This window comes from Barrientosiimonas endolithica (assembly GCF_030296655.1).
Lineage (GTDB): Bacteria > Actinomycetota > Actinomycetes > Actinomycetales > Dermatophilaceae > Barrientosiimonas > Barrientosiimonas humi.
On sequence record NZ_AP027735.1, the window covers coordinates 2,146,906 to 2,202,546 of the forward strand.

At 73.2% G+C, this 55,641-nt stretch carries 53 protein-coding genes and 2 pseudogenes (2 of these 55 cut by a window edge); 23 read left to right on the forward strand and 32 right to left on the reverse strand.

What is annotated here, in order from left to right; all coding sequences use genetic code 11:
* Positions 1-371, forward strand: partial view of a glycosyltransferase family 61 protein gene (locus tag QUE40_RS10845; protein WP_289230965.1) — the 3' end only. The gene continues 1,417 nt to the left of window position 1, outside the view; the window shows 371 of its 1,788 coding nt (coding positions 1,418-1,788); its start codon lies off the left edge, out of view; its stop codon occupies positions 369-371.
* A gap of 33 nt (positions 372-404) precedes the next feature.
* Positions 405-1,175, forward strand: coding sequence for a maleylpyruvate isomerase N-terminal domain-containing protein (locus QUE40_RS10850; protein WP_289230966.1), 771 nt, complete (start codon positions 405-407; stop codon positions 1,173-1,175).
* A 78-nt stretch (positions 1,176-1,253) separates the two neighbouring features.
* Here QUE40_RS10850 and QUE40_RS10855 read toward each other — a convergent pair whose 3' ends face one another.
* Genes QUE40_RS10855 through QUE40_RS10865 form a run of 3 tightly spaced genes read right to left on the reverse strand, consistent with a single transcriptional unit; the run spans position 1,254 to position 6,405 of the window.
* Positions 1,254-3,590 carry a GNAT family N-acetyltransferase gene (locus tag QUE40_RS10855; RefSeq protein ID WP_142005655.1) on the reverse strand — a complete coding sequence of 779 codons (2,337 nt, stop codon included), beginning with the start codon at positions 3,588-3,590 and terminating at the stop codon, positions 1,254-1,256.
* Positions 3,587-4,966: a lysine N(6)-hydroxylase/L-ornithine N(5)-oxygenase family protein gene (locus QUE40_RS10860; RefSeq protein WP_142005656.1), complete on the reverse strand. Its 1,380-nt coding sequence runs from the start codon at positions 4,964-4,966 to the stop codon at positions 3,587-3,589. The genes QUE40_RS10855 and QUE40_RS10860 overlap by 4 nt, the downstream gene beginning before the upstream one ends.
* On the reverse strand, positions 4,963-6,405 hold the full coding sequence (locus tag QUE40_RS10865; RefSeq protein WP_289230967.1) for a pyridoxal phosphate-dependent decarboxylase family protein: 1,443 nt from the start codon (positions 6,403-6,405) through the stop codon (positions 4,963-4,965). The genes QUE40_RS10860 and QUE40_RS10865 overlap by 4 nt, the downstream gene beginning before the upstream one ends.
* Before the next feature lie 288 nt (positions 6,406-6,693).
* Between QUE40_RS10865 and folP the strand changes: the two genes are divergently transcribed.
* The gene (folP, locus tag QUE40_RS10870; protein ID WP_433996998.1) at positions 6,694-7,548 is read left to right on the forward strand and encodes a dihydropteroate synthase; all 855 of its coding nucleotides are present in this window, start codon (positions 6,694-6,696) and stop codon (positions 7,546-7,548) included.
* Positions 7,549-7,707: 159 nt separating this feature from the next.
* Positions 7,708-8,199, forward strand: coding sequence for an MSMEG_1061 family FMN-dependent PPOX-type flavoprotein (locus QUE40_RS10875; RefSeq protein ID WP_289230968.1), 492 nt, complete (start codon positions 7,708-7,710; stop codon positions 8,197-8,199).
* Positions 8,200-8,208: 9 nt separating this feature from the next.
* On the opposite strand, the gene QUE40_RS10880 is transcribed toward QUE40_RS10875, so the two are convergent.
* From QUE40_RS10880 to ispG, 4 genes and pseudogenes are all read right to left on the reverse strand, one after another.
* Positions 8,209-8,556 (reverse strand): DoxX family protein, encoded by a 348-nt coding sequence (locus QUE40_RS10880; protein ID WP_142007527.1) that lies wholly within the window; start codon positions 8,554-8,556, stop codon positions 8,209-8,211.
* Between the two features lie 37 nt (positions 8,557-8,593).
* On the reverse strand, positions 8,594-8,896 hold the full coding sequence (locus QUE40_RS10885) for a GNAT family N-acetyltransferase (protein ID WP_289230969.1): 303 nt from the start codon (positions 8,894-8,896) through the stop codon (positions 8,594-8,596).
* The gene (locus tag QUE40_RS10890) at positions 8,884-9,312 is read right to left on the reverse strand and encodes a DUF4081 domain-containing protein (protein ID WP_289230970.1); all 429 of its coding nucleotides are present in this window, start codon (positions 9,310-9,312) and stop codon (positions 8,884-8,886) included. Before QUE40_RS10890 ends, QUE40_RS10885 begins: the two co-directional genes overlap by 13 nt.
* Before the next feature lie 207 nt (positions 9,313-9,519).
* Positions 9,520-10,679 (reverse strand): annotated as a pseudogene (ispG, locus tag QUE40_RS10895) (flavodoxin-dependent (E)-4-hydroxy-3-methylbut-2-enyl-diphosphate synthase).
* A gap of 64 nt (positions 10,680-10,743) precedes the next feature.
* Between ispG and QUE40_RS10900 the strand changes: the two are divergent.
* Positions 10,744-11,499, forward strand: coding sequence for a hypothetical protein (locus tag QUE40_RS10900; RefSeq protein ID WP_142005658.1), 756 nt, complete (start codon positions 10,744-10,746; stop codon positions 11,497-11,499).
* Positions 11,500-11,510: 11 nt separating this feature from the next.
* On the opposite strand, the gene QUE40_RS10905 is transcribed toward QUE40_RS10900, so the two are convergent.
* The 7 genes from QUE40_RS10905 to QUE40_RS10935 form a co-directional block, all read right to left on the reverse strand.
* Complete coding sequence (locus QUE40_RS10905; protein ID WP_289233069.1) at positions 11,511-12,842, reverse strand: M50 family metallopeptidase; 1,332 nt, start codon at positions 12,840-12,842, stop codon at positions 11,511-11,513.
* Positions 12,843-12,887: 45 nt separating this feature from the next.
* Positions 12,888-14,099, reverse strand: a complete 1,212-nt coding sequence (dxr, locus tag QUE40_RS10910) for a 1-deoxy-D-xylulose-5-phosphate reductoisomerase (RefSeq protein ID WP_289230971.1) — start codon at positions 14,097-14,099, stop codon at positions 12,888-12,890.
* Positions 14,096-14,854: a hypothetical protein gene (locus QUE40_RS10915; RefSeq protein WP_289230972.1), complete on the reverse strand. Its 759-nt coding sequence runs from the start codon at positions 14,852-14,854 to the stop codon at positions 14,096-14,098. The genes dxr and QUE40_RS10915 overlap by 4 nt, the downstream gene beginning before the upstream one ends.
* Complete coding sequence (locus QUE40_RS10920) at positions 14,851-16,086, reverse strand: hypothetical protein (protein ID WP_289230973.1); 1,236 nt, start codon at positions 16,084-16,086, stop codon at positions 14,851-14,853. Before QUE40_RS10920 ends, QUE40_RS10915 begins: the two co-directional genes overlap by 4 nt.
* Positions 16,083-16,265 carry a hypothetical protein gene (locus QUE40_RS10925; RefSeq protein ID WP_289230974.1) on the reverse strand — a complete coding sequence of 61 codons (183 nt, stop codon included), beginning with the start codon at positions 16,263-16,265 and terminating at the stop codon, positions 16,083-16,085. The genes QUE40_RS10920 and QUE40_RS10925 overlap by 4 nt, the downstream gene beginning before the upstream one ends.
* Positions 16,262-16,564 carry a hypothetical protein gene (locus QUE40_RS10930; RefSeq protein ID WP_289230975.1) on the reverse strand — a complete coding sequence of 101 codons (303 nt, stop codon included), beginning with the start codon at positions 16,562-16,564 and terminating at the stop codon, positions 16,262-16,264. Before QUE40_RS10930 ends, QUE40_RS10925 begins: the two co-directional genes overlap by 4 nt.
* Positions 16,565-16,648: 84 nt before the next feature.
* Positions 16,649-18,106 (reverse strand): NAD-dependent succinate-semialdehyde dehydrogenase, encoded by a 1,458-nt coding sequence (locus QUE40_RS10935; protein ID WP_289230976.1) that lies wholly within the window; start codon positions 18,104-18,106, stop codon positions 16,649-16,651.
* A 152-nt stretch (positions 18,107-18,258) separates the two neighbouring features.
* Here QUE40_RS10935 and QUE40_RS10940 point away from each other — a divergent pair, with 152 nt between their 5' ends.
* From QUE40_RS10940 to QUE40_RS10950, 3 genes are all read left to right on the forward strand, one after another.
* Complete coding sequence (locus QUE40_RS10940) at positions 18,259-18,966, forward strand: hypothetical protein (protein ID WP_289230977.1); 708 nt, start codon at positions 18,259-18,261, stop codon at positions 18,964-18,966.
* 22 nt (positions 18,967-18,988) lie between these two features.
* Positions 18,989-19,780 carry an SIR2 family NAD-dependent protein deacylase gene (locus tag QUE40_RS10945; RefSeq protein ID WP_142005664.1) on the forward strand — a complete coding sequence of 264 codons (792 nt, stop codon included), beginning with the start codon at positions 18,989-18,991 and terminating at the stop codon, positions 19,778-19,780.
* A 127-nt stretch (positions 19,781-19,907) separates the two neighbouring features.
* Positions 19,908-20,528 (forward strand): peptidoglycan-binding domain-containing protein, encoded by a 621-nt coding sequence (locus QUE40_RS10950; RefSeq protein WP_289230978.1) that lies wholly within the window; start codon positions 19,908-19,910, stop codon positions 20,526-20,528.
* Between the two features lie 130 nt (positions 20,529-20,658).
* Here QUE40_RS10950 and QUE40_RS10955 read toward each other — a convergent pair whose 3' ends face one another.
* Positions 20,659-22,107 carry a gamma-aminobutyraldehyde dehydrogenase gene (locus tag QUE40_RS10955; protein ID WP_289230979.1) on the reverse strand — a complete coding sequence of 483 codons (1,449 nt, stop codon included), beginning with the start codon at positions 22,105-22,107 and terminating at the stop codon, positions 20,659-20,661.
* 72 nt (positions 22,108-22,179) lie between these two features.
* Positions 22,180-23,553 carry an L-serine ammonia-lyase gene (locus tag QUE40_RS10960; RefSeq protein WP_289230980.1) on the reverse strand — a complete coding sequence of 458 codons (1,374 nt, stop codon included), beginning with the start codon at positions 23,551-23,553 and terminating at the stop codon, positions 22,180-22,182.
* Positions 23,554-23,739: 186 nt separating this feature from the next.
* Between QUE40_RS10960 and QUE40_RS10965 the strand changes: the two genes are divergently transcribed.
* The 8 genes from QUE40_RS10965 to QUE40_RS11000 all read left to right on the forward strand — a co-directional run bounded on the left by QUE40_RS10965 (position 23,740) and on the right by QUE40_RS11000 (position 32,300).
* Positions 23,740-24,222 (forward strand): Lrp/AsnC family transcriptional regulator, encoded by a 483-nt coding sequence (locus QUE40_RS10965; protein WP_142005668.1) that lies wholly within the window; start codon positions 23,740-23,742, stop codon positions 24,220-24,222.
* The gene (locus QUE40_RS10970; RefSeq protein ID WP_142005669.1) at positions 24,219-25,673 is read left to right on the forward strand and encodes an aspartate aminotransferase family protein; all 1,455 of its coding nucleotides are present in this window, start codon (positions 24,219-24,221) and stop codon (positions 25,671-25,673) included. The genes QUE40_RS10965 and QUE40_RS10970 overlap by 4 nt, the downstream gene beginning before the upstream one ends.
* A gap of 90 nt (positions 25,674-25,763) precedes the next feature.
* Positions 25,764-26,969, forward strand: coding sequence for a sensor histidine kinase (locus tag QUE40_RS10975; protein WP_289230981.1), 1,206 nt, complete (start codon positions 25,764-25,766; stop codon positions 26,967-26,969).
* On the forward strand, positions 26,966-27,643 hold the full coding sequence (locus tag QUE40_RS10980) for a response regulator transcription factor (protein ID WP_289230982.1): 678 nt from the start codon (positions 26,966-26,968) through the stop codon (positions 27,641-27,643). Before QUE40_RS10975 ends, QUE40_RS10980 begins: the two co-directional genes overlap by 4 nt.
* A 159-nt stretch (positions 27,644-27,802) precedes the next feature.
* Positions 27,803-28,582 (forward strand): ABC transporter ATP-binding protein, encoded by a 780-nt coding sequence (locus QUE40_RS10985; RefSeq protein WP_142005672.1) that lies wholly within the window; start codon positions 27,803-27,805, stop codon positions 28,580-28,582.
* 1 nt (position 28,583) lies between these two features.
* On the forward strand, positions 28,584-30,623 hold the full coding sequence (locus QUE40_RS10990; protein WP_289230983.1) for an FtsX-like permease family protein: 2,040 nt from the start codon (positions 28,584-28,586) through the stop codon (positions 30,621-30,623).
* A gap of 5 nt (positions 30,624-30,628) precedes the next feature.
* Positions 30,629-31,030: an FtsX-like permease family protein gene (locus QUE40_RS10995; RefSeq protein WP_289233070.1), complete on the forward strand. Its 402-nt coding sequence runs from the start codon at positions 30,629-30,631 to the stop codon at positions 31,028-31,030.
* A gap of 34 nt (positions 31,031-31,064) precedes the next feature.
* On the forward strand, positions 31,065-32,300 hold the full coding sequence (locus tag QUE40_RS11000) for a saccharopine dehydrogenase family protein (RefSeq protein WP_289230984.1): 1,236 nt from the start codon (positions 31,065-31,067) through the stop codon (positions 32,298-32,300).
* A 209-nt stretch (positions 32,301-32,509) separates the two neighbouring features.
* On the opposite strand, the gene QUE40_RS11005 is transcribed toward QUE40_RS11000, so the two are convergent.
* A complete protein-coding gene (locus QUE40_RS11005; protein WP_289230985.1) occupies positions 32,510-34,411 on the reverse strand; it encodes an acetate--CoA ligase in 1,902 nt (633 codons plus the stop codon).
* A 64-nt stretch (positions 34,412-34,475) separates the two neighbouring features.
* On the opposite strand from QUE40_RS11005, the gene QUE40_RS11010 reads away from it, so the two are divergent.
* Positions 34,476-35,765, forward strand: coding sequence for an MFS transporter (locus QUE40_RS11010; protein WP_289230986.1), 1,290 nt, complete (start codon positions 34,476-34,478; stop codon positions 35,763-35,765).
* On the opposite strand, the gene QUE40_RS11015 is transcribed toward QUE40_RS11010, so the two are convergent.
* The gene (locus QUE40_RS11015) at positions 35,752-37,059 is read right to left on the reverse strand and encodes a peptidoglycan-binding domain-containing protein (RefSeq protein ID WP_289230987.1); all 1,308 of its coding nucleotides are present in this window, start codon (positions 37,057-37,059) and stop codon (positions 35,752-35,754) included. The two genes, QUE40_RS11010 and QUE40_RS11015, sit on opposite strands and share 14 nt — an antisense overlap.
* 64 nt (positions 37,060-37,123) lie before the next feature.
* Entirely contained in the window at positions 37,124-38,332 is a 1,209-nt protein-coding gene (locus QUE40_RS11020; RefSeq protein WP_289230988.1) for an AAA family ATPase, read from the reverse strand.
* Positions 38,333-38,405: 73 nt separating this feature from the next.
* On the opposite strand from QUE40_RS11020, the gene QUE40_RS11025 reads away from it, so the two are divergent.
* Positions 38,406-39,533, forward strand: a complete 1,128-nt coding sequence (locus QUE40_RS11025) for an LOG family protein (protein WP_350226949.1) — start codon at positions 38,406-38,408, stop codon at positions 39,531-39,533.
* A gap of 48 nt (positions 39,534-39,581) precedes the next feature.
* Here QUE40_RS11025 and QUE40_RS11030 read toward each other — a convergent pair whose 3' ends face one another.
* From QUE40_RS11030 to pyrH, 6 genes are all read right to left on the reverse strand, one after another.
* The gene (locus QUE40_RS11030; RefSeq protein ID WP_289230989.1) at positions 39,582-40,352 is read right to left on the reverse strand and encodes a class F sortase; all 771 of its coding nucleotides are present in this window, start codon (positions 40,350-40,352) and stop codon (positions 39,582-39,584) included.
* A 3-nt stretch (positions 40,353-40,355) separates the two neighbouring features.
* A complete protein-coding gene (locus QUE40_RS11035; protein ID WP_142005681.1) occupies positions 40,356-41,147 on the reverse strand; it encodes a GVDTG sorting domain-containing protein in 792 nt (263 codons plus the stop codon).
* A 113-nt stretch (positions 41,148-41,260) separates the two neighbouring features.
* Positions 41,261-42,424 carry a dual-specificity RNA methyltransferase RlmN gene (gene rlmN, locus QUE40_RS11040; protein WP_289230990.1) on the reverse strand — a complete coding sequence of 388 codons (1,164 nt, stop codon included), beginning with the start codon at positions 42,422-42,424 and terminating at the stop codon, positions 41,261-41,263.
* Positions 42,425-42,490: 66 nt separating this feature from the next.
* Entirely contained in the window at positions 42,491-43,375 is an 885-nt protein-coding gene (locus tag QUE40_RS11045) for a phosphatidate cytidylyltransferase (protein ID WP_289230991.1), read from the reverse strand.
* A 16-nt stretch (positions 43,376-43,391) separates the two neighbouring features.
* Positions 43,392-43,958: a ribosome recycling factor gene (gene frr, locus QUE40_RS11050; protein WP_142005684.1), complete on the reverse strand. Its 567-nt coding sequence runs from the start codon at positions 43,956-43,958 to the stop codon at positions 43,392-43,394.
* Between the two features lie 53 nt (positions 43,959-44,011).
* A complete protein-coding gene (gene pyrH, locus QUE40_RS11055) occupies positions 44,012-44,743 on the reverse strand; it encodes a UMP kinase (RefSeq protein WP_142005685.1) in 732 nt (243 codons plus the stop codon).
* Positions 44,744-44,895: 152 nt separating this feature from the next.
* Here pyrH and QUE40_RS11060 point away from each other — a divergent pair, with 152 nt between their 5' ends.
* A complete protein-coding gene (locus QUE40_RS11060) occupies positions 44,896-45,669 on the forward strand; it encodes an SGNH/GDSL hydrolase family protein (protein ID WP_142005686.1) in 774 nt (257 codons plus the stop codon).
* Positions 45,670-46,073: 404 nt separating this feature from the next.
* Here the strand turns inward: QUE40_RS11060 and QUE40_RS11065 are convergent, their stop codons facing one another.
* From QUE40_RS11065 to rpsB, 3 genes are all read right to left on the reverse strand, one after another.
* On the reverse strand, positions 46,074-47,003 hold the full coding sequence (locus tag QUE40_RS11065) for a hypothetical protein (protein ID WP_289230992.1): 930 nt from the start codon (positions 47,001-47,003) through the stop codon (positions 46,074-46,076).
* Between the two features lie 315 nt (positions 47,004-47,318).
* Entirely contained in the window at positions 47,319-48,146 is an 828-nt protein-coding gene (tsf, locus tag QUE40_RS11070) for a translation elongation factor Ts (protein WP_289230993.1), read from the reverse strand.
* Positions 48,147-48,200: 54 nt separating this feature from the next.
* Positions 48,201-49,181, reverse strand: a complete 981-nt coding sequence (rpsB, locus tag QUE40_RS11075; protein WP_142005689.1) for a 30S ribosomal protein S2 — start codon at positions 49,179-49,181, stop codon at positions 48,201-48,203.
* Between the two features lie 232 nt (positions 49,182-49,413).
* On the opposite strand from rpsB, the gene QUE40_RS11080 reads away from it, so the two are divergent.
* Complete coding sequence (locus QUE40_RS11080) at positions 49,414-50,583, forward strand: pyridoxal phosphate-dependent aminotransferase (RefSeq protein ID WP_289230994.1); 1,170 nt, start codon at positions 49,414-49,416, stop codon at positions 50,581-50,583.
* Between the two features lie 21 nt (positions 50,584-50,604).
* Here QUE40_RS11080 and QUE40_RS11085 read toward each other — a convergent pair whose 3' ends face one another.
* Entirely contained in the window at positions 50,605-51,579 is a 975-nt protein-coding gene (locus QUE40_RS11085) for a DUF3152 domain-containing protein (RefSeq protein WP_289230995.1), read from the reverse strand.
* A 185-nt stretch (positions 51,580-51,764) separates the two neighbouring features.
* Here QUE40_RS11085 and QUE40_RS11090 point away from each other — a divergent pair, with 185 nt between their 5' ends.
* Positions 51,765-52,376: a M23 family metallopeptidase gene (locus tag QUE40_RS11090; RefSeq protein WP_289230996.1), complete on the forward strand. Its 612-nt coding sequence runs from the start codon at positions 51,765-51,767 to the stop codon at positions 52,374-52,376.
* A gap of 28 nt (positions 52,377-52,404) precedes the next feature.
* Here the strand turns inward: QUE40_RS11090 and QUE40_RS11095 are convergent.
* Positions 52,405-53,303 (reverse strand): annotated as a pseudogene (locus tag QUE40_RS11095) (tyrosine recombinase XerC); the annotation flags it as partial.
* Between QUE40_RS11095 and QUE40_RS11100 the strand changes: the two are divergent.
* Positions 53,199-53,582, forward strand: a complete 384-nt coding sequence (locus QUE40_RS11100; RefSeq protein ID WP_289233132.1) for a hypothetical protein — start codon at positions 53,199-53,201, stop codon at positions 53,580-53,582. The pseudogene QUE40_RS11095 and the gene QUE40_RS11100 sit on opposite strands and share 105 nt — an antisense overlap.
* 81 nt (positions 53,583-53,663) lie before the next feature.
* The gene (locus QUE40_RS11105; RefSeq protein WP_289233133.1) at positions 53,664-53,957 is read left to right on the forward strand and encodes a hypothetical protein; all 294 of its coding nucleotides are present in this window, start codon (positions 53,664-53,666) and stop codon (positions 53,955-53,957) included.
* Positions 53,958-54,233: 276 nt separating this feature from the next.
* On the opposite strand, the gene dprA is transcribed toward QUE40_RS11105, so the two are convergent.
* Positions 54,234-55,355: a DNA-processing protein DprA gene (gene dprA / locus QUE40_RS11110; protein WP_289230997.1), complete on the reverse strand. Its 1,122-nt coding sequence runs from the start codon at positions 55,353-55,355 to the stop codon at positions 54,234-54,236.
* On the reverse strand, positions 55,352-55,641 hold the 3' end of the coding sequence (locus QUE40_RS11115; protein WP_289230998.1) for a YifB family Mg chelatase-like AAA ATPase. Its footprint extends 1,249 nt past the window's final position; only the last 290 of its 1,539 coding nucleotides appear in the window; its start codon lies beyond the right edge, outside the window; its stop codon occupies positions 55,352-55,354. Before QUE40_RS11115 ends, dprA begins: the two co-directional genes overlap by 4 nt.

A 55,641-nucleotide genomic window follows, 5' to 3' on the forward strand; every position in this document is an offset into this window, starting at 1 on the left:
GCGACGAGGTCGAGCGACGTTTCGTCGAGGCCGGGTTCACCGTGGTGCACCCCGAGACGCTCGACATCGCCGAGCAGATCCGGGTGTTCTCCGGCGCCCGAGCCGTCGCTGGCTATGCCGGCTCCTCGATGTTCACGATGGCGTACGCCACCGGCGACACCCACTGGATCGTCATCGGCTCGCGGTCCTACACCGCGACGACCGAGCACCTGCTCGCGACGCTGCACCGGCAGCCGATCGACTACTTCTTCGCCGACCCCGAGGTCGAGCAGCCCGCGGGCGGCTTCGCGCCCGAGGCGTACTTCTCGGACTACACGTTCAACTTCGAGCGCGACGGGGCCGACCTCGACGCGCTGCTCGCCCGGCTCTGAGCGGCGAGCGCCCGGCACCAGTAGCGTGCTGTCATGCCGACGTCGGTCTCCTTCGCCCATCACCTCGACGGACTGGCCCTGGCAGCCGCCCGGCTGCACGCGTACGGCGACGCGGCCGGCCTCGACACGGTGGTGCCGACCGCGCGCGACTGGACGGTGCGCGACCTGGTCGCCCACCAGGGGATGGTGCACCGCTGGGCCACCAGCGTCGTGCGCGGCGAGGGGCAGGTCGACACCGACGCGCTCGAGCGTGAGGGGCGCGAGGCGCTCGACCCGATGGCCTGGCTCGGGCACGGCGCCGACCGGCTGCGGGCGGCGCTGCGCCGCGCGCCGCAGGACCTCGACGTGTGGTTCTTCCTCCCCGACGCCCCCGCCCCGCGGCACGCCTGGGCCAGGCGGCAGTGCCACGAGACGACGGTCCACGCGGTCGACGCCCTCGCGGCCAAGGAGGGGCGGGTGCCCACCGCTGACGAGGCCGACATCACCGCCGAGCTCGCGGCCGATGGCATCGACGAGCTGCTGCTGGGGTTCGCCACCCGCCGCGACGAGCAGCTGCGCACGACGGGCACCCCGTTCGAGGTCGAGGTGCGCGCCGACGACACCGGCGACGTGTGGCGAGGGCGCGTCAGCGACGGACCGCTGCGGGTGGTGCGCGGCACCGAGGCGCGCGACGCCGACGCGGTCGTGCACGGCAGCGCTGCGCAGCTGTTCCTCGGGCTGTGGAACCGGGGCGATGAGCTGCAGACGAGCGGGCGCGACGTGGTGCCGCTGTGGCGCGAGCGGATGCAGGTCAGCTGGAGCTGACGGGGTCGCGCAGCGGCGGCCGCAGCGTGTCCGGCCCGCCCGCGCCGACCAGGCGCGGGCGGGCGCGTGCAACGCCGCTCAGCCGCGCCCGGCGATCGGGTTGGCGATCGGCCCGACGTGGATGAGCGACCCGGACTGGTCGGTGAGGTCGACCATCTGCCGGGTGTTGCGCAGCTGCAACCGGTTGAGGCAGCTGTGGCTGAACTGCGCGCGGAAGAAGTCGAACCCGTCGTGCAGCCCCGGGTGGTCGGCCCGGTGGTCGCGCACGACGCCTGCCACGACCTCCCAGAACGCGTCGTCGTCGATCACCCCGACCTGCGACAGCGTCGCGCCGAGGTGGCGCAGGAAGCCGTCGAAGACGTCGGTGAAGATCGCCATCTCGCGCTCCTCCCGGTCGGCCGGCTGGCGGATGCGCGCGACGGCCTCGGGCAGCGGCCGGTCGCTCATGACCATGACCTCCTCGCCGATGTCCTTCATGATCACCCGCACCACGCGGTGCTCGCGCAGCACGAGGATGAGGTTCTCGCCGTGCGGCATGAAGGCCAGGTCGTGCGCGAGGAGGCAGTGCAGCACCGGCCGCAGGTATGCCCGCAGATAGTCCCCGAGCCACTGCGCCGGAGCGCAACCCGAGGCCCGAATCAGTTGTGCTGCCAACGATTCTCGCTGTTGGTCCACGTGCAGCAGCGACGCCATCGTCGCGAGCCGCTCGCCCGGCTGCAGCCGCGGCACCGGGCTCTCGCGCCACAGCGCGGCGGTCATCTTGGCGTACGCCGACGACGGGTCGAGCTGCGCGTGCACCCCGCCGGTCCACCCGATCGCGGCGTGCTCGCGCAGCACCGAGAAACCGACCTCGCGCAGGTCGGCGTCACCCTCGACCAGCTCGTGCACCCAGTCGTTGATGGCCGGTGTGGCGGCCATGTATCGCGCCGACAGCCCGCGCAGGAACCCCATGTTCTGCACCGACAGGGCCAGCTTCACGAAGCTGCGCTCGGGGTGGTCCAGGTTGAACAGCGTGCGGATCGACTGCTGCGCCTGGTAACGGTCGCGCCCCTCCCCCAGCGGCACCAGCTCCCCGCGCGCGACTGCGGGTGCGTACGTGATCGCCAGCTTGTGCTGCCACTGCCACGGGTGCACCGGCATGAACCGGAACTCCTCCGGGTCGCGCCCGCTCTCGCGCAGCAGCGCGCGGAACCGGTCGTGGTCGGGGCCGAGCTCGCGCGCGTAGAACGCGTCCTCGTCCAGTCCTTCGCCCAGCGACAGCCGGGAGTCGGTCTTGCGCACCGCGACCCAGAACGGCGAGAAGGGCCGGCCGGCCTCCGGGGCGAACGCGGCGTAGTCGTCCAGCCCGAACCCGATCCGCCCGTTGGTGGCGATGAAGCTCGGGTGCCCGGTCATCGAACGCTCGATCGTCTGCGCGTCGGCCTCGACCAGCTCGGCGGCGCTCGGCTGCCGCTGGTCGTGCATCCACGCGGCGGCCTGCAGGGTGCTCGCGACCTCCTCGAGATAGATGTCGACCAGATCGCCGGGAATGCCCAGGGCAGAACGCAGCTCGAGCACCAATGCCTGCGCGTCGAGGTCGAGCTCGGCGCCGTCCGGCCCGAGCCGGCGCACGCTCGCCGGGTCGATCGCGAGGTGCTCGAGCGGGTGCGCGGAGGCCGCGAAGTCGTACGTCGTCGTGCCGGTGTCGACGCGCCAGCGCCCGTCGACCGGCTCGGGCCGGATCAGCCGCTCGTGCACCAGCTCGCGCAGCGCCTTGGTGACCAGGTCGCGCTGCGCGGCGGACATCGCCTCGCGGTTGAGGTGCGGCGCCGGCGACGGGCGACCGCGAAGGAACTGCCGCGCCAGGGCGCTGTCGGCGAAGTCGGTCCGGGTCGCGACGCTGAGCAGCGCGGTCTTGTCGGGCAGCTGCACGAGCCCGCGGGAGCGGAAGCCGGCGCGCAGGTTCTTCGCGAGGATCGCGTCGTTCGTGGCGTCGGGCTCGACGACCACCCGCTGCACCCGCGGGTCGCGGAGGCACCATCGCATGACGGCGGTCATCACGACGTCGGTCGTGCCGGTGCGCGGGGTGCGCGGCGGCGCGACGAGCACGTGCATCCCGAGGTCGCCGTCCTCGACGTCGTAGCGGCCCTGCAGCGGGCTGCGCTCCGGGTCGTAGGTCTCGGCCAGCGCGATCGGTTCGCCGTCCAGGTCGAGCAGCCACGCGTCGTGGTGGGTGCTCGCGGCGATGCCCTCGAGCTCCTCGCGCACCTGCTCCGTCGACCAGCCCTGCATGCCCCAGAAGCGCGAGCGCGGGTGGGTCACCCAGCGGTGCAGCAGGGCGAGGTCGCGCTCCGGCTCGACCGGGCGCGCGTCCACGCGGCCGAGCGGGGACTCCCACGGCAGACCGACCGCCACCTCGGCGTCCAGCAGCGTCATCGGGCCACCTCCAGGAGCTCGCGGGCCTCGACCCTCGGGGCGTTGCCTCGCGCAGGACGCATTCGGTCGGGAATCCCGAACTCCTGGAAGGCGATTCGCTCCTCGACCGGATAGACCTCGCGGCCGCAGAGGGTGTTGAGGATGACCGAGCTGCGGAACGCGCCCATCCCGAGGTCGGGGGCGAGCACCCCGGTGAGGTGCTCCTCGGCGTTCTGCACGAAGACCGTGCGGCCGGCGTCCACGCTGTAGTCCTCGGCCACGGCGTAGCGGCCCAGGTCGTCGGTCGCGATGCGCGCGCGCACCGCCTCGTCGAGGAAGTCGTGCGTGCTGGGGCGGTAGCCGGTCGCCAGCACGAGCCCGCCGGTGCGGTGCTCGAGCCGGTCGCCGGTGCGACCGGAGCAGCCGCCGACGAGCACCTGCCCGTCGACCGCGGCGGCGTCGGTCACCTCGACGTCGGTGAGCAGCGTGGTCGGCACGTCGCCGCGACCCTGGACCTGCCGCTGCTGGCGCAGGCGGTAGAGGGTGTCGAAGATGTCGTCGACGAGCTCGGCGGAGATGCCCTTGTAGAGCGTGCGCTCCTCGCGGTTGAGCCGCTCGCGCACGTCGGCCGGGAGCGCGCGGCGGTGGCGGGCGTAGTCGGGCGAGGTCAGCTCGAGCGTGAGCTTGGTGTACTCCATCGGGAAGAACCGCGGCGAGCGCGTGAGCCAGGTCAGCTCCAGCTCGTCGGCGGCCGCGTGCTCGAGCAGGTCGCGATAGATCTCGGCGGCGCTCTGCCCCGAGCCGATCACCGTGACCGACCCGGTCGCCCGCAGCTCCTCGCGCCGGTGCAGGTAGTCGGCCGAGTGCACGACCGGGTGCTCGAGCCCCACCTCGGTGAGGCCGGCGATCTGGGGCACGTGGGGCACGGTGCCGGTGCCGAGCACCAGCGTGCGGGTGAGCAGCGTCGGCCCGGGGCGCCCGTCGACCTCGGTGGCGACGGCATAGCCGACCTCGTGCGGACGTACGCCCACGACGCGGTGACCGAAGCGCACCCCGAGGCGGTGCGCGGCCCAGCGGCAGTACTCGCTGTACTCGCTGCGCAGCGGGAAGAAGCTCTCCCGGATGTAGTAGCTGTAGAGCCGGCCGGTCTCCTTCAGGAACGCCAGGAAGCTGTAGGACGAGGTCGGGTCCGCCAGCGTCACCAGGTCGGCGAGGAACGGCACCTGGATCGTGGCGCCGTCGAGCATCATCCCCGGGTGCCAGGCGAAGTCGGGGCGCTGCTCCAGCACCACGCCCGAGAGCCCCTCGACGGGGTCGGCGAGGCAACCCAGGCCGAGGTTGAACGGCCCGGCGCCGATCGCCACGAAGTCGTACGTCGTCGCGGCCTGCGCGCTCATCGCGCCACCTCCAGCAGCTCGGTGCGGGCGCAGTCGTCGGCGACGGCGCACACCTCGTCCAGCACGGCGCGCACGTCCTCGACGCTCGTGCGCGGGTTGAGCAGGGTCAGCTTGAGCCAGACCTGGCCGTCGAGCCGGGTGCGAGCGATCATCGCCGTCCCGGCGAGCAGCAGCCGGGTGACGACCTCGTCGGCCACGCGGTCGGCCTCGAGCGGGTCGGTGCCCTCGGGCTCGAAGCGGAACAGCACCGTGCTGAGCGCCGGGCGCTGCGCGAGGCGCAGGCGCGGGTCGTCCTCGACGAGGTCGGCGACCTCGCCCGCGAGGTCGATCACCCGGTCGAGCATCGCCCCGATCGCGTCGGCGCCCTCGACCCGCAGCGAGGTCCAGACCTTCAGCGCGTCGAACCGGCGGGTCGTCTGCAGCGACTTGCCGACCTGGTCGGGCATGGCCGCGCGCCGCGGGTCGGTGCGCACCGGGTTGAGGTAGTCGGCGTGGTGGGCGACGTGCCGCAGCGCCGCCCCGTCGCGCACGAGCACCGCGCTGGCCGCCACCGGCTGGAACCAGGTCTTGTGGAAGTCGATCGTCACCGAGTCGGCCAGGTGGATGCCGGCCAACCGGCCGCGGTGCCGGCGCGAGGTGAGCAGGCCACCGCCGTACGCCGCGTCGACGTGCAGCCAGACCCCCGCCGCGGCACACACGGCGGCGACGTCGACCAGCGGGTCGACCACGCCGAGGTCGGTTGTGCCGGCCGTCGCGACGACGGCCATCGGCACCAGGTCGGCCTCGGCCAGGCGGTCCAGCTGGGCGCGCAGCGCGGTCGGCTCCATCCGGTGGGTCTCGTCGGTGGGCACGGTCACGACGGCGTCGGGACGCAGGCCGAGCGTGCGGGTCGCGAGGTTGACCGAGAAGTGGCTCTGGTCGGTCGCGAGCACCCGCAACCGGTCGAAGCCCTCCGGCGCGACGGGCAGACCGGCCCGCTCGAGCGCGTCCTGGCGGGCGAGGGTGAGCGCCTGCTGGTTCGAGGCGGTCCCGCCGGAGGTGAAGATGCCGTCGGCGCGGCCGTCGAACCCGATCCGCTGCGCGGTCCAGGCTACGACCTGGCGCTCCAGCTGGGTCGCCGCGGCGCTCTGGTCCCAGGTGTCCATCGAGGTGTTCACGGCCGAGGCCAGGGCGTCGGCGGCGAGCGAGGACACCAGGACCGGGCAGTTGAGGTGGGACAGGTATCGCGGGTGGTGGAACCAGACGGCGGAGTCGAGCCACACCGAGCGCAGCTCGCCCAGCGCGGCCTCGACGCTGCCGAGCGGCCGGTCGAGGTCGACGGCGGACACGGTCTGCGTCAGCGCGGCGGGGTCGGCGCCGGAGTAGGGCCGGTCGGCCGAGGCGACCAGGTCGGCGACGGTGTCGACGGCCAGGTGCATGGCGGCGCGGTAGTCGGTCACGGCATCCTCGGACAGCAGTGAGGGGACTGCTGCCGGTGCTGCATCGGACACGGAGATCCTCTCCTCGGGTTTAGGACAGCCTTGCTTAGGGCAGGCTGACCTAACCGTGGCACACCCCTCGCCGCGCGCCGACCGGCGGCCCCTGTGGCGCTGGTCACACCGACCACCGCGCTTCGGGTGGAAGGATGACCGGGTGCCTGCGCCGCCGAACCCGCCGCCCGTCGCCCTGCCGCGCCCCCGGCGCTGCGGCTGCGCAAGCGCAGCTTCGACGCCGCCTCCCCCGCCGTCATGGCGATCGTCAACCGCACCCGCGACTCGTTCTGGTCAGGCAACCGGCACGCCGACCTCGACTCCGCGCGCCGTGCGCTCGACGCCGCGGTCGAGGACGGAGCCGACATCGTCGACGTGGGCGGGGTGCGCGCCGGGCAGGAGGGCGAGCGGGTCGACGCGGACGAGGAGATCCGCCGCGTCGTGCCGTTCCTGCAGGACGCCCGGGAGCGCTATCCGCACCTGGTGCTGAGCCTCGACACCTGGCGCTCGGAGGTGGCCCGGGCCGCCGACGGCGTGGTCGACCTGGTCAACGACACCTGGGCCGGGCACGACCCCGATCTGGCCGGCGTGGCCGCGCAGCTCGGCGCGGGACTGGTCTGCTCGCACACCGGGGGCCTGCCGCCGCGCACCGACCCGGTCGACGTGCGATACCGCGACGACCTGGGTGACGACGAGCGAGCCGTGGTGCGCGACGTGCTGGGCGGGTTGCGGGCGGGGGCCGACGCGGCGCTGGCCGCCGGCGTCCCCGCGGAGCGGATCCTGCTCGACCCCACGCTCGACTTCGGCAAGACGACCCGCAACTCGCTGGTCGTGCTGCGGCACACCGCTGACGTCGCGTCGCTGGGATTCCCTGTGCTGCAAGCACTTTCGCGCAAGGACTTCATCGGCGAGACGCTCGACCTCGACGCCGACGACCGGCTCGAGGGCACGCTCGCGGCGACGGCCGTCGCCGCCTGGCTCGGGACGTACGTCTTCCGGGCGCACGACGTGCGCGCCACCAGGCGCGTGGTCGACATGGTCGCCTCGATCCGCGGCGACCGCCCGCCCGCGCTGGCCGTGCGCGGCGAACCTCCGGCCGAAGGAGTCTCGTGACCACCGCCTCCGACCTCGACCTGGCGAGCCTGCCGACGATCGGCAGCGCCGAGGAGCTCACCGCGCTGATCGGGGCGCCCGACGCCGCGGTGCGGGACAAGGCGCAGCCCGCACTGGTCGCGCAGGACCGCGAGTTCCTGGCCGCCTCCCCTGTGCTTCGTGGCCACCCGCGGACCCGACGGCGGCGACGTGTCACCCAAGGGCGACCCGGCGGGGTTCACCCACGTGATCGACGACCGCACGATCGCCATCCCCGAGCGCGCGGGCAATAAACGGATGGACGGGTTCCACAACCTGCTGCACGACTCCCGCGTCGCGCTGATCTTCCTGGTGCCGGGCCAGGGCTACACGCTGCGCGTCAACGGGCGGGCGCGGCTGGTGACCGACGCGCCGTTCTTCGACGAGATGGTCGTGCGCGGGCACCGGCCGCTGCTGGCGATGGTGGTCGAGATCGACGAGGTGTTCAACCACTGCCCTAAGGCGTTCATGCGGTCGGGGGCGTGGAAGCCGCAGACCTGGCAGCCGGAGTCGGTGATGCCGTACGCCGAGCTGGCGAAGGCGAAGTGGCGCGCGAGCGACCCGCCCGAGGAGGTCGACGCGCACTACTCGCCCGAGGCGTACGAGCGCTCGCTCTACCCGAGCGGCGACTGACCGGGTCGGTCAGCGGCCGGCGCGCCACGCGGCGCGCACGAGCGGCGCCTGCAGCGGCAGCCGCAGCAGGGTGCCGGTGCGCATGACCTCGCGCTGCGGCGTCCAGCCCCTGCGCTGCACCGCCCGCTGCGCGTCGAGCGCCATCTGCACGTTGGCGGGCAGCACGGTGAGCAGCAGCGCGGCCGAGGCGATGCCCGCGACGCGGCGTGTGCGGGGCGCGAGAAGCCCTGCGGCACAAGCGATCTCGGCGACGCCGGAGGCCAGCACGAGCTCGCGGTGGGCGGGCAGCACGCGCGGCACGATCGGCTCGAAGATCTGCGGGCGCACGAGGTGCAGCACGCCGGACCCGGCGAACATCGCGGTCACGAGGCGGGCGGTGGGGGCGAGGGTGCGGTCACAGGATCACTGTGGCAAAGGTCGCGACCTGCCGGAAGCCCGCCCCGTGATAGGCGCGCAGCGCCGGCTCGTTGTAGCCGTTGACGTACAGCGAGACGGTCGGCGCCAAGGTCTGCAGCACGTGCTCGACCACGGCGTTCATGGCCGGTGTGGCCAGGCCCTGGCCGCGCCGGTCGGGGGCGACCCACACGCCCTGGATCTGGGCGACCCCCAGCGCCAGCGACCCGACATCGGCCTTGAAGACGACCCGGCCGTCCTCGAGCAGCACGAAGGTGTGCCCGGCGTCGATCAGCGACGCCACGAGCGCGCGGTAGTCGCGGTCGCTGCCGACGTAGGGCGGGTAGCCGATCTCCTCGGTGAACATCGCGGTCGAGGCGGGCAGCACCAGGTCGAGCTCGTCGGGGCGGGCGAGGCGGACCCCGGGTGGCGCTCCAGGCCGGCCTCGGACGGCAGCGTGCTGACGGCCAGCATCGGCTGGTCGGGGCGGAACGAGCGGGGCTGGCCCCAGTGCCGCTGCAGCCGCGCCCACAGGGGCAGCACCTGGTCGGCGAGGCCGAAGATCGACGACGAGCGCCGTCGCTGCCGGCGCAGCCGCCCGGCGAACAGGTCGAGCGCCACCTCGTCGCACTCGATGGGGACCACGTTGGCCGAGGTCCAGCACAGCGAGCGCAGCCCGCCGTCGTCGTCGTCGATGCCGACGGCCGACCCGGGCGACATGAGGCCCCCTCGCGCACCCGCGCGGCGACGAAGACGCTGCTGGCAGGGTCGTGCCCGCACAGCCGCATCACCTCGTCGTGGTCACGCGTCCCCAGGGGGCGGGTCGCGCCGAACGTCCGCAGCACCCCACCAGCCTGCCAAGTCCGGCGCGCTGCGGTGCGGAAATCGACGAGCGGGGCGGGTCGTGGCACGTGCGGGCCGGGGGCCTCAGCCGACCGTGACCTGCGGGGCGCCGGCGGGCTCGCCGTCGACGGGCTCGCCCATCTCCTCGGCGATCCGCATGGCCTCCTCGATCAGGGTCTCGACGATCTGCGACTCGGGCACGGTCTTGATGACCTCGCCCTTGACGAAGATCTGTCCCTTGCCGTTGCCGGAGGCGACGCCGAGGTCGGCCTCGCGGGCCTCGCCCGGGCCGTTGACGACGCAGCCCATGACGGCCACCCGCAGCGGGACCTCCATGCCCTCGAGCCCGGCGGTGACCTCGTCGGCCAGCGTGTAGACGTCGACCTGGGCGCGGCCGCAGGAGGGACAGGAGACGATCTCGAGCTTGCGCGGGCGCAGGTTGAGGCTCTGCAGGATCTGGTTGCCGACCTTGACCTCCTCGACCGGCGGCGCCGACAGCGAGACGCGGATCGTGTCACCGATGCCCTTGCTCAGCAGGGCGCCGAACGCGGTCGCCGACTTGATCGTGCCCTGGAACGCCGGGCCGGCCTCGGTGACCCCGAGGTGCAGCGGCCAGTCGCCGCGCTCGGCGAGCAGCTCGTACGCCCGCACCATCACCACCGGGTCGTTGTGCTTGACCGAGATCTTGAAGTCGTGGAAGTCGTGCTCCTCGAACAGCGACGCCTCCCACACGGCCGACTCGACGAGCGCCTCGGCGGTGGGCTTGCCGTACTTCTCCAGCAGCCGCTTGTCGAGCGACCCGGCGTTGACGCCGATGCGGATCGAGACGTTCGCAGCCTTCGCGCGGCGGGCGATCTCGGCGACCTGGTCGTCGAACTTGCGGATGTTGCCGGGGTTGACGCGCACGGCGGCGCAGCCGGCGTCGATGGCCGCGTAGACGTACTTCGGCTGGAAGTGGATGTCGGCGATCACCGGGATCTGCGACTTCTGCGCGATCGCGGGCAGCGCGTCGGCGTCGTCCTGGCTCGGGCAGGCCACGCGCACGATGTCGCAGCCGGAGGCCGTCAGCTCGGCGATCTGCTGCAGCGTCGCGTTGATGTCGGTGGTCGGGGTGGTGGTCATCGACTGCACCGAGATGGGGGCGTCGCCGCCCACCTCGACCTTGCCGACCTTGATCTTGCGGCTCTTGCGGCGGGGGCCAGCACGGGCGGCGGCGCAGACGGCATACCGAGGGACACGCTCATGCCTTCGAGTATCGCTCACGCCTCGTTTTGCGGAGCACCGTGGGCACCCGTCACCCTGGGAGGGATGCCCGCACCCGAGCCGCCGCCGCTGAACGACCTGGAGCACCTCCTCGTCGCGTCGGCGTCGACCCCGCACGACCACGCCCTCGGGCAGCGGTTCGCGCAGGCCGTGCTGCGCACGTCGATGGGCGTCGCGGGCACCCTGCACCCGGGCCACGAGTTCACGCCGTTCCTGGTCGGCACCACCGCCCGGCACCACGTCGTGGCGTTCACCCACCCGGTCCGGTTCCAGCGGTTCGCCGAGGCCGTGCGCCTCGACCCGCAGATCCAGACCCAGCCGCTCACCGGCCACGACGCGTTCGAGCGGCTGGTCCCGAGCGGCATCCCGCTGCTGATCAACCCGCAGAGCTCGACCGGCCGGGAGCTGTCCGTGCCGCAGATGGTCGACCTGCTGCGCGGCGGCATCGGGGCGCCCGTCGCCCAGACCAACCCGACCGCCGTCGCCGAGACCGCGCCGGTGGCGACGTCGCGATGGGTGGGGCCGCCGGCGTACGTCGTCCCGGGCCTGTACGAGCGGCTCGCCCACTACTTCGACTGGCTCGGCCAGGTCGACGAGGCCGTGCTGCTGTGGTCCCGCGAGGCCGACGGGCGCGAGGGCTACCTGCTGCGCGTGCGCACCCAGCTGCCGCCGCCGCGGGTGCTGAACGACCTCGGCCGGGCCCTCGGGGACCTGCAGGGCCGCCGCCTGGACGCCCGCGTCTACGGCTGGGCAGAACCGCCCTGGACCGACGGCGTCGCGCCGTTCTACCGCCGCCGCTAGTTCTACGGCACTCAGTTCAGGCGAATGGGGTTGACGATGTCGGCGTAGATCAGCAGCCCCGCCATCACGATCAGCACGATCGAGACGCCGTAGGCGAGGGGCAGAGCCTTGGTGACGTCGGCGTACACCGGGCCCTTGACGCCGCGCGCCCGGGCGATCGGGCGCTTGATGCCCTCCCACAGCGCACCGGCGATGTGGCCGCCGTCCAGCGGCAGCAGGGGCAGCATGTTGAACACGAACAGCGCCAGGTTCAGCGACGCGAGCAGGGTCAGCAGCATCACCACCACGCTGCCGGTCGAGTCGGCGGCGCTGGCGACGTCACCCGCGACCCGACCGACCCCGACGACCGAGACAGGGCCGTTGAGGTCGCGCTGACCGTCGCCGAACGCCGCGTAGTAGACACCGACCATCTTCTGCGGGATGCGCAGGAAGACCGCGGCCGTCTGCTTGACGCCCTCACCGACGATCGCCGGGGCCTGGGTGAAGGGTCGCCTCTCAGTGACCTTCGACCCGACCTGGATGCTGACACCGATCATCCCGACCTGCTCCATGACCGGCTGGCCAGTCATGGTCAGGACCCGAACGCCTCGCTCGTCGCGCTTGGGCATCTCGCGCGGCTCGGGCGTGACCGTCAGCTCGACGTTCTTGCCCTCCCGCGCGACCACGACGGGGGTCGCACGCCCGGCGTTGTCGTTGATCAGCGACGTCGCTTCCAGAGTCGTCCGGACCGGCTCCCCCGCCACGGACACGAAGACGTCGCCGGGCTTGAGGCCGGCCTTCCAGGCGGGCGACTGGTTGTCGGGGTCGCACACGGGCGGCTTCTCACCCTGGGCGACCGTGACGGGCAGGCACTCGTTGACCCCCGCGACGCGAGCGCTGGTCTGCTGCGGCAGGCCGATCACGCAGGCCACGCCCACGAGCAGCACCGTGGCGATGAGCAGGTTCATCAGCGGCCCGCCCATCATGATGACGACCTTCTTCCAGACCGGGAGCTTGTAGAACACGCGGTTCTCGTCGCCCTCGCGGATCTCGTCGAAGGAGTCCTCGCGGGCTCGGTCGGTGAGCTGGCTCATCCGCCCCGTGGAGGAGGTGCGCAGCCGGCCGCCGTCGTCCTGGCGGGGCGGCAGCATGCCGATCATGCGGATGTAGCCGCCGAGCGGGATGGCCTTGAAGCCGTACTCGGTCTCGCCCCTGCGCCGCGACCAGATGGTCGGGCCGAAGCCGATCATGTACTGGGTGGTGCGCACGCCGAACTTCTTCGCGGGCACCAGGTGCCCGAGCTCGTGCAGGGCGATCGAGGCCGCGACACCGAGCGCCATGAGCAGCACGCCGAGCAGATACATCACGTCGTCTACGGTCTCATGGCTCCCCGTGGACGACGTACGCCGTCACGGGCGCAGCATCGACCGCGCCTGCTCGCGGGCCCAGTCCTCGGCGGCCAGCACCTGCTCCACCGACAGCTCGCCCGGGTCGGGGTCGTGCCGGTCGACGACCGCGTGGACCACGTCGACGATGTCGACGAACCCGATTCCCCCGTCGTGGAATGCCTCGACGCACTCCTCGTTGGCCGCGTTGTAGACGGCCGGGAAGGTCGAGCCGGCGGCGCCGACCTGGCGAGCCAGGCGTACGGCCGGGAACGCCTCGTCGTCGAGCGGCTCGAACCGCCAGTCGGCGGCCCGGGTCCAGTCGATCGGGGTCTCGGCGTCGGCCACCCGGTCGGGCCAGCCCATCCCGAGCGCGATCGGCACGAGCATCGTGGGCAGCCCGAGCTGGGCGACGACGGCGCCGTCGACGAACTCGACCATCGAGTGGATGAGCTGCTGGGGGTGCACGACGACCTCGATCTGCTCGAACGGCACGTCGAACAGCAGGTGCGCCTCGATGACCTCGAGACCCTTGTTGACCAGGGTCGCGGAGTTGGTCGTGATGACCTTGCCCATCGCGAAGTTGGGGTGCGCCAGCGCCTGGTCGGGGGTCACGTCGGCCAGCTGCTCGCGGGTGCGGCCACGGAACGGGCCGCCGCTGGCGGTCACCACGAGCCGGCGCACCTCGCGCGCGGACCCGGCGCGCAAGCTCTGGGCGATCGCGCTGTGCTCGGAGTCGACCGGCACGATCTGGCCGGGCGCGGCGAGGCGCTTCACGACCGGGCCGCCGACGATCAGCGACTCCTTGTTGGCGAGCGCCAGGGTCGAGCCGGACTCCAGGGCGGCGATCGTCGGGCGCAGGCCGATCGAACCGGTGATCCCGTTGAGCACGACGTCGGCGCCGGAGGCGGCGACCTGGCTCGCGGCGTCGGGACCCACCAGCACCTCGGGCCGGGGACCGCCGCCCGCGAGCGCGGCGATGCGCTCGGTCAGCTCGGCGCGGTCGCCCTGGGCCACGCCCACCAGGGAGGCGCCGGTCGCGACGGCCTGCTCGGCGACCAGCCCGAGGTCGCGCCCGCCCGCCGCGATCGCGGTGATCTCGAACCGGTCCGGGTTGGCCCGGGCGATCTGGATGGCCTGGGTGCCGATCGACCCGGTCGACCCCAGCAGCGCGACCGAGCGTCGCGCCGGCGCGGGATCGTCGTACGTCGGACTCGCCAGGCTCTGCTCGCTCACCCCGGCATCGTGCCAGCCGCGAGCAGCGCGACCACCCGCTCCCCCACCCCCGCGACCGGCAGCGGCTCGAGCTCGGTCGGCCCGGTGGCGCCGGCGACCGCCGCGGCGGCGCAGCTGCCCCGGTCGCCGAGGAGCACGGCGAGCAGCTCGGGGTCGCTGGTGCCGGGTGCGTGCCAGACGGCGGCGTCGACCTGCAGCAGCGGGGTGCCGAGCAGCGACGCGAGCGTGGTGTCGGCCCCGGCCGCGACCGCGGGCAGGTCGGCCTCGACGGGCGGACCGGTGCCGTCGGCGGCGCCCACGTCGGGCAGCCGGTCCTGCAGCGCGGCCGCGAGGCCGTCGAGGTCGAGCGCCCAGAACTCGTGCAGCCCCTCGACGACGACGTCCTCGAGCAGCACGAAGTCGTCGACGACGTAGGCGTAGTGGTCGCTGGCCCACGGCTCGGGCCGGCCGGGGCCCGGCGGGCGCAGCACCTGGACGAGCAGCACCTGCCGGGCGCCGGAGCGCACGTCGAGCAGGTCGGCGAGGTGCTGCGGGACCTCGACCGAGCGACCGTCGTCGGCGAGGTCGAGCCCGCGCGAGCGCAGCCCGCGCAGCGCCGCGCGCAGGGACTGGGTCTGCTCGGTCTCGTCGAGCCGGTCGTGGTGCGGCAGCTGCACGAGCGGGTGGGTGCCGCCGAGCAGCACCAGCTCCTCGTCGGTCAACCGGGTCAGGTGCACCGGCTGTCGCAGCAGCGCGGGCGCCTCCTGGGCGGTCATCGGGTCGCTCCGACGAGCGGCGGGCCCACCGGCGGCTGCGCCGGGGCCGGCGCGGGCGGGGGCGAGGCCGGGGTCGCCGACACGGGCGCGGGCGTGGGCGCCGTGACCGTCAGCTCCTCGGGGAGACGCACCTGCCGGATGTTCCTGGCCTCGGGCGGCTGCTGCCTGCGGTGCAGCTCGGCCAGCCGCCTGGCGGCGTCACCCGTCTGCTGCGGCGTGGCCCGGGCGGGCGGCTGCGGCCGCTTCGGCGGCGGCGGACCCTTGAGCGTGCCGGTGACCTTCAGCGGCTCCGCGCGGCTCAGCAGGCGAGAGATGCTCTGTCGCTTGTCCCAGACGGCGTTGCCGCCCTTCCACAGCATCCAGCCGCCGACGAGCACCGCTCCGGCCACGGCCGTGGGCGGGAAGAACATCAGCGGCGCCCCGACCATGGCCGCGCCGCCGGCCGTGCGGGTGATGACGCCACGGGCGCCCTGATGGCCGTCGCCGTCACGGACGTCCTGGTATCCGGAGTAGACCGTGTCGGCCACACCGACCGGCAGGATCACCCGCCGACCGACCTTGGTGATCGGGCTGTCGCGCAGCGCCGTGATCGTCTTGCTGTCGATGATGCGCCGGGCGGGCGGAGAGGTCAGCACCTTCTGGGCGGCCGGCGAGCGCATCGCCTGACGCGCGCGCCGCTGGGCCGCGGCGATGTCACCCGGCTGGACCAGCGTCTTGCGGGCCACGGCCATCCGGCGCAGGGCCTCGGCGGCTCGCTTCGGGTCGCCCGCGGCCACCGCGGCCTTGTGCTGGTTCACCGCCTGCACCATGGTCTTGCTCGCCCTGCCGGTGGTGATCATCGTGCCGGCGGCGGTGACCGCGTCGCGGGTGCCGTCGGCGTCGAGCCACCACTGGTAGATCTCCGGCGGCACCATGCGAATCAGGCTGTCCTTGAAGCGCTTTCGCAGCCGAACCAGGTCTCTGTGGAGGCCGTTGATCACGCCCTCCTGGTAGGAGATCGCGCGTCGCACCCGCGCGATCTCGTTGTCGTACGCCTGTCGCCCGGAGGGGCCGACCGCGGCCAGCTCCGCCGGCCGGTCGTGCAGCAGCTGGGCCAGGTCTCGCTGCAGCTGACCCCGCTTGGTGAGCGCGGTGCCGGCCAGCCGCTGGATGCGCGACAGCTCACGGCCGAACGCCGCCGCGTCGCGTCCGGCCTGGCCGAGCGTCCGCGCGCCGCTCGTGCTGACCTTCACGTGCTCGAAGGACCGGCCGGCGTGCGCGACCGACGCGCTCCCCGCCAGCCGCGCGCCGCCTGCGCGCCGGCCGACGACGCCGACCGCGAGTGCGCGTTCAGCCGGCCCGCCTGGCGGCCGAGCTCGCGCGAGGCGAGGAACAGCTCCTCCGGACGCCCCGGGAAGCGGTCGCTGCTCATGGGGCGACCCGGAACCGGCGCACCTGGGTGGCGTCGGCCCGTTCGTAGTCGTCGGCCGACTGGCCCGACGCGCGCGCGAGCGCACCGGCCTCGCCCACCAGCCGGCCGCCGGCGCCCTGCCAGGTGCGCGCGACCGAGCCCGCGGTCGCGGCGACGTCGGGGTCGCCCGCGGCGTCACCGAGCCCGCGCAGCAGCCTCAGCAGGTCGCCGGGCAACCCCTCCAACGCCGACGCGCCTCCTGAGCGCGCACGCGAGCTCCCCTGCAGCTCAACGGGATTCGCCGAGTACGAGTTCGACACGTCCCACCTCCTCGTCCACGGTCAACGCTAGACAAGAAGAAGCACCCCCTGCGGAAGTTATCCACAGGGGTGCCGCGGCCGCGCTCAGAGGGCGAGGCCGACGTACTTCGTCTCGAGGTACTCCTCGATGCCCTCGAAGCCGCCCTCGCGGCCGAAGCCGGACGCCTTCACGCCGCCGAACGGCGCCGCCGGGTTGGACACGATGCCCTGGTTGACGCCGACCATGCCGTACTCCAGCGCCTCGCTGACGCGCAGCGCGCGCGACAGGTCCTTGGTGAAGAAGTAGGCGACGAGGCCGTACTCGGTGTCGTTGGCGCGGCGGATCGCGTCGTCGTCGTCGGTGAAGGTCTGGATGCCGGCGACCGGGCCGAAGATCTCCTCGCGCACCATCTGCGCCTCGAGCGGCACGTCGGTGAGCACCGTCGGCGGGTAGAAGTAGCCCGGCTCCTCGCTCGCGGTCCCGCCGGTGACGACGGTGGCGCCGCGCTCGGTGGCGTCGTCGACGAGCGCGGTGACCTTGTCGACGGCCTTGGCGTTGATGAGCGGACCGACCTCGACGCCGTCCTGCGTGCCGTCGCCGACGGTCATCGCGCCCATCCGGTCGGCCAGCTTGCGGGAGAACTCCTGGGCCAGGTCGGCGTGGACGTAGAACCGGTTGGCGGCGGTGCACGCCTCACCGATGTTGCGCATCTTGGCCAGCATCGCGCCCTCGACCGCCGCGTCGACGTCGGCGTCGCCGAAGACGATGAACGGCGCGTTGCCGCCCAGCTCCATCGACACGCGCAGCAGCTGGTCGGCGGACTGCTCGACGAGCCGGCGACCGACCGGGGTCGAGCCGGTGAAGGTGAGCTTGCGGGTGCGCGGGTCGCGGATCAGCGGCTCCATCACGCCACCGGAGTCGCTGGTCGTGACGACGTTGAGCACGCCCTTGGGCAGCCCCACCTCCTCGAGGATCTGGGCCAGCGCCAGCATCGTCAGCGGCGTCTCGGCCGCGGGCTTGACGACCATCGTGCAACCGGCCGCGATCGCCGGGCCGATCTTGCGGGTGCCCATCGCCAGCGGGAAGTTCCACGGCGTGATCATCAGCGTCGGGCCGACCGGCTGCTTCATGGTGACCAGCCGGGTGGCGCCGTTGGGCGCGGTGGACCAGCGGCCCGAGATGCGCACCGCCTCCTCGGAGAACCAGCGGAAGAACTCCGAGCCGTACGTCACCTCGCCCTTGGCCTCGGCGATCGGCTTGCCCATCTCGAGGGTCATCAGCAGCGCCAGGTCGTCGGTGCGCTCGACGATCAGGTCGTACGCCGCGCGCAGCAGCTCGCCCCGCTCGCGCGGCGCGGTGGCGGCCCAGTCGGCCTGCGCCTCGGCCGCAGCGGTCAGCGCCGCGTCGCCGTCGGCGACCGAGGCGTCGGCCACGTCGACCAGCCGCTCCCCCGTCGCCGGATTGTCGACCTCGAGGGTCTTGCCGCCCTCGGCGTCGCGCCACTCCCCACCGATGAAGAGTCGCTTCTCGACCTGCCCCAGCACCGTTGCTGCATCGCTCATGGAGCCAGCGTCTCACCCGGGCGCGACACGCGCTCGCCAGGTCCGCAGCCCGGCCGCGCGAGGATCCTCTCGGCCTGGCACCATGGCGCCCGGGCGCCCGTCGACCAGGGGAACGCGGCGCCCGCCGCGAAGATCTGACGAAGGGGAACGTCATGCACCGCACCACCACCACTCGTACCGCCCGCAGCGCCGTCGCCGTGCTGGCCGCCGCCGCAGCGCTCACGCTGTCGGCCTGCCAGCAGGACGTCGATCCCGGCAGCGGGGGCGCCAGCTCGCCGGCCACGCCCAGCGCCAGCTCGACGCACGACTCCGGCTCCGGCTCCGGCTCGGGTGCGTCGTCCAGCCACGCGCCGAGCACGAGCCAGTCGCCCGGCGCGAGCGAGTCGGAGGGGTCGGGCCAGCAGGCCGGTCGGGTCCGGCTCACGCCGGACGGCAAGGTCAACGGGGTCGGCCTGCCCGCCTCCGTCGACACGGTCACCAAGGCGGTGAACCCCGCGCTCGGGACGCCCACGAAGCGGACCGGCAAGGTCTGCGAGCTGAGCGGCGACACCGGCCCGACGGTGACGCTGGACTACGGCGACATGTCGTTCTACGGCGAGGCGCCCAACGGTGCGCCGATGCGCATCAAGAGCTGGACCATCGACCGCGACAGCGGCAAGCCGATCAACGCGCCGTACGGCGTGGGCATCGGCTTCACCCAGGAGCAGGTCATGAGCATGGTCCCCGGGGCGGAGCTCAACGAGGAGGGGACGGTCTTCAACGACGGGCCGGTCATCACCAAGGGCGACCTGACGTACTTCCTCGCGCGCAACAAGCCCACGGTGATCTCGATCATGTACCGCGCGGTCACCTGCGAGTGACCCGCGACGTACGGTGGAGCGCATGTCCGCCGTCGCGCCCGACAGCATCGCCGAGCTCGCCGACCTGGTCGCCCGCAGCGCCCGGGTGGTGGTGTTCAGCGGGGCCGGCATCTCGACCGAGTCCGGCATCCCCGACTTCCGCTCGCCGGGCGGGGTGTGGACCCGGTACGACCCGACCCAGCTGACCTTCGAGCGCTACGTCGACGACCCCGACGTGCGTCGGCAGTCCTGGCAGATGCGCCGCGAGTTCTTCGACGCCGCGCCACGGCCCAACGCAGCGCACCGGGCCGTGGCGCGGCTCGAGCGCTCCGACCAGGGGCTCGGCGTGATCACCCAGAACATCGACGGACTCCACCAGGAGGCCGGTGCGCGGACCGTCGTCGAGGTGCACGGCACCGCCCGCGAGGTCATGTGCATCGGTGAGCGCCCGCTCGGCGGCGTGCCCGACGGCTGCGGCTTCCGCGCCGACCACGACTGGGTCGTCGGGCTGCTCGACGCCGGCGAGGCGGACCCGCGCTGCCCCGGGTGCGGCGGCCTGGTGAAGTCGGCCACGGTGAGCTTCGGGCAGGTGCTGTTCCCCGAGGCGATCGCCGCGGCCGAGCGGCTCGCGGGCGAGGCCGACCTGATGATCGCGGTCGGCAGCTCGCTGCAGGTGTTCCCCGCGGCGGGGCTGCCTATGGAGACCATCACCAGCGGCGGCCGGCTCGCCATCGTCAACGACGAGGAGACCCCGCTCGACGAGCTGGCCGCCGTCGTGGTGCGCGGGCGCGCGGGCGAGGTGCTCCCCGAGGCGCTGAAGGCGTACAGCGGGTAGGGCGGTGGCGGCAAGGCCGGGAGAGGATCCTCTCCTGCGCCATCCCCGGCCGCGGTCGTACGTCCTTCTCGTGCGACAACCCGTCGCGGGCCCGCGGGCTCCCGCGGGCCGAGAGGCAAGGGGAGACATGCAGCACCTGCGCAGCACCACCGTTGCTCTGTGCGCCGCCGGCGCACTCGTCACGACGCTGGGGGTCGGAACGCCCAGCGCCAGCGCCGACCCGGCGCCACCCATCCCGTCCGCCACCAACCGCACCGCGACGACCACCGCGACCACCACGTCGGTCCCGAGCAACTTCGTGATCGACACGATGGGGCTCGGCCGCCGGGACGAGGCGGGGTCGACCTACCGCCCGGTCGCGATGACGCAGCTGCTGCTGCGCCGCTGGGCGCCGAGCCTCGCGGTCGACGGCAGCTTCGGCTACCAGACCCAGGCTGCGGTCCAGGCGTTCCAGCGAGCCGAGGGCCTGACGGTCACCGGCAAGCTCGCCCGCGCCGACTTCTACCGGCTGTTCGCTCGCCAGACGGTGCGCTACGGCGACACCGGCGACGCCGTGCGCAGCCTGCAGATCGGCCTCGCGCGCAGCCGCAGCCTCGCGGTCGACGGGTCGTTCGGGTCCGCGACCCTCTCGGCCGTCCGCAGCGAGCAGGCGACCCACGGCCCCTGCCACGGCACCGGCGTCGACGGCATCGCCGGCCCGATCACCCGGATGATGCTGTTCGAGTACGAGCACGACTCCGCCTGCTGACAAGGGCGGCACAGATACAGCGACGGCGGCACAGAAGTTTCGTGTGCCGCCGTCGTCGTATGTGTGCCGCCGTCGACGAGGCGGACCGGCCCGTGCCGGTCCGCCTCGCGTGTCGTTCGGGTCGTGACGGTCAGCTGTCGATGTTGGCCATCACGTGCTTGATGCGCGTGTAGTCCTCGAAGCCGTACATCGACAGATCCTTGCCGTAACCGCTGTGCTTGAAGCCGCCGTGCGGCATCTCGGCGACGAGCGGGATGTGGGTGTTGATCCAGACGCAGCCGAAGTCGAGCGCCTTGGAGACCCGCATGGCACGGCCGAAGTCCTTGGTCCAGACCGAGGAGGCGAGGCCGTACTGCACGCCGTTGGCCCAGGAGATCGCCTCGGCCTCGTCGGTGAAGGTCTGCACGGTGATGACCGGGCCGAAGATCTCGTTCTGGATCGCCTCGTCGTCCTGCTTGAGCCCGTCGACGACCGTCGGCTCCAGGAAGAAGCCGTCGCCGAGGCTGCTCACCCGGTTGCCACCGGTCGCGATGCTGGCGTGCTGCGGCAGCCGCTCGAGCATGCCCGTCACGTGGGCCAGCTGGTTGCTGTTGTTGACCGGGCCGAACAGCGCGTCGTCGTCGTCGGGCATGCCGACCTTGGCGTTGCTCTTGGCGTAGTCGGCGAGCGCCGCGACGAAGTCGTCGTGCACCCGCGGGGCCGCGAGCACGCGGGTGGCGGCGGTGCAGTCCTGGCCGGCGTTGAAGTATCCGGCGGTCGCGATGCCCTCGACCGCGGCCTCGATGTCGGCGTCGTCGAAGACGATGACCGGGGCCTTGCCGCCGAGCTCGAGGTGCACCCGCTTGACGTCCTTGGCGGCCGACTCGGCCACCTGGATCCCGGCGCGCACCGAGCCGGTGATCGCGACCAGCTGCGGGGTCTGGTGCTCGACCAGCGCCTGACCGGTGCTGCGGTCGCCGGTGATCACGTTGAACGTGCCGGCCGGCAGGAACTCCGCGGCCAGCTCGGCCATGAGCAGCGTGGTCTCGGGCGTGGTGTCGCTCGGCTTGAGGACGATGGTGTTGCCCGCGGCGAGCGCCGGGGCGATCTTCCACATCGCCATCATCATCGGGTAGTTCCACGGGGTCACCTGGCCGACGACGCCGATCGGCTCGCGCCGGATCCACGAGGTATGCCCCTTCATGTACTCCGCCGAGGCGCGGCCCTCGAGCACGCGCGCGGCGCCGGCGAAGAAGCGCAGCTGGTCGACCATGACCGGCACCTCCTCGGTGGTGGTCAGGGCGTACGGCTTGCCGGTGTTCTCGGCCTCGAGCTTGACGAAGTCGTCGGCCCGCTTCTCGATGGCGTCGGCGAACTTCAGCAGCGCCTCCTGCCGCTCCCCCGGCGTGGTCTGGCCCCACTCGCCGAAGGCGCGCTCCGCGGCGGAGTAGGCCGCGTCGACGTCGGCCTCGCTGGACACCGGCGCCTTGGCCACGACCTGGCCGGTGGACGGGTTGACGATGTCCTGCGTCGCGTCGGTCTGCGCCTCGGCATAGCTGCCGTCGATGAAGTTGCGCAGGGCGCGGGGTGAGGTGCTCACTGGGGGCTCCTTCGTTGTCGTCGTTGACGTGGTCGAGCGTATCCGTGGGGTACGCCCTCGATCAGCGGGTCGTCAGCACTCGATGACGTTGACCGCGAGGCCGCCGCGGGCGGTCTCCTTGTACTTCACGGACATGTCGCGACCGGTGTCGCGCATGGTCTTGATGGCCTTGTCGAGCGAGACCGTGTGCACGCCGCTGCCGTTCAGCGACAGGCGGGCCGCGTTGATCGCCTTGACCGAGGCGATGGCGTTGCGCTCGATGCACGGGATCTGCACGAGACCGCCGACCGGGTCGCAGGTCAGGCCGAGGTTGTGCTCGATGCCGATCTCGGCGGCGTTCTCGACCTGGGTGGGGGTGCCGCCCAGCACCTCGCACAGCGCGCCGGAGGCCATCGCGCAGGCCGAGCCGACCTCGCCCTGGCAGCCGACCTCGGCGCCGGAGATGGAGGCGTTCTCCTTGAACAGGATGCCGATGGCGGCGGCGGTCAGCAGGAACTTCACGATCGCGTCGTCGTCGGCGCCGTCGACGAACCGCACGTAGTAGTGCAGGACGGCGGGGATGATCCCGGCCGCCCCGTTGGTCGGCGCGGTGACGACGCGGCCGCCGGAGGCGTTCTCCTCGTTGACCGCGAGCGCGAACAGGTTGACCCAGTCCATGACGCGCAGCGGGTCGTCGCGCAGCTCGCCCCGGGTGAGCGCCTGGTGCAGCGCGGGGGCCCGCCGCGGCACCTTCAGCCCGCCGGGCAGGGTGCCCTCGTGCTCGATGCCGTTCTGGACGCACTCGGCCATGACCGACCAGATGCGCAGCATCCCGTCGCGGATCTCCTCGTCGGTGCGCCAGACCCGCTCGTTGCGCCACATCACCTCGCTGACGCTGAGCCCCTCGCGCTCGCAGATCTCGAGCAGCTGGGCGCCGGTGGTGAAGTAGAGCGGGAGCCGGGTGTCGTCCTGGACCACCCGGTCCGCGCCGGTCGCGGACTCGTCGACCACGAAGCCGCCGCCGACCGAGTAGTAGGTGTGCTCGGCGAGGACCTCGCCGGCGTGGTCGTACGCCCGGAAGGTCATGCCGTTGGGGTGGGTCGGGAGCGACTTGCGCCGGTGCATCACCAGGTCGGCGTCGGGGTCGAACGCGACGGTGTGCCGGCCCGCGAGCCGCACCTCGCGGCCGCTCTTGATCGTCGCGACGCGCTCGTCGGCGCTGCCGGTGTCGCACCCCTCGGGCGTCTCGCCCTCGAGGCCCAGCAGCACCGCCTTGTCGGAGCCGTGGCCGTGCCCGGTCGCGCCCAGCGAGCCGAACAGCTCGGCCTGCACGCGGGCGACCCGGTCGAGCCGGCCGTCGGCCACGACGCCGTCGACGAAGGTCTTCGCGGCGCGCATCGGCCCCACCGTGTGCGAGGACGACGGGCCGATGCCGATCGAGTAGAGGTCGAACGCGCTGAGTGCCATGCCGCGCTGCTCACTTCCGTCGGGGCGAGCGTCGTCTGCCGCGTGCCCGGCCGGTCGCCGGGCGAGTCGTGCGGTGCCTCGACGACGCTGGCGAGACACCAGGATCAGCATAAGCCGCGGACCCCGACCTTCGGAATCCCTCGTGGAATGCTTGTCAGACCACGGATTCCGCGGCACCATGGCCGCATGTCGGCACCTGCGCGCCCCGCCTCCACGGGTCCCGTCGTGCTCGACGAGGTCGCCAAGGCGATCGTGCGCATCCTGCAGCACGACGGCCGCACGCCGTACGCCACCATCGCCCGCGAGGTCGGCCTCTCCGAGGCCGCCGTGCGGCAGCGCATCCAGCGCCTGCTCGACAGCGACCTGGTGCAGATCGTCGCCGTGACCGACCCCGCGCAGGTCGGCTTCACCCGGCAGGCGCTCATCGGCATCAGCACCACCGGCGACAGCCAGCGGGTCGCCGACCGGCTGAGCGCGCTCGAGGAGGTGTCCTACGTCGTGAGCACGACCGGGCGCTACGACCTGCTCGTCGAGGTGGTCTGCACCGACGACGACCACCTGCTCACGCTGCTGCAGAAGACGATCCGCGGCACCCGGGGCGTGACCGCCACCGAGACGTTCCAGTACCTCAAGCTGAACAAGCAACGCTACGACTGGGGAGCGAGATGAGCACGAGCACGACCAACACGACCACCACCGACGGCACCCCCGAGGGCGTCGGCACGACGCCGAAGGGCACCCCGCGCTACGACGCCGCCCGCGACCACCTGTGGGGTCACTTCACCCGGCAGTCGGTCTACGAGCCGACCGAGACGGGCGGGCTCGGGCAGACCGTGCCGACGATCGTCAAGGGCGAGGGCGCCTACATCTGGGACGCCGACGGCAAGAAGTACCTCGACGGCCTCTCCGGGCTGTTCGTCGTGCAGGCCGGTCACGGGCGCGAGGAGCTCGCCGAGGCCGCCGCGAAGCAGGCGCGCGACCTGGCCTTCTTCCCCATCTGGTCCTACGCCCACCCGCCGGCCATCGACCTCGCCGAGCGGCTCGCGGGGTACGCCCCCGGTGACCTCAACCGGGTCTTCTTCACCACCGGTGGCGGCGAGGCGGTCGAGACCGCCTGGAAGCTCGCGAAGCAGTACTTCAAGCTCACCGGCAAGCCGGGCAAGCACAAGGTGATCAGCCGCTCGATCGCGTACCACGGCACCCCGCAGGGCGCGCTGTCGATCACCGGGCTGCCGCCGCTGAAGGAGATGTTCGAGCCGCTGGTGCCGGGCGCGTTCAAGGTGCCCAACACCAACATCTACCGCGCGCCCAGCGACGAGCTGCGTTCTGACGCAAAGGCTTTCGGCCGCTGGGCCGCCGACCGCATCGCCGAGGCCATCGAGTTCGAGGGCCCCGACACGGTTGCCGCCGTCTTCCTCGAGCCGGTGCAGAACGCCGGCGGCTGCTTCCCGCCGCCGCCCGGATACTTCGAGCGCGTGCGCGAGATCTGCGACGAGTACGACGTGCTGCTCGTCTCCGACGAGGTGATCTGCGCGTTCGGCCGCATCGGATCGATGTTCGCCTGCGACGACTTCGGCTACGTGCCCGACATGATCACCTGCGCCAAGGGCATGACCTCGGGCTACTCCCCCATCGGCGCGATGATCGCGAGCGACCGGCTGTTCGAGCCGTTCAAGCAGGGCGCGACGTCCTTCCCGCACGGCTACACCTTCGGCGGCCACCCCGTGTCGGCCGCCGTCGCGATGGCCAACCTGGACATCTTCGAGCGGGAGACCCTGAACGACCGCGTGCACCAGAACGCCCCGGCCTTCCGGCGCACGCTGGAGAAGCTCGGCGACCTGCCGATCGTCGGTGACGTGCGCGGGGAGGGCTACTTCTACGGGATCGAGCTGGTCAAGGACAAGGAGACCCGCGAGACGTTCAACGACGACGAGGCCGAGCGGATGCTGCGCGGCTTCCTGTCGAAGGCGCTGTTCGACGCCGGGCTCTACTGCCGCGCCGACGACCGCGGCGATCCGGTCGTCCAGCTCGCGCCGCCGCTGATCTGCGGCCAGGCCGAGTTCGACGAGATCGAGCGGATCCTGCGCGGGGTGCTCACCGAGGCCTGGAACATCCTCTAGCGCCGCCACCCCCTAGTGAGCGAGGCGGATCGGCATGCCGATCCGCCTCGCTCATTCTTGAGGTAGGAGCGGCTCGCCTAGGCTCACGGCGTGCGCACCGAGCCGCTGCTGGAGCAGCCGACGCGCCCCACCTGGGGTGACTGGCTGCTCGTCGGCCTGCTGTGGACGTTTGCCGGCCTGCCCTACCTCGTCGGCGCCCAACCGGCCGTTCTCGCCGTCGTCGCGACCGTGCAGATCGTGCCGCTCGCCTGGCGACGGGCCCACCCCGTCGTGGTGTTCGGGACGGTCGCGCTGGCGACGCTCAGCCAGGTCCCGTTCTCGGACAACGTGATCGCGGCCAACATCGCACTCCTGTTCGCGCTGTACTCCCTCGCGGCCTGGGCCTCGAGCAACCTCGAGCTCGTGCTCGGCCTCAGCGTCTGCGCTGTAGGCGCGCTGGTCGCCGGGGCCGACTGGGCCGAGTTCGCCGCGGTCGAGCCGGGGGCCGGCTTCCCGTGGCGGCTGTTCGTCATCACGGCGGTGATGTGCCTGGCGGTGACCGTGGCCGCGGCCGCGCTGGGCGACGCGGCCCGCCGCCGGCGCCAGCTCGTGCTGCAGCTGCGCGCCCGGGCCGAGGACGCCGAGCGCGAGCGCGACCAGCACGCCCAGCTCGCCGCGCAGAGCGAGCGCACCCGCATCGCCCGCGAGATGCACGACGTCGTCGCGCACGCGCTGGCGGTGATCGTCGTGCAGTCCGACGGCGCGGCCTACGCCGTGCGCCACACCGGCTCGGTCGGCACCGCGGCCGACGCCCTGGAGACCATCGGCGCGACCAGCCGCGAGGCGCTGGCCGAGACCCGCCGCCTCGTGGGGGTGCTGCGCGAGGAGGGCTCGGCCGCCGAGCTCGCGCCGTCGGCCGGCGCAGGCGACATCGCCACCCTCGTCGACCGGGTGCGCGACGCGGGCCTGCCCGTCCAGCTCGAGACCGACGGCGCGCTGGAGGGGCTGCCGCGCGAGGTCGGCGCCGCGGCATACCGCGTCGTGCAGGAGGCGCTCACCAACGTCATCAAGCACGGCGGGCCCGACGCCACCGCGTCCGTCACGATCACCCGGGCCGACGACCGGCTCGAGGTGACGGTGAGCGACACCGGGCGCGGCCTGCTGCCCGGCGCCGACGACCAGCACGGGCACGGCCTGGTCGGGATGCGAGAGCGTACGTCGGTGCTGGGCGGGTCGTTGCGCACCGGTCCGCGCCCGGGCGGGGGCTTCGTGGTGACCGCCGAGATTCCTTGTGGGGAAAGGACTTCCGCGACATGACCGACACGATCCGACTGATGCTCGTCGACGACCAGCAGATGGTGCGGGCAGGCTTCCGCATGGTGCTCGACGCGCAGCGCGACATGGCCGTCGTGGCCGAGGCCGGCGACGGCCAGGAGGCGGTCGACCTGCTGCGCCCGGCCCCCGACGCGGTCGACGTGGTGCTCATGGACGTGCGCATGCCGCGCCTCGACGGGGTCGCCGCCACCGAGCAGGTCAGCGCGCTCGACCCCGCGCCCCGGGTGCTGGTGCTCACGACGTTCGACCTCGACGAGTACGTCTTCGCCGCCCTGCGCGCCGGCGCCTCCGGGTTCCTGCTCAAGGACGCCGGGCCCGAGGAGCTGCTGCTGGCGATCCGCGCCATCCACGCCGGGGACTCGGTGGTCGCCCCGTCGGCCACCCGGCGTCTGCTCGAACAGGTGGTGCCCACGCTGCCCAGCGCCGAGGCGGCCGACCGCACCGCTCGGCTCGACGTGCTGACGCCGCGCGAGCGCGAGGTCCTGGTCGCCGTCGGCCGGGGCCTGTCCAACGGCGAGATCGCGAGCGAGCTGTTCCTCGCCGAGCCGACGGTCAAGACGCACATCGGCCGCATCCTGGCCAAGCTCGACCTGCGCGACCGGGTGCAGATGGTCGTGCTGTGCTACGAGACCGGCCTGGTGCGCGTCGGGGACTAGCGCTCCCGCTCCACCCGCTCCCGCTCCACCCGCGGTCGCCCGCGCGAGCCGCGCCCGTCATACCGCGGTCGTAGGCCGGTCGAGACAGTCGCACGATGTGCCGCCCACCCTCGAATCCCTAACGTCGACAACGACGTTCAGCCGACAGAGGGGAACCCCGTGCACACCACCACCGCACCGTCCGACCGGCCCGCACCGATCGGCGCCGACACCAACGCCGCCGCGGTCGTGGGCCGTGGCCTGGTGAAGACGTACGGCCAGGGCGACGCCCAGGTCGTGGCGCTCGACCACGTCGACGTGGCGTTCGGCCGGGGCCGGTTCACCGCGATCATGGGCCCGTCGGGGTCCGGCAAGTCGACGCTCATGCACTGCCTCGCCGGCCTCGACACGCTCACCGCGGGCGAGGTGGTGCTCGGTGGCCGGTCGCTGACCGGGCTGTCCGACGACCAGCTCACCCGGGTGCGCCGCGACCACGTCGGCTTCGTCTTCCAGAGCTTCAACCTGCTGCCGACGCTGAGCGCGGCCGACAACGTCCGGCTGCCGCTGCGGCTCGCCGGTCAGCGGCCGGACCCGGCCTGGTGGGACCACGTGATCGGCGTGCTCGGCCTCGGCGACCGGCTGCAGCACCGGCCGAGCGAGCTGTCGGGCGGCCAGCAGCAGCGGGTCGCGGTGGCGCGAGCCCTGATCTCGCGCCCGGCCGTGGTGTTCGCCGACGAGCCGACCGGCGCGCTCGACTCGGTCACCGGCGCCGGCCTGCTGGCCGCCCTGCGCGCGTCGGTGCACGAGATGGGACAGACCGTCGTCATGGTGACCCACGACCCCGGCGCCGCCGCCTACGCCGACCGCGTGGTGCTGCTCGCCGACGGGCGCCTCCAGGGCGAGCTGCAGCGCCCGACCGCCGACACGGTGCTCGACGCGCTGCGCGGACTGGGGGCCTGACATGGGATCGGTCACCCTGGCCGAGCTGCGGCACGGCCTGCGCCGCTGGCTCGCACCGGCCGTCGCCGTCGTGCTCGGCGTCGCCTTCCTCACCGCCACCCTCGCGATGCGATCGACGCTCAACGCGACCGTCGAGCGCTTCGCCGCCGCCCAGGTTGCCGGCGCCGACGCCGTGGTGAGCCCGCCCGGAAAGTCAAGCAGCACAACGGGTCTCACGGCCGACCAGCTGCAGACCGTGCGTCAGCTTCCGGGCGTCACGCAGGTCGACGTGGAGCAGAGCGCGACGACCACCGTGCGTGGCCCGGACGGTGCACCGCTCGACGTGGTCGCCCGCACGGTCGACCCGGACCAGGTCGTCCTGCTCTCCGGCCGTACGCCCGCGGGGCCTGGCCAGGTCGTGCTCAGCGAGTCCGCCGCGAGCGCCCTCGGTGCCACGACCGGGTCGGTCGTCACGGTCGGGGGCGCCCCCGGCCGCGCCGAGTCGCGTCAGGTGGCCGGCATCGTCCGCGTCCCCGGCTCGACGGGGGTCGCCGTGGTGATCGGCACCTCGGGCGAGCTGACCCGGTGGAGCGGCACGACGGCGTACGACGCGCTGCTGGTGCGCGCCGGAGGCGACCAGGCCGCGACGGCCGACCGGCTCCGGGCCGCGCTCGGCAGCGGTGTGACCGTGCGCACCGCCGACGCCGAGATCGCCGCCCGCGTCGACCGGTTGGTGGTCGGGATCAGCCAGATCACCATGTTCTTTGCGGTGTTCGCGATCGTCGCGATCTTCGTGTCGGCGCTGGTCATCGCCAACACGTTCCAGATCCTGCTCGCCCAGCGGTCGCGGCAGCTGGCGCTGCTGCGCTGCGTCGGCGCCTCGCGCCGTCAGGTGACGCGCTCGGTCGTGGGCGAGGCCGTGGTGCTCGGGCTGCTTGCGTCTGCGGTCGGCGTCGCCGTCGGCCTCGCACCGGTCGCTGCCCTCGCCGCCGTCAGCGACACCGTGCAGCTGGTGCAGCTGCCCATCGAGTCGCTGCGCGTCTCGGCCCTGGAGCTGCTGGTGCCGGTGGCCGTCGGTCTCACGGTCACCGTGCTGGCCGCGCTGCAGCCGGCCCGGCGCGCCTCGCGCGTCGCGCCCCTGGCGGCGCTGCGCCCCGAGCTGTCCGGCCCCGCGCAGACCCGCGCCTCGCGGCTGCGGCTGCTCGCGGGCGGCACCACCGGCGCGCTGGGCTTCACCGGCCTGCTGGTGTCGGCGCTGCGCGGCGAGGCGCTCCCGGCCGTGCTGTGCGGGGTGCTGTCCTTCCTCGGTGTGGTGCTGGTGGCGCCGGTGGTCGTGCCGCTGCTGGCGCGCGGCCTCGGCCGCATCGCCCGGGTCGCCGGGGTGCCCGGCGAGCTGGCGACCGACAACACCGTGCGCAACCCCCGACGTACGGCCGCGACCAGCACCGCGCTGCTCGTCGGCATCACCCTGATGGCCACCATGCTCGTCGGGGCACAGACCAGCCGCGCGGCCATCGCCGACGCCGTCGACAGTCAGTACGCCCTCGACGTCTCGCTCGACGCCAAGGGCCAGGCGGTCGCGCCGGCCCTGGTCGAGCGGGTCGAGCGCATCGACGGGGTCGAGCGCACCGCCCGGCTGCGCGCCGGGAAGGTGAGCGTCGGCGGGTCCCGGGCCGCCCGCGAGCAGACGGTGCTCGGGCTGCCGAGCGACGCCACCGCGGTGCTGCGCGACCCGAGCGTCGTGACGGCCGCGGCGCCCGGCACCGTGCTGGTCGACGAGCTGAGCGCCGCCGACCTCGGCATCGGCGACGGCGACCCGGTGCGCCTCGGCCCGGTCACCCTGACGGCCCGCGTCACCGACCGGTCGCTCGACGCGTTCGTGGTGACCGCCCAGGACCTCGCCCGCATCGCGCCCGACGCCCCGGTCGCGGCGCTGTGGCTGCGGCTGTCCCCCGGGGCGGACGCCGGCCAGGTCGTCGGCGCCGTGCAGCGCGCGACCGCCGGCACCGAGGTCGAGGTCGGGGCTCCGCCGGCGCCCGCGCCGAGCTGGACAGCCTGGTGAACCTGATGCTCGCCGTCGTCACCGGGCTGCTCGGCGTCGCCGTGGTCATCGCCCTCGTCGGTGTCGCCAACACGCTCGGGCTGTCCGTGCTCGAGCGCCGCCGCGAGACCGCGCTGCTGCGGGCGCTCGGCCTCACCCGTCGTCAGGTGCGCCGCACGCTCGCGATCGAGGCGCTGCTCGTCGCGCTCGTCGCCGCGGTGCTCGGCACGGCGCTGGGCGTGCTCTACGGCTGGGCCGGCACGCGGGCGCTGCTCGGCACCTATGCCGCCGGCGCCGTGCCGCAGCTGCCGTGGCTGCTGCTGACGGCGGTCGTGCTGGCCGCCGCCGCGTGCGGGCTGCTGGCGTCGTGGGCGCCGGGGCGACGGGCCGCCCGCACCTCGCCGGTGGCCGCGCTGGCCGCCGACTGAACCGCCCGCCGGTGGCGCCGATTAGGCTGCGGCCATGACGGACCGCGAGCTCGACCTGATCCTGTTCGGCGCCACCGGCTTCGTCGGTCGTCTCACGGCGGAGCACCTCGTCAAGCACGCGCCGGCCGGCACCCGCATCGGACTCGCCGGCCGCTCGGCCGCGAAGGTCGAGCAGGCGCGCGCCCGGCTCGGGGTGCACGCCGCCGACTGGCCGGTGATCGTCGCCGACGCCGACGACCCCGCCTCGCTGGCCGCCATGGCGCGGCGCACCAAGGTCGTCGTCTCGACCGTGGGGCCCTACGCCGCCTACGGCCTGCCCCTGGTGCGCGCGTGCGCCGAGACCGGCACCGACTACGTCGACCTCACCGGCGAGGTGCTGTTCGTCCGTCGCTCGATCGACCAGGCCCAGCAGCTCGCCGACGAGACCGGGGCGCGCATCGTGCACAGCTGCGGCTACGACTCGGTCCCGTCCGACCTCGTGGTGCTGATGGCCGCCGAGCGCGCCCGCGCCGACGAGGCCGGCGAGCTCACCGACACGACGACGTACGCCACGCTGCGCGGCGGGTTCAGCGGCGGCACCGTCGCCTCGGCCCGGCAGCAGCTCGAGGAGATCACCCGCGACCCCTCGCTGCGCCGCGTCGCGCTCGACAAGTTCGCGCTCAGCCCCGACCGCTCGAAGGAGCCCTCCGGCGAGTGGAAGGACAGCGCCGCCGTGCGCTACTCCGACGAGGCGCGCTCGTGGGTCGCGCCGTTCATCATGGCGACCTACAACACCCGCGTCGTGCGGCGCAGCAACGCCCTGCTCGAGCACGCCTACGGCCGGCGGTTCCGCTACCGCGAGGTCATGCGCACGGGTGACGGCGCGGTGGGCTCGGCGACGGCGTACGCCGTGGCGGCCGGTCTCGGCGCCGGCATGGCGGCGATGAGCCTGCCGTTCCTCAGCACCCTGGTCGACAAGGTCGTGCCGGCCCCGGGCGAGGGCCCGAGCGACCGCAAGCGCGCCCGCGGCTTCTTCCGGATGGACGCCTACACGCTCACCACCAGCGGCAAGCGCTACCGCAGCACCGTTGCGGCACAAGGAGATCCGGGCTATGCCGCCACCAGCGTGATGCTCGGCGAGAGCGCGCTGGCGCTGGCCCTCGAGCGCGACCGCTGCCCGCTGCCCCCGGGCATGAACGGCGGCGTGCTGACCCCCGCCACCGCCCTCGGCAACGTGCTCGTCGAGCGGCTGCGCGCGCAGGGCTTCACCTGCGAGGTCGAGGAGCTCTAACCCCGCGCGTACGCCCTCGCGGACCACCGCCGGACCGTGCACCCCACCGCACCCCTCAGCGGTCCACCGCCCAACCGTGCACACCCGTCCGCCCTCGCGGACCACCGCCGAGCCGTGCGCCCCACCGCACCCCCGGCGGTCCACCGCCGGACCGTGCGGCCCACCGCACCCCCGGCGGTCCACCGCCGCACCGTGGGCCCCACCGTGCGCTACTCGCGGCGCAGCACCGGCGCCAGCCGGTCGAGCACGCCGGCGTCCTCGATCGTGCCGGGCACCGGGGCGTCGTCACCGTCGGCGAGCTGGCGCATCGTCTTGCGCAGGATCTTGCCCGAGCGCGTCTTGGGCAGCGCCGGGACGATGTCGACCTGGCGCAGCGCCGCCACCGCACCGACCTCGTCGCGCACCCGCTGCACCAGCTCCTCGCGCAGCTGTTCGGTCTGCGCGTCGTCCAGCTCGTCGGCGCCCTTGAGCACGACCAGCGCGCGCGGCACCTGCCCCTTGAGGTCGTCGCGCACCCCGATCACCGCGCACTCGGCGACCTGCGGGTGGCCGGCGAGCGCCGCCTCGAGCGACCCGGTCGACAGCCGGTGCCCGGCCACGTTGAGCACGTCGTCGGTGCGGCCCATGATCCACAGGTATCCGTCGTCGTCGACGTAGCCGCCGTCGCCGGTGAGGTAGTAACCCTCGTAGGCCGACAGGTAGGACTCGACGTAGCGGTCGTCGTCGCCCCACAGCGTGGTGAGCGTGCCGGGCGGCAGCGGGAGACGGATGCACACCGCGCCCTCGGTGCCCGGCGCCACGGGGTTGCCCGACTCGTCGAGGATCTGCACGTCGAACCCCGGCGACGGACGCGTCGCCGACCCCGGCCGGATCGGGAAGGTCTCGACGCCGACCGGGTTCGCCGCGATCGGCCACCCGGTCTCGGTCTGCCACCAGTTGTCGATCACCTCGACCCGCAGCCGGTCGGTCGCCCACTGCCAGGTGTCGGGGTCGAGCCGCTCGCCGGCGAGGAAGAAGGTGCGCAGCGACGACAGGTCCGACCCGCGCATCAGCTCGCCGTCGGGGTCCTCCTTCTTGATCGCGCGGATCGCGGTGGGCGCGGTGAACATGCCCGCCACCCGGTCGCGCTCGACGATGCGCCAGAACTCCCCGGCGTCGGGGGTCCCGACCGGCTTGCCCTCGTAGAGCACCGTCGTGCAGCCGGTGAGCAGCGGCGCGTAGACGATGTAGGAGTGGCCCACCACCCAGCCGACGTCGCTGGCGGTGAACCAGACGTCGCCGGGCCACATCCCGAAGATGTTGGTCATCGACCAGCGCAGCGCCACCGCGTAGCCGCCGGTGTCGCGCACCACGCCCTTGGGGCGACCGGTCGTGCCCGAGGTGTAGAGGACGTACAGTGGGTCGGTGGCCTCGACCGGCACGACCGCCGCGGGCTCGACCGCGCCCGGACGCATCGCGACGGCCCAGTCGAGGTCGCGCTCCCCCAGCTCGGCCGGCCCCTGCTCGCGCTGCACGACCAGGCAGCGCTCGGGCTGGTGCTGCGAGCGCTTCAGCGCCTCGTCCAGCAGCGGCTTGTAGGGCACGACCCGGTCGCGCTCGACGCCGCTCGAGGCGGCGATGACCACGGTCGGGCGCGCGTCGTCGATGCGGGCGGCGAGCTCGGCCGGCGCGAACCCGCCGAACACCACCGAGTGCACGGCGCCGATGCGCGCGCAGGCGAGCATCGAGACGATCGCCTCGGGGATCATCGGCAGGTAGATCACGACCCGGTCGCCCTTGCCCACGCCGAGCGCGGTGAGCACGCCGGCCGCGCGCGCGACCTCGTCGAGCAGCTGGGCGTACGTCAGCACGCGCCTCGTGCTCGTCACCGGGCTCTCGTAGATGACCGCCGGCTGGTCGGCGCGGCCCTCGATCACGTGCCGGTCGAGGGCGTTGAAGCACAGGTTCAGCCGCGCGCCGGGGAACCAGCGGTAGAACGGCGCCCGCTCCGCGTCCAGCGCCCGCTTCGGCGGGTTCACCCAGGAGATGTCGCGCGCCGCCTCCAGCCAGAACCCCTCGGGGTCGTCCATGCTGCGCCGGTAGACCTGGTCATAACCGCCCGTGCCGCTCATGACCTCATCCTGCCTGCGCGCTCACCCGCGCGCACGGCTTCGCGGGCGGCGACATACTGACCCGGTGACGACGTCGTCCCTCCGCACGGGTGAGCCCGACCTGCAGCAGGCGCAGGCCCGCACCGTCAGCACCCTGGTCGCCTCGCAGGTGCTCGGCGGCGTCGGCGTCGCGAGCGGCATCGCCGTCATGGCGCTGCTCGCGCTGCGCATCTCCGGCTCCGAGCAGGCGAGCGGCCTCGGCACCACCGCGCAGGTGCTGGGCGGGGCGCTGATCACCGTGCCGGTCGCGCGCCTGATGGCCGCGCGCGGACGCCGCCCCGGGCTGCTGCTCGGCTATGCCCTCGCCGCGATCGGGTGCGGCGTGATCGTGGCCGCCGCCTCCCTCGGGTCGTTCCCGCTCATGCTGCTCGGCAGCCTGCTGTTCGGCGGTGCGACGACGTCGAACAGCCAGGCGCGGTACGCCGGTGCAGACCTGGCCCTGCCGGCGCGCCGTGGGCGCGACCTGGCTCTGGTGGTCTGGGCGACCACCGTCGGATCGGTGCTCGGACCCAACCTGGTCGGGCCCGCCGAAGGTGTCGCGGACGCGCTCGACCTGCCGGCGCTCACCGGCAGCTTCGTCTTCGCACTCGTCGGATTCGCCCTGGCCGCAACGGTTCTCGCGCTCCGGCTGCGGCCGGACCCGCTGCTGCTCGCCCGCGAGGCCGCCGCTCGCGAGGCCCCGGCCGACCCCGCGGCGCCGCTCCCGCACGGCTCGCTGCGCGACGGCCTTCGGCTGGTGCGGTCGCGCCCACGCGCGCTGCTCGGCGTCGTCACGATGGCCCTCGGCCACGCCGTGATGATCTCGGTGATGGTGATGACCCCGCTGCACATGGACCACGGCGGGGCGTCGCTGCGCCTGGTCGGCCTGGTGATCAGCATCCACATCCTCGGGATGTATGCCTTCTCCCCCGTGACCGGCTGGTGCGTCGACCGTTTCGGCGGGCCGGTGGTGGCCACGGGTGGCGCCGGGCTGCTGATCGCCGCCTGCCTGCTCGCGGGCCTGTCCGACCAGGGCATGTCGGGCACGCTCACCGCCGGCCTGTTCCTGCTCGGGCTCGGCTGGTCGGCGACCCTGGTGTCGGGCTCGACGATGCTCACCTCGGCGCTCACCCCGGACGAGCGCCCGGCGACGCAGGGCCTGGCCGACCTGCTCATGGGGCTCGCCGGCGCCGGCTGCGGGGCGGTCGCCGGGCTGGTGCTCGAGCACGGCAGCTACGCGGTGCTGGCGTTCGGCGCGGCCGGCATCGCCGCCCTGGTCGGGCTGAGCGCGCTGCTGCTCGGCCGCGCCGGCGCCGCGCCGGTCAGCGGAGCATGATCGAGTTCTTCGCCGCCGTCGAGATCGGGTGCCCGGGGTTGGTCGAGGCATAGGTGCGCAGCTGCGACTCGGTGATCCGGTGGATGTCGTTGGTCGCCAGGGTGCTGAGCGGGTCCATCGCGAGGTAGTACGTGCCGTCCCAGCCGAGCACCGCCATCCAGTGCGACACCGGGCCGTTGGCGTGGTTGTCCCACGGCAGCTTGTACGCGTCGCCGCCCGCGATCGAGGCGCGCCCGGCGCGGGCGTCCGCGAGGGTGTCGCTGATCCCGCCCTGCCAGGTGGTGAGGCCGTACGTCGCGAACGCCTTCTGGAAGTCGGGGTACTCCGTGCCGCGGGCGTCGCGCTCGGCGGTGTTGGCCAGACCCATCGCGCGGTAGCGGAAGTCGTTGACGGCCGCGGTGCGCAGGTCCATGTTCCAGGTCCAGCCGCGCGGGGTGATGCCGCGATAGATCAGCAGCGTCACCGCCGAGACCGGGCCGCAGTTGGACCACTGCGCGCGGCCCGTGTCGGCCTGGCGCAGCGGGTACATCGGCTGCGTCGACTTCGCCGCGAACAGCGTGCGCCAGGTGTAGTAGCCGACGAACGTCGCCGGGCCGATGCCGTGCCCGGCCTGGAACGCCTTGACGTACTTGGTGGTGATCGGCCCGTAGTTGGTGCTCATGTCGGGCGCGCAGGAGTCGAAGAACCGGTAGCCGTGCTTGCGCAGCAAGGTCTGGATGGCATACACGCGGTAGCTCACCGCGCCCGCGCCGGTGGACGGCGTGAGCTTCTCCAGCGTGGCCGGGTCGGCGGTGCCGGTCACGGGCAAGCCGACCTTCTGCTGGTAGGCGCGCACGGCCGAGGTGGTCGAGGAGCCGTACGTCTCCTCCCAGTTGGTCTTGAAGCCCGCCGACAGCAGGAGGTACTGCAGGGCGCGGGTGTCCCAGAACCCGGTGCCGGTGCGCAGCGTGGGGAAGCCGCCGGCGTAGTAGTTCGGGGCGCCGCTCAGCGACATCGCGGTGCGCGAGCCGTCGTCGCTGCCCTTGCCCCGGGCGGATCGCTGGGTCTGCTCCTTGCCGCTGCCGGCACGGCCCTTGCTGTTGGGCACGGCGTCCGGGTCGTCGGGCAGCGGGAAGCCGCGGTCGTCGCGGCGCTTGGGTGCGGGGCCGCCGTCCCCGCCGCTGCCGGTCAGCAGGGCGGGCGCGCCGGTGGCGGCCGCCGGGCCGACGCCCAGGGCGAGGCTGCCGGCGCCCGCGACGGTGCCGAGCAGCAGCGCGCGGCGCGAGGCGCTCGGGATGAGTGCGCGGTCGGACATCGAGGTCTCCATCGTTCGGTCGATGCGCCCACCGCGCATGGTGCAGGCCCCCGTCCCCGACGGCTCAGCGTCGGCTGCCCCACTCCCAACGTGGTGCGGTCAGCATTCCCTGGCCGACCGCACGCGTCTCACCGAGGTCTCGCTCGAGTCCCAGCAGCCGCGCAGGCGACGACAACCCTAGCGGGCCCGGTGTGGCCTGTGGGGACAATGAGTCATCTGTGAGCACCTCGCTCAACGGGCCGGAATGGGTCACCACGACGACCTGTGTGTCGGCCGCCACCCGGCGGACCAGCCGCCCTAGCGCGCCCACGAGGTCGGCGTGCAGCGAGGTCTCGGGCTCGTTGAGCACCATGAGCGGCGGCGGGTTGGTGGTGAGCAGCGCCGCGACCCACAGCAGGTATCGCAGCGTCCCGTCGCTCAGCTCGGCCGCCGCGAGCGGGCGCAGCATGCCGGGCTGGTGCAGCAGCACGTCGAACCGGCCGTCGCGCACGTCGACCTCGAGCCGGGCACCGTCGAAGGCGTCGGCCACCGCCTCGTGCAGCGGCGCGGGGTCCTGCTCGACGATGGTCTGCAGCGCCGCCGCGAGGTCGCTGCCGTCGTCGGCCATGCGCGGGGTGCGGGTGCCGATCTGCGGCCGCCGGGCGGGCGAGTCGGGGTCGGCGCGGAACCCGTCGTAGAACCGCCAGCCGCGCAGCACCCGCCGCACCGCGACCAGCTCGGGCGCGCGCTGCGGGTCGGCGAGCTCGTCGAGCATGCTCTCCCACGGCGCGAGCCCGCGGGTCAGCTCGGTCCAGCCCCGCCCCTCGCGCGCCTCGACGACCGACCAGCGGCGGCGCACGTGCACCGTCGCGGGCCGCATCACCGGACCGCTGAAGACGACCTCGCGCTTGATCTCGGGGTCGCGCAGGAACGCCGACTCGTATCCCGGCGCCTGAGGGGGCAGCCCCAGGTCGACGAGGTAGCCGAGGTCGTCGGAGGCGAACCCGAGCCGCAGGCTGATCGGGCCCTTGCGCACCGTGCCCTGCACCTCGTGCCCACCGCGGCGCGCGCCGTCGAGCGACGCCGGGCCGGCCCACAGCGCCGAGCTCAGCCCGCCCTCGCGCGCGAGCGAGGACACCACGTCGCCCTGCCCGCACGCCGCGAGCAGCCGCAGCGCGCGATAGAGGTTGGACTTGCCCGCGCCGTTGGGCCCGGTGATGACGTCGAGCCCGTGCAGCGGCACCACGAGATCGCGCAGCGAGCGGTAGCCCGAGACGGCGACGGTGCGGATCACGCTCCCGAGGCTAGGGCCAGGCGCCGACACCGCCCGGTCCGCGAGGACGTACGGCCGCTGCCAGACTGGCGCCATGCCGACCATGGAGATCGAGGACCTGGAGCAGCTGCGGGTCGTGCTCGAGACGCGAACGACGTTGTGGGGCTTGCGTCTTCAGGGCCTGGACCTGACCGGGCCCGAGGGCGCCGCGCTGCTGCTGCGGCGCTGCGCCGGGCTGGTCGTGCTCGGCGGTCTGCTCACCGTCGACCTGGAGCACCACCTGCGGGTCAGCGGCGCCACGATCTTCCCGGCCGACCCCGCCGCGCCGGTCGACCCCTACCGGGCGCGGCTCTACACCCCCGCCGAGCTGTACGCCGGTCTGCTCGAGCGCGGTTACGCCACCACCCCCGACGCGACCGCGTACGCCTGGTCGCGCGAGGCGAGCCTCGCCAACGACGCGTTCGTCACGCTGCTGCGCTCGATCCACGACCACTCGATGACCGACGCGCTGAACGAGCTGCTCGACGGCCGCGGCGTCGTGGGCGTGATGGGCGGCCACGCGGTGCAGCGCGGCACGCAGGAGTACGCCGACGCAGCGCTGCTCGGGATGGCGATCGCGGCCAGCGGCCGGGTCGTGCTGACCGGCGGCGGCCCGGGGGCGATGGAGGCGGGAAACCTCGGCGGCATCTGTCGCACCGAGGCCGAGCTCGAGGCGGCGCTGACCGACCTCGCCGCGGTGCCGTCGTTCCGGCCGTCGATCGACGACTGGGCGCGCTCGGCGTGGCAGGTGCGCGAGCGGGTCGCCGGCGACCGCCTCGCGACGACCCCGGCCGACGTCACCAGCGTGGGCGTGCCGACCTGGTTCTACGGCCACGAGCCGCCCAACCTGTTCGCCTCGCTCATCGCGAAATTCTTCTCCAACGCGCTGCGCGAGGACCTGCTGATCAACCGGTGCACCGACGGCATCGTGGTGCTGCCCGGCGCGGCCGGCACGGTGCAGGAGATCTTCCAGGCGGTGACCCCGCTCTACTACGCCCCCGACGACGTCCGGCTTCCGCCGCTGGTGCTGGTCGGTCGCGAGCAGTGGACCCGGACCGTCCCCGTCTGGCCCGCCCTCGAGGCGCTCGCCGCAGGTCGCCGGATGGCGGGCGCGGTGCACCTGGTCGACACCACCGCCGAGGCGGCCGACCTGCTGCTGCGCCCCGCCGGCGCCCAGCGCTGAGCGAGGCGTGCCGGGCCGGCACGCCTCGCTCCCCTCCTGCGCCGGAGGTCAGCCGCGCGTGCCGACCAGCCGCGCGAAGACGACGATGTTGTCGAGGTGGGTCTGGGCGTCCCCGTCGTAGACCCCGCCGCAGGTGATCAGCCGCAGCTCGGCGCGGTCGGTGGCGCCGTAGACCTTCTGGGTCGGGAACTTCGCCTTGGGGTACTGCTCGACCGCGTCGACCTGGAAGACCGCGGTGGTCCCGTCGGCCCGGTCGACCTCGACCCGCTGCCCGGGCTTGGTGGCGCCGAGGTCGAAGAACACCCCGCGCTTGCCCTGCCAGGTCACGTGGCCGACGACGATCGAGGGGCCCAGCTCGCCCGGCGTCGGGCTCTTGCTGAACCACCCGGTGTCGGTGCCGTTCTGCGGCACCGCCATCTCACCGTTGGGCTGCAGCCCGAGCTGGATGACCTTGCCGGCGATGTCCTGGGCCGGGAGCCGCATGGTCGTGGGCGTGGCTCGCGCCATCAGCTTCCCGGAGGGCTGGACGTACGCCTGCCCCGTCCGCCCGCCGGCGGCACCGGGTGCCGGCGCCGGCCCGCCGCCGGACGAGCTCGCGGCCGGCCCAGGAGTCGGGTCCGCACCCTGGCTGGTGCCCGAGCTGCCTTGCGCTGCACCGTGATTCCCGTGACCGGCGTTGGCGAGCTGGGGGTTCGGCGAGGGCGGGTCACCCACCTGCTGGGCGACGCCGTACGAGATCAGCCCGACCCCGGTCAGGGCGAGCACCGCGGCCACGGCCGACGCACGACGGCGCCGGCCGCGGCCACTGCTGTCGGGCATCGATCAGCTCTCGTCGCCCGTGCGACGACGGACCATCCAGGCCCGGCCGGCGGCACCCAGCGCGACCACGCCGAGACCGATCGGCACGGCCGCCTCGACGCCCTCGGTGGAGCCGTTGCCGGTGTCGACGCCGCCGGAGGGCGGGTTGCCGACCGAGGCCGCGCTCACCATGCCGCACGTCGCGGGGTTGGTGGCCTCCTCGGGAATCCCGTTGACGCCCAACGACTTCGCGAACGAGGACTCGCCGAGCGCCTCCATGTCGTACTTGTCGTTGCCGTTGGCGTCGAGGCCGTGCTGCACGATGTGCAGGTTGCGCAGCTTGGCGCCGGCGCCGGCGGGCAGCGCGATCGTGCGGCGGTAGGACAGGTTGCCCTGGGCGTCGGCCTTCGGCATGCGCTCGATGGCCAGGCCGCTCTTGGGGCTGGTGTCGCCCTCGGTCGTGAGCGAGAGGACCACGTCGCCGTACATCGGGACACCCTCCTCCACGTTGACCTGCCCGTCGCCGTCCTTGTCCTGGTCGGGCCCGGGGCACATGAACTTCTTGGCCTCGGTGAACGACCCGTGGAAGTGCTGCGCGTGCGGGGAGTTGGGCGTGAAGCCCTTGCCCTTGATGTCGACGGTGAGGTTGTCGCCGTCGATGGTGAGCGTCGCGGTCGAGGTCGACCCGCTCTTGTTGCCCATCGTGTCGGTGAGCTTCATCGTGTAGCTCTCGTCGGCCATGGCTCCCGTCGCGGAGGCGAGGAGCATGGCGCAGGCGGCAGGTGCCGCGAGGGCGAGCTTGGTGGTCCGGCGCATCGTGTCGATCCCTTCCTGGTGACCGTTGGTGCCAGGAGTTCGGAGACACAGGTCACACGGATGGGTGGCGCCCGAATCTGTTTGTCGGCGCAGGGCGTACGCGCGGTGCCGGGTCAGGCGGTGGCGGCCGCCAGCTGCCCGCAGGCACCGTCGATCTCCGAGCCGCGGGTGTCGCGGATCGTCGTCGGGATGCCGTGCGCCCGCAGCCGCTCGACGAAGTTCTGCTCGACGCCGGGGCGCGACGCGGTCCACTTGCTGCCGGGGGTCGGGTTGAGCGGGATCGGGTTGACGTGCACCCACCCCTTGCCGCGGCGGCTGAGCTTCTCGCCGAGCAGGTCGGCGCGCCAGCCCTGGTCGTTGATGTCCTTGATGAGGGCGTACTCGATCGACACCCGCCGGCCGGTGGTGCGGTAGTAGCGGTAGGCCGCGTCGATCGCCTCGTCGACCTTCCAGCGGGTGTTGATCGGCACCAGCTCGTCACGCAGCTCGTCGTCGGGTGCGTGCAGCGACAGCGCCAGCGTGACGGGGATGCCCTCGGCGGCGAGCTTGTCGATCGCGGGGACCAGGCCGACGGTCGACATGGTGATGCCGCGCGCGGACATCCCGAGACCGTCGGGGGTGGGGTCGGTGAGTCGGCGGATCGCGTTGATCGCCTGGCGGTAGTTGGCCAGTGCCTCACCCATGCCCATGAACACGACGTTGGAGACCCGCAGCGGCGCCTCCCGGTCGGCCTCGTCGCCGCCGGCGAGGTCGCCGTGGCGCAGCGCGCGGGCGCCGGCCACGACCTGCTCGACGATCTCGGCGGTGGTCAGGTTGCGGGTCAGCCCCTCCTGCCCGGTCGCACAGAACGGGCAGTTCATGCCGCAGCCGGCCTGGCTCGAGATGCACATGGTCACCCGGCCGGGGTAGCGCATGAGCACCGACTCGACGAGGGCGCCGTCGAACAGCCGGAAGACCTGCTTGATCGTGGCGCCGGCGTCGGCCTGCAGCTCGCGCACCGGGGTCAGCAGCTGGGGCAGCAGCCCCTCGACCAGCTCGGTGCGTGCGTCCTTGGGCAGATCGGTCATCTGGTCGGGGTCGTCGACCAGCCGCTCGAAGTAGTGGGTGGACAGCTGCTTGGCGCGAAAACCCTTGTGGCCCAGCGCTTCCACGGCCGCCTTGCGCTCGGCAGGGTCGAGGTCGGCCAGGTGCTTCGGCGGCTTGCCGCGCCGCGGGGCGGTGAAGGTCAGCTGCCCCGGCTCGGGGCGGCGGGAGGTGGGGGTCGGCAGGTCGGTCATGTCGGGGTCGCCTTCTCGGTCGTGCTCGGGCGGGGTGGGTCGCGGGGCTCGTGGAGCTCGGGGAGGTCAGGTGGTGCTGACGAAGGTGAGGATGGCCCACGTCACGGGCACCGACAGCAGCATCGAGTCGAGCCGGTCCATCAGGCCGCCGTGGCCGGGGATGAGGTTGCTCATGTCCTTGATGCCGAGGTCGCGCTTGATCATCGACTCGCACAGGTCGCCGACGGTCGCCGCGACCACGACGGCGAGGCCGAGGAGCAGGCCGATCCACCAGGCGCCGTCGAGGAGGTAGACGACGGTGAGGATGCCGGCCGCGACGCACCAGACGACCGACCCGGCGAAGCCCTCCCAGGACTTCTTGGGACTGACCGTCGGCGCCATCGGGTGCTTCCCGAACAGCACCCCGGCGGCATAGCCGCCGATGTCGCTCGCGATCGTCACCACGATGAACACGACGATGCGCTGCATGCCGTCGTCGGGCCGCACCAGCAGCATCGCGAACGCCACCAGCGCCGGCACGTAGATGACCGTGAGCACGCCCCCGGCCGTGTCGCGCGGCACGTCGGCGCCGTGCCCGCTCGCACCCCACACGATGACCACCAGGACCGCGATGACCACGGCGGGCGCGAGCGCGGACGGGCCCCAGACGTACGCCGACACCGGCACGGCGGCAGCCGCCGCCAGCGTCGGGACCCACGGCGGGTGCACCCGCCCCTTGCCGAGCGCCTGCAGCATCTCGACCGCCCCGACGATCGAGGCGAGCGTCGCCAGCGCGACGAAGAACCGCTTGTCGAACAGCAGCGACGCCAGCACCACGGCGCCGAGCCCCACCCCGACGCCGATCGCGACGGGCAGGTTGCGCCCGGCGCGGCCGGCGGGTTTGGAGCCGCCGCTGCCGCCGGCGGCGCGCAGCTCGCGCCGGCTGCTGGGCGGCGGCGTCTCGGTGGTCATGTCGCTCGGCGGCTGCTCAGACCTCGAGCAGCTCGGTCTCCTTGCGCTTCAGCAGCTCGTCGACCTGGTCGACGTGCTTCTTGGTGAGGCCGTCGAGGTCCTTCTCGGCGCGGTTGCCGTCGTCCTCGCCCACGTCGCCGTCCTTGACGAAGCGGTCGATCTCGTCCTTGGCCTTGCGCCGGATGTTGCGCACCGAGACCTTGGCGTCCTCGCCCTTCTGCCGGGCCAGCTTGATGTAGTCGCGGCGCCGCTCCTCGGTGAGCTGCGGCAGCACGATGCGGATCAGGTTGCCGTCGTTGCTGGGGTTGACGCCCAGGTCGGACTCGCGCAGCGCCTTCTCGATGGCGGCCATCGAGCCCTTGTCGAACGGCTGGATGAGGATGGTGCGCGCCTCGGGCGTCTGGAACGAGGCCAGCTGCTGCAGCGGCGTCGGCGCGCCGTAGTAGTCGACCTCGAGCTTGTTGAACATGCCCGCGTTCGCCCGACCCGTGCGGATGCCCGCGAGGTCCTCCTTGGCGACCTCGACGGCCTTCTCCATCTTCTCCTCGGCCTCGAGCAGGCTCTCTTCGATGCTGCCGTCCATGGGCGAACTCCTCGTGCTGCGCAGTGGGTGGTGCGAACGTACGGTGCCCGGCCTCAGGCCGGCATCACCCTGGTCCCGATCTTCTCACCCTGGAGGGCCCGGGTGATGGCGCCCTCCTCCTCCATCGCGAACACGACCATCGGGATCTTGTTCTCGGCGGCCAGCGAGAACGCGGTCTGGTCGACCACGCGCAGCTCGCGCTCGAGCGCCTCCTGATAGGTCAGCTCGTCGATGCGGGTGGCGGTCGGGTCGGTCTTGGGGTCGGCGGTGTAGACGCCGTCGACGCCACTCTTGGCGACCAGCACCGCGTCGCAGCGGCTCTCCAGGGCGCGCTGCACCGCGACGGTGTCGGTGGAGAAGAACGGCATGCCCATGCCGGCGCCGAAGATCACCACGCGGCCCTTCTCCATGTGCCGGATCGCGCGACGCGGGATGTACGGCTCGGCCACCTGACCCATGGTGATCGCGGTCTGCACGCGCGTGTCGATGCCTTCCTTCTCGAGGAAGTCCTGCAGCGCCAGGCAGTTCATGACGATGCCGAGCATCCCCATGTAGTCGGCGCGCACCCGGTCCATGCCCTTGGTCTGCAGCTCGGCGCCGCGGAAGAAGTTGCCGCCGCCGATGACGACGCAGATCTGGATCCCCTCGCGGGACGCGTCGGCGATCTGGGAGGCGATGCTCTTGACCACGTCGGGGTCGAGGCCGACCTGCCCGCCGCCGAACACCTCGCCCGACAGCTTCAGCAGGAATCGCGTCTGGTCGGGGTCAGGGCGATCAGGGGTCACGCGGGAGCCTCCGTCGTGCGGTGTGGGCGGTCGAGGCAGTCTTCCACACGAGAGGGCCCGAACCCGAGTCGAGCCACGGGTTCGGGCACCGGCGCTGGTACGTTCGTCGCCGGAGTCGCCCGGCTCCACCCCTTTGGTTCCACGGAGGTCCCATGGCAGCGGTGCGCCGTTCGGCGTCGACCCTCGGTCTGCTCGCACTGGCTGCCGTCACCGTTGTGCTGTGCGTCCTCGCGCTGCGGCCGCAGTCTGCCCCCGACTCCCCCGCCGCGTCCGGCCAGGGCGGCCCCACGGCCGCCTCGCCCAGCACCCCCGGGCCCGCGTCGACGCCCAGCAGCGCCGCCTCCCAGGGACGCACGGTGGCTGTCTACGGCGACGCGATCAGCGCCGGCGGCGGGTCGATCGAGGACCCGCAGCAGCTGCCCGACCGCTCCTGGGTGGGATACCTGTCCGACCAGGGGCTGCGCTACGTCGGCGGCGAGGCCACGACCGGCGAGACCACCGCCCGCGCCGCCTCGGACCCGCCCGAGGTCGACGCCGACCTGCACGTCGCGTTCCTCGGCCTGAGCGACGCGTACGCCGGCCGCAGCATCGACCAGGTGATCGGGTCGCTGAAGGACCTGCAGACCGCGGTCTCCCCCGACTCCCCCGGCAGCTTCGTCGTGGCCGCGCTGGGCCCCGCCCGCGGGCTGAGCCCGGCGACGCTGGGCTCCTGGAACAGCGCGCTGCGCCAGGCCGCCACCGACAACGGGTGGCAGTTCGTCGACCCGTGGAGCACGCTGCGCACCGACGACTTCGGCTGGACCGAGACGCGCTTCTCCTACAACGCCACGACCCCCAGCGTCGAGGGCGCCAAGGTGCTCGGGGCCAACCTCGCCCGGGCCCTGGCCGCCGCCCCCAGCCCCACGGCCACCACCGCCACCAGCTGACCCGGCCGTTCCCGCCCGCCCAGCCCGGGCGTACGCCCACGCCCGGCCTCCCGCGCCCGGGACGCGCCCTCCCCGACGACGGCGGCACAGAAACCACGACGGCGGCACAGAAGTTATCTGTGCCGCCGTCGTACTTTGTGGGCCGCCGTCGACGATGCCGGGGCGGTGAGCCCGCGAGCCGACCCGGAGGAGAAGACGCGGCATGGGCCGCCGTCGACGATGCCGGGGCGGTGAGCCCGCGAGCCGACCCGGAGGAGAAGACGCGGCCAGAAGGCACCGCATGGGCCGCCGTCGACGATGCCGGGGCGGTGAGCCCGCGAGCCGACCCGGAGGAGGAGACGCGGCCAGAAGACGCTGCATGGGCCGCCGTCGACGATGCCGGGGCGGTGAGCCCGCGAGCCGACTCACAGCAGCTCGAGCGTCACCGGGTCGAACCAGGGCTGGTCGCTCGGGCGCAGGCCGTGGCCGATCAGGACGGCGCGCAGCCGTTCGCGGTGCAGCGCCTCGCGCCACGTCCACCGGGCTACGCCGGCGACGACGCGCCGCAGCCGGTCCTCCCGCCGCTTCTCGTCCCACAAGACCTTCGAGGCCTGGTCAGGGGTGGCGTTCGGGGGCACCCGGTACTTCACCCGGCCGTCGAACTCACCGATGAGCCGCGCTGCCTCCCAGAACGCGTCGGTCCGCCCGATGAACCCGGCGGCGTCATGAAACTCCACCTGGAGTCGCGGCCGTGGGAAGCCCAGCTGCCAGAACCCGAACCGGCTCAGCGACTCGCCGGTGGACTCGGCCAGGGGATCCGCCAGGGCCGCCACAGCCTGGGCGCCCTGGCGTCCGCCGGCTCGCGGCGGCACGGCCAGCGCCTCGGCGCGCAGTTCCTCCTGCGTCACCAGACCGATGCGCACCGCGTGGTCGGCCGCCGCGAGGCCGGACTCGGGGCTGGTCCGGGCGACGTCGATCACGGTCCGTGCGGCGGAAGTCACCAGCAGACCGGAGCGCAGCTCGCCCTGTGGCAGGACGGTGGTGCGGCGGCGCCTGATGCCCGGCCGGCTGCCGGGCGCACCGTCCGGCACGAGCACCTCGACGTCGTCGGACCACGCTCCGATGATCGGCAGACCCCAGACGGCCGCAGCGCTGGGCCCGCACAGCAGCGGCGGTTCGTCCCGACGAGCTGTGACCTCGTGCGCCCGCACCAGGTGGCGACTGCGGGCGTCGAGCTCGGTCCACGCGTCGGCGCGGACGTACGCATCACGCCGCAGCCGCACGTAGTCACCCCCGCCCGCGCGCCGGCGCTGCGCCGTCGAGAGCACCATGGCGGCAAGTTCGACCTCTTCCATGGGCCAAACCTGGCAGCCGAGCGGGCCGCGAAACGCTATCCACAGGGGGAACTTCCCGCGTTACCCAGCGCCCGACGACGGCGGCACAGAAACCACGACGGCGGCACAGAAGTTATCTGTGCCGCCGTCGTACTTTGTGGGCCGCCGTCGACGATGCCGGGGGCGGTGAGCCCGCGAGCCGACCCGGAGGAGGAGACGCGGCCAGAAGACGCTGCGTGGGCCGCCGTCGACGATGCCGGGGCGGTGAGCCTGCGAGCCGACCCGGAGGAGGAGGGCCCTAGCGGGCCCGGGCCCCACCCATCGCTGCGCGTCCGGTCAGACGCCGACCTTGAAGCGGGCGAAGCCGGTGACCGTCGCGCCGCCCTCCTCGGCGACCTTGCCGACGGTCTTCTTGGTGTCCTTCGCGAACGGCTGCTCCAGGAGCACGTTGTCCTTGAAGTAGGAGTTGACCCGGCCCTCGACGATCTTGGGGAGCGCAGCCTCGGGCTTGCCCTCCTCCTTCGCCGTGGCCTCGGCGACGCGACGCTCGTTCTCGACCGTGGCGGGGTCGACCTCGTCACGGCTGAGGACGGTGGGGCTGAAGGCCGCCACGTGCATCGCGACGTCGCGAGCCACCTGCTCGTCGCCACCGGCGGTGGCCACCAGGACGCCGATCTGCGCGGGCAGGTCGGGGCTGGTCTTGTGCAGGTAGGCCACGACGTTGTCGCCCTCGAGGCGCGCCAGGCGACGCAGCTCGATCTTCTCGCCGATCGCGGCGTTGGCCTCGTCGAGGACCTCCTGGACGGTCTTGCCGTCGAGGTCGCTCGCGAGCAGCGCCTGCGGGTCGGCCGCGCCGACCTCGACGGCCTGGCCCAGCACCCGCTCGGCCAGCTCGCCGAACTTCGCGCCCTTGGCGACGAAGTCGGTCTCGCAGTTGATCTCCAGCATCGTGCCGACGCCGCCCTCGACGGCGGCAGCAACCAGGCCGTTGGACGCCGAGCGCCCCTCGCGCTTGGTGACGCCCTTGAGGCCCTTGACCCGCAGGATCTCGGCGGCCTTGCCCTGGTCGCCATCGGCCTCGTCGAGCGCCTTCTTGACGTCGAGCATGCCGGCGCCGGTCTGCTCGCGCAGGGACTTGATGTCAGCGGCGGTGTAGTTCGCCATGTGCGTGCTTCGCTCCTTCGCGAATGTCAGCGGTGGATGTACGACGCAGCCGGCTCAGGCCTGCTGCTCGCCCTTGGCCTGCTCGCCCTGAGCCTGCTCGCCCTGGGCGACGCCCTCGGAGACCTCGGCGGCCTGGCGCTCGGTGGCCTCGGCGACCGCGGTGGTCTCCTCGGCCGGGGCGCCGGCGGTGTCGACCGCGGCGGTCTCGTCGGCGGCCTTCGCGGTGGAGGTCGGGCCGGTGACGGTGTCGCTGTCGGCAGCCGCACCCTCGGAGGCCAGCAGCTCTCGCTCCCACTCGGCCATCGGCTCCTGGGCGGCGTCGGCGCTCTCGCCCGACTTGCCCTGCGAGCGCGAGATCAGACCGTCGGCGACGGCGTCGGCGACGACCCGGGTGAGCAGCGTGACGGAGCGGATCGCGTCGTCGTTGCCCGGGATCTTGTAGTCGACCTCGTCGGGGTCGCAGTTGGTGTCGAGGATCGCGATGACCGGGATGTTCAGCTTGCGCGCCTCGGTGACCGCCAGGTGCTCCTTCTTGGTGTCGACGACCCAGACCGCCGACGGCACCTTGGCCATGTCACGGATACCGCCCAGGGTGCGCTCGAGCTTGTCCTTCTCGCGCTTGAGGACGAGCAGCTCCTTCTTGGTGCGGCCCGAGCCCGCCACGTCGTCGTAGTCGATCTCCTCGAGCTCCTTGAGCCGGGTCAGACGCTTGTGGACGGTGTTGAAGTTGGTGAGCATGCCACCGAGCCAGCGGTGATTGACGTAGGGCATCCCGACCCGGGTCGCCTGCTCGGCGATCGACTCCTGCGCCTGCTTCTTGGTGCCGACGAACAGGATCGTGCCGCCGTGGGCCACAGTCTGCTTGATGAAGTCGTACGCGTCGTTGAGGTAGGTCAGCGACTGCTGCAGGTCGATGATGTAGATGCCGTTGCGCTCGGTCATGATGAAGCGCTTCATCTTGGGGTTCCAGCGACGGGTCTGGTGCCCGAAGTGGACGCCGCTCTCCAGGAGCTGGCGCATGGTGACGACGGCCATGCCGAGGTCCGCCTTTCGTTGTGAGGTTTCCAGTTGTTCGACGCCTCGAGGGCGTCATGCCTGGTGTCCTGACGCGCACCCCCGCCACGCGAGGTGGCGGACTGCGGACGCGCGCCCCGGCAAGGCAGCCGGAGCAGGACACGCGAATTCGACCCGTCGGGACGGGTCGTGTCTCCAGCGTACGCCAGCAGCGCCGTTCTGCGGAAATCTCACCGGCCGTACGCTGGCGGGGATGGACACTCCCCTCGTGCCTCGCATGCGCCGGTTCGGCACCACGATCTTTGCGGAGATGTCGCAGCTGGCGACCCGCACCGGTGCGGTCAACCTCGGGCAGGGCTTCCCCGACACCGACGGCCCCGCCCTGATCAAGGACGCCGCCGAGCGGGCGATCGCCACCGGCGACGGCGGCGCGAACCAGTACCCGCCCGGCCGCGGCATGCCCGCGCTGCGCGAGGCGGTGGCCGAGCACCAGCGCACCCGCTACGGCCTCGAGCTCGACCCGGAGACCCAGGTCATCGCCACGGTCGGCGCGACCGAGGCGATCGCGGCGAGCGTGCTCGCGCTGTGCGCACCCGGCGACGAGGTGGTGACCTTCGAGCCCTACTACGACTCCTACACCGCGATGTTCGCCCTCGCCGGCGCCGAGCACCGCACGTGCACGCTGCGCGCGCCGACGTACGCCATCGACGAGGACGAGCTGCGCGCCGCCTTCTCGCCGCGCACCCGCGTGGTGCTGCTGAACACCCCGCACAACCCGACCGGCAAGGTGTTCACGCGCGCCGAGCTGCAGCTGGTGGCCGACCTCGCCCGCGAGTTCGACGCGGTGGTGGTGACCGACGAGGTCTACGAGCACCTGACGTTCGACGGCGCCGAGCACGTGCCGATGGCGACCCTGCCCGGGATGGCCGAGCGCACCCTGACCATCGGTTCGGCCGGCAAGTCGTTCTCGCTCACCGGGTGGAAGGTCGGCTGGCTGTCCGGGCCCGCCGAGCTGGTGCAGGCGGCGCTCACCGTGAAGCAGTACCTCACCTTCTCCGGCGGCGGCCCGTTCCAGCTGGCCGTGGCCGAGGGGCTGCGGCACGGCGGTGACTTCCTCGCGGAGCTGCGCACCGACCTGGACCGCCGGCGGCACCTGCTGGTCGACGGACTGCGCAGCGCGGGGTTCGAGGCGTGGCTGCCGCAGGGCACCTACTTCGCGGTGGCCGACGCAGCGCCGCTGGGGTGGACCGACGCGACCGAGCTGTGCTGGAAGCTGCCGGAGCTGTGCGGCGTCGTCGCGATCCCGGTGTCGGCCTTCCACGACGACCCGGCGGCCAACGCGAGCCTGCTCCGGTTCGCGTTCTGCAAGGACGACGCGGTGGTCACCGAGGGCGTCGAGCGGTTGCAGCGCCTGCGGCGCTGACCGCGGGCGGGCGGGCCTGGGTCAGCCGCGCGTGACGGTCGGGTAGATGTTGGGCCGGCAGCCCTGGAGCCCCTTGGACTGCTGCAGCATCACCGGCGCGAGCCGGCCCTTGCCGCCGCAGCTCACGTGCGGGTGACCGAGCTCGTGCCCGACCTCGTGGTTGATCTGGTAGGTGCGGTAGTCCGCGCCGCGCCCGGCGTACGACGGGGTCGCCGTGGCCCAGCGGCGGTAGTTGAGCACGGCGGTGTCGTGGTTGGCGCACGACCAGGTGCCGTCGGTGCTGAGCGGCTTGCACATCTGGTCGGTCTTGTCGGGCGACACCAGCGCGATGGTCAGCTTGGGCCTGGCGCCCTTCTTCAGCTCCTCGGGCGTGACCTGCACGAACCGCACGCCGTCCTGCTTCTGCCAGCCCTTGGGGTCGCGCAGCGTCTGGCCGACCGTCCGCGCGGCGGCGACCTTGTCGATGCCGAGCCCTTCCTCGACCTGGAAGGCATAGGTGACGACGCGACCCTTGCCGCGGGTGTCGTCGCCCGGCACGAGAACGGGCGTGAGCCGGCCGTTGCCGCGGTCGGGCACGGCGGTTTGCGACGCGGTGGGCTTGGCGGACTTGGTGGGCTTGTCGGAAGGGGTGGCCTTCGCGGTGCTGCGGGAGGCCGACAGCTCGGGGGTGGGTGTGGCCGACGAGGGCGTCGCGGCCTCGCTGTGCGCCTCGCTCGGGGTGGCGGCAGCGGGGGCGGGCCCGCCCCGGCTTGCGCCGGACACCGCGGCGAGCGAGCCGTTGACCTGGGCGGGCGCGTCGGCGGCCCGGGCGACACCGATGGCCGCGCTGCCCGTGGCGAGCACCACCAGCGTGGCGGCGATGGCGCGGCGGGTGCCGAGCGGCAGCGACGGCGGCTGCCGGTGCCGCCCGGGCGCGGGGGCGGCATGGCGCGGGGTGTGCGTCGAGACGACGGACGTCGGTCGGCCGGCGCGACGGTGCCGGCGGGTCTGCTCCACGACCAGCACCGTAGCGAGGGCGGACCCCCGCAGGGGTGAGCCACGCCACATCTGGGGACAACCTCGCCCGGGGGCGCCCGCACCTGTCCCCCCGCCGTCCACACGTACGTCGGCGGCCGGCTCGTCGTGCACAGGCCCGGCTCGCACCGTTGCCGGACGCGGCTGCCCACCGCGATGGTCTGGCCATGGGGACCTTCGCCTGCTCGGTGCTGCTGACCGCGCTCGGCGCCTGCGCGGCGGCGCCGGCACCACCGTTGGCGCTGCGCGCGGCACCGCTGACGGCCGCGGCTGCCACGGGCGCGGCTGCCACGGGCGCACTGGCTCCGGACGCGCTGGCTGCGGACGCGCCGGTGCCGGGCGGGCAGGACCCGGCACCGGCGTACGGATTCGGCTGGCCGCTGCAGCCGCAACCGCCGGTGGCCCGGGCGTTCGAGCAGCCACCGCAACCGTGGGCGGCCGGTCACCGCGGGGTCGACCTGACGGGCGCAGCGGCCCAGCCGGTGCTCGCGGCAGGTCCGGGCCGGGTGACCTTCTCCGGCGTGATCGCCGGGCGGGGTGTCGTCACGGTGGAGCACGCGAACGGGTGGCGCACGACGTACGAGCCGCTCGAGACCCGGGTCGGGCAGGGGGCGCAGGTCGAGCGCGGCGACCGGATCGGCACGCTCACCGCCGCGTCGTCGCACTGCTCCCCGGCGGCCTGCCTGCACTGGGGCCTGGTGGTCGCGCCCGACGACTACCGAGATCCGTTGACACTGCTGCAGATCCAGCGTGTCGTGCTGCTCCCGCTCGACGGGTAGGCGGGCGTCGCTCCGGCGGGTCAGGCGCGGGGTGCGCCTGCTGGAACGAGCGCCGCAGCCGTTCGGTGGAGACGTGGGTGTAGATCTGCGTCGTCGACAGCGAGGCGTGCCCGAGCAGCTCCTGCACCATGCGCAGGTCGGCCCCGCCCTCGAGCAGGTGCGTCGCGGCGCTGTGCCGCAGCCCGTGGGGTCCGAGGTCGGGCGCGTCGGGCACGTGGGCGAGCAGCTGGTGCACGACCTCGCGCACCTGCCGCGGGTCGACCCTGCGGCCGCGCCGGCCGAGGAAGACCGCGGCCTGGCTCTCCCCCGTCACGAGCTGGGGACGTCCGCGCACCAGCCAGGCCTCGATCGCCTCGGCGGCGGGCACGCCGAACGGGACGGTGCGCTGCTTGTCGCCCTTGCCGGTGACGCGCACCGTGCGCTGGTCGCGATCGAGGTCGTCGACGTCGAGGCCGACGAGCTCGCTGACCCGGATGCCGCTGGCGTAGAGCAGCTCGAGCATCGCGCGGTTGCGCAGGTGCACGGGGTCGGCGTCGTCGGAGGCGACCGTCGCGACGTCGAGCAGGGCGGTCGCCTCGCGCTGGCGCAGCACCCCGGCAGGTGCTTGCTGCGGCGCGGTGCGAGCAGCCGCAGCGACGGGTCGGTGTCGACATGACCGGTGCGCAGCGCCCAGCGGAAGAAGGTGCGCGCCGCGGCCGACCGCCGGGCGATCGTCGAGCGCGCGGCGCCGCTCTCGGACATGGCGGCCAGCCAGCTGCGCAGGTCGGCCAGCCGCACCGCGCGCCACGCGTCGATGCCCGCGCCGGTCAGGTGGGTCGCGAGGTGGCGCAGGTCGCCGACGTAGGCGCGCTGGGTGTGCGCCGACCGGTTGCGCTCGGAGCGCAGGTGCCGCTCGAACGCCTCGATCAGGTCGGCCAGGTCACTCACCCGGCCAGCCTAGGCAGGCGCGCGGCGCCGGGCCCGCAGGCGCGGCGCGTCGATCAGGGCTGCGCGGGTGACGTCGATCCGGTCGCCTGGTCACCCGTCGTGCTCGGGGTGGCGGCCGGCGCGGGAGCGCTCGCCGGGTCGCTCGCGCCGGAGTTCGCCGGCGTCGAGGTGCTGGTCGCGGGACCGCCCGTCGAGGTGTCGGCCGAGGTACCGCTGGTCGAGGTGGCGGTCGTCGAGGAGCTCGAGCTGCTCGACGTGCTGGTCTCGGCACCCCGCTGACCGCCGCACGGCACGATGGTCACGCTCAGCGTGCCGCTGCGCAGCAACGTGCAGCCGTCGGCGCTGTAGACGGAGTAGCCGATGGTGGCCGACGTGACGTTGGGCGTGCTCACCCGGAAGCTCAGCGTCGGGGTGGTCGCGCTCCTGGCCGCCACGCAGGTGGAGGTCGTGCCGCACGTGCTGGTGCAGCTGCCGCGGGTGATGCTCGGGCTGCCCTGCAGGCTGCCCTGCCCCGGCGTGACGCTCGTGATGGTCACGACCGCATCCGTGCTCAGCGTGGAGACCAGGCTGAGGGTGACGGAGACGTCGGAGAAGTTGCTGCCCGTGCGGCATGCGGTCAGCGCGGTGACGGTCACCTGCCCCGACGCGGCATAGACCGGCACGACGGCACCGACGGCAACGGCCGGCGCCGTCCACGCGGCACCCTTGGCAACAGCACGTCTCGAGATCGCGGACATGTGCGGACTCCCCACCCCAGTTCGTGGGCCCCCAGGTCCGGCAGCGTTCCCCCACCGCCGGACGAGAACAGGGCTCGTTCCTCAGAACGTAGGTCACCCGGACGGGCGTGGCGAACGCTCAGCGACTTGTTGCACAGATCACTCTCGCCTGAAACAACGCGCGTCGGCCCGACCCACCCGGCACCGCCCCGGCTCACACGCGCAACCAGCCGCGCCCGTCGTGCTCGGCGAGCCCGCGCGCCTCCAGGGTCGCGAGCAGCGTCTGGGCGCGGATCAGCTCCAGCCCGGCCGAGAGGCTCACCTTCGTCGCGTCGCTGGTCCTGCTGCGGCTGAGCGCCTCCCACACCGCGAACTCCTCGGGGTCCAGCGCGTCCTGCGGCCGCTCCGGGCTCCGGCGCAGCGGCACCAGGTGCTCGCCCATGCGACCGACCTGCTCGAGCACGTCGTCGGCACCGGTGACCAGCACCGCGTCGGTCTCGCGCAGCAGCTCGTGCGCGCCCGCGCTGGAGGCCGACGTGACCGGCCCTGGCACCGCCATGACGGGTCGGTGCAGCTCGCGGGCCCACCGCGCGGTGTTGAGCGAACCGGACCGCAGACCGGCCTCCACCACGACGGTCCCGCGGCTCAGCGCGGCGATCATCCGGTTGCGCGCGAGAAACCGCGAGCGCAGCGGCGCGGTGCCGGGCGGCGCCTCGGTGAGCACCACTCCCCCGTCGGCGATGTCGACCAACAGCTGGGAGTGCACCAACGGGTAGGCCCGGTCGATGCCGCACGCGAGCGCGGCGACGGTCGGCCCTTCCGCGGCCAGGGCGCCGCGGTGGGCGGCGCCGTCGATGCCGTACGCCGCTCCGGACACCACGACCGCGCGGGCCGCGGTGAGCCCGAACCCGATCTCGGACGCCACGTGCTCGCCGTACGCCGTCGCACCCCGAGCGCCCACGACCGCCACTCCGCGCTCGGTCAGCTCGTCCAACCGGCCGGACCCGCGCAGCCACAGGCAGTGCGGCGGGCGCTCGAGCTCGTCGAGGGCGTCGGGCCACTCGTCGTCGCCGGGCACGATCACCCGCGACGCGCTCCAGCGGGTCGCGCGCAGATCGGCCTCGAGGTCGAAGTGCGCGACGCGGGTCGCGGCGCGACCCTTGATCGAGCTGCTGCCGGACAGCAACCGCACCACCGCCTCGACGTGCCCGAAGCCGGCGATCTCCTGGTAGGCGCCGGCGAGCAACGGGTCGGTGAGCCGGGCCAGAGCCATCCGCGCCCGCCGCTCCGCCTCGTGCGGGTCGTCGGTGCCGAGCAGGTCGCTCGTCGTCGTCACGCCGCCACCTCCGGGATGCGGCCGCGCATCGCGAGCGCGCGCAGGACGTCGTCGGGCCCGGGCCGCTCGCGCCCGGCCAGGTCGCCGATCGTCCAGGCGACCCGCAGCACCCGGTCGTAGCCGCGCAGGGTCAGCGACCCCCGCTCGAGCGAGGAGTCCAGCAGCCGGGTCTCGGCGGCGGGCAGGCGCCAGGCGCTCTCGCGCAGCAGCGCACCGGGCACCGCACCGTTGATGGTCCAGGTGGTCCGGCGCCACCGGTGGGCCTGCCGCTGCCGGGCCTCGGCGA

Excerpts from the sequence above, each read along its gene's own strand:
- QUE40_RS10850 (WP_289230966.1), top strand. The coding sequence starts at position 405 with ATGCCGACGTCGGTCTCCTTCGCCCATCACCTCGACGGACTGGCCCTG.
- QUE40_RS10855 (WP_142005655.1), bottom strand. The coding sequence starts at position 3,590 with ATGACGCTGCTGGACGCCGAGGTGGCGGTCGGTCTGCCGTGGGAGTCC.
- QUE40_RS10860 (WP_142005656.1), bottom strand. The coding sequence starts at position 4,966 with ATGAGCGCGCAGGCCGCGACGACGTACGACTTCGTGGCGATCGGCGCC.
- folP (WP_433996998.1), top strand. The coding sequence starts at position 6,694 with ATGGCGATCGTCAACCGCACCCGCGACTCGTTCTGGTCAGGCAACCGG.
- QUE40_RS10880 (WP_142007527.1), bottom strand. The coding sequence starts at position 8,556 with ATGTTCGCCGGGTCCGGCGTGCTGCACCTCGTGCGCCCGCAGATCTTC.
- QUE40_RS10890 (WP_289230970.1), bottom strand. The coding sequence starts at position 9,312 with ATGTCGCCCGGGTCGGCCGTCGGCATCGACGACGACGACGGCGGGCTG.
- QUE40_RS10900 (WP_142005658.1), top strand. The coding sequence starts at position 10,744 with ATGCCCGCACCCGAGCCGCCGCCGCTGAACGACCTGGAGCACCTCCTC.
- QUE40_RS10905 (WP_289233069.1), bottom strand. The coding sequence starts at position 12,842 with ATGTATCTGCTCGGCGTGCTGCTCATGGCGCTCGGTGTCGCGGCCTCG.
- QUE40_RS10915 (WP_289230972.1), bottom strand. The coding sequence starts at position 14,854 with ATGACCGCCCAGGAGGCGCCCGCGCTGCTGCGACAGCCGGTGCACCTG.
- QUE40_RS10925 (WP_289230974.1), bottom strand. The coding sequence starts at position 16,265 with ATGAGCAGCGACCGCTTCCCGGGGCGTCCGGAGGAGCTGTTCCTCGCC.
- QUE40_RS10935 (WP_289230976.1), bottom strand. The coding sequence starts at position 18,106 with ATGAGCGATGCAGCAACGGTGCTGGGGCAGGTCGAGAAGCGACTCTTC.
- QUE40_RS10940 (WP_289230977.1), top strand. The coding sequence starts at position 18,259 with ATGCACCGCACCACCACCACTCGTACCGCCCGCAGCGCCGTCGCCGTG.
- QUE40_RS10945 (WP_142005664.1), top strand. The coding sequence starts at position 18,989 with ATGTCCGCCGTCGCGCCCGACAGCATCGCCGAGCTCGCCGACCTGGTC.
- QUE40_RS10950 (WP_289230978.1), top strand. The coding sequence starts at position 19,908 with ATGCAGCACCTGCGCAGCACCACCGTTGCTCTGTGCGCCGCCGGCGCA.
- QUE40_RS10960 (WP_289230980.1), bottom strand. The coding sequence starts at position 23,553 with ATGGCACTCAGCGCGTTCGACCTCTACTCGATCGGCATCGGCCCGTCG.
- QUE40_RS10965 (WP_142005668.1), top strand. The coding sequence starts at position 23,740 with ATGTCGGCACCTGCGCGCCCCGCCTCCACGGGTCCCGTCGTGCTCGAC.
- QUE40_RS10970 (WP_142005669.1), top strand. The coding sequence starts at position 24,219 with ATGAGCACGAGCACGACCAACACGACCACCACCGACGGCACCCCCGAG.
- QUE40_RS10980 (WP_289230982.1), top strand. The coding sequence starts at position 26,966 with ATGACCGACACGATCCGACTGATGCTCGTCGACGACCAGCAGATGGTG.
- QUE40_RS10990 (WP_289230983.1), top strand. The coding sequence starts at position 28,584 with ATGGGATCGGTCACCCTGGCCGAGCTGCGGCACGGCCTGCGCCGCTGG.
- QUE40_RS10995 (WP_289233070.1), top strand. The coding sequence starts at position 30,629 with ATGCTCGCCGTCGTCACCGGGCTGCTCGGCGTCGCCGTGGTCATCGCC.
- QUE40_RS11000 (WP_289230984.1), top strand. The coding sequence starts at position 31,065 with ATGACGGACCGCGAGCTCGACCTGATCCTGTTCGGCGCCACCGGCTTC.
- QUE40_RS11005 (WP_289230985.1), bottom strand. The coding sequence starts at position 34,411 with ATGAGCGGCACGGGCGGTTATGACCAGGTCTACCGGCGCAGCATGGAC.
- QUE40_RS11015 (WP_289230987.1), bottom strand. The coding sequence starts at position 37,059 with ATGTCCGACCGCGCACTCATCCCGAGCGCCTCGCGCCGCGCGCTGCTG.
- QUE40_RS11025 (WP_350226949.1), top strand. The coding sequence starts at position 38,406 with ATGCCGACCATGGAGATCGAGGACCTGGAGCAGCTGCGGGTCGTGCTC.
- QUE40_RS11030 (WP_289230989.1), bottom strand. The coding sequence starts at position 40,352 with ATGCCCGACAGCAGTGGCCGCGGCCGGCGCCGTCGTGCGTCGGCCGTG.
- QUE40_RS11035 (WP_142005681.1), bottom strand. The coding sequence starts at position 41,147 with ATGCGCCGGACCACCAAGCTCGCCCTCGCGGCACCTGCCGCCTGCGCC.
- rlmN (WP_289230990.1), bottom strand. The coding sequence starts at position 42,424 with ATGACCGACCTGCCGACCCCCACCTCCCGCCGCCCCGAGCCGGGGCAG.
- QUE40_RS11045 (WP_289230991.1), bottom strand. The coding sequence starts at position 43,375 with ATGACCACCGAGACGCCGCCGCCCAGCAGCCGGCGCGAGCTGCGCGCC.
- frr (WP_142005684.1), bottom strand. The coding sequence starts at position 43,958 with ATGGACGGCAGCATCGAAGAGAGCCTGCTCGAGGCCGAGGAGAAGATG.
- QUE40_RS11060 (WP_142005686.1), top strand. The coding sequence starts at position 44,896 with ATGGCAGCGGTGCGCCGTTCGGCGTCGACCCTCGGTCTGCTCGCACTG.
- QUE40_RS11065 (WP_289230992.1), bottom strand. The coding sequence starts at position 47,003 with ATGGAAGAGGTCGAACTTGCCGCCATGGTGCTCTCGACGGCGCAGCGC.
- tsf (WP_289230993.1), bottom strand. The coding sequence starts at position 48,146 with ATGGCGAACTACACCGCCGCTGACATCAAGTCCCTGCGCGAGCAGACC.
- rpsB (WP_142005689.1), bottom strand. The coding sequence starts at position 49,181 with ATGGCCGTCGTCACCATGCGCCAGCTCCTGGAGAGCGGCGTCCACTTC.
- QUE40_RS11080 (WP_289230994.1), top strand. The coding sequence starts at position 49,414 with ATGGACACTCCCCTCGTGCCTCGCATGCGCCGGTTCGGCACCACGATC.
- QUE40_RS11090 (WP_289230996.1), top strand. The coding sequence starts at position 51,765 with ATGGGGACCTTCGCCTGCTCGGTGCTGCTGACCGCGCTCGGCGCCTGC.
- QUE40_RS11105 (WP_289233133.1), top strand. The coding sequence starts at position 53,664 with ATGGTGGCCGACGTGACGTTGGGCGTGCTCACCCGGAAGCTCAGCGTC.